Here is a 52834-nt window from a genome sequence, read left to right on the forward strand (position 1 = left end):
GGATAGTAGAGCACAACACTTTTAATGTTGGGGTCCTAGGTTCAAGCCCCAGCCAGGTCACAAGAAGCCAAGCAGAAATGTTTGGCTTTTTTATTTTATTCTTTTTTAGAAACTTTAATCTAATATTCCTATCGAATATTTTAGCATAAAATCTGAACGATACGTCTCCCCCATTGGTATTTCAAATTCTTTAATATAAATTGTATGATTATCAAAAGAATTAATATGTTGTGTATTTACGATATACGATTTACTAACACGTATAAAATGATCTGCATTTATTTTTTGATGAATTGTTTTTAAATTCATTGCTGTTATTAATTTCTTCGTTTTAGTATGAAGTACAACATAATCTTTTAAACCTTCAATAAATAAAATTTCAGCAAAGCTTATTTTATATTGCTTACGATCTGCTTTTATAAATAAATAATTATCGTCATTTTCTTCTATTGTATTTTCCTCCACTTTATTAAAAAGAAGATGATGATAAAACACAGCTTTCGTCACAGCCTTCGCTAAACGGTTTTTATCTATTGGTTTTAACAAGTAATCTATCGCATCTAACTCATAACCATCTATTGCATACTGAGAATAAGCCGTCGTAAAAATTATTAGGCTATTTTTAGGGATACTCTTTGCAAACTCTAATCCATTTACAAAAGGCATTTCAATATCAAGAAAGATAATAGCTGGCACTGTTGTTTCTAGAAATTTTGATGCTAACATTGCATTAGAAAATTTTCCAATAATTTCTAATTCGGAAACTTCTTTAATTAGCAATTCCATTTCTTCTCTTGCCAAAGGTTCATCATCAATTATAATACAATTCATATCGGAATTATTAGGTTTACACAATACTCTTCATTTGTCGCATTAATTTTTAAAGAATACGTTTTTTCATATAAAAGTTCTAACCTTCTGGTGATATTAGGAAGTCCTAAGCCTTTAAATTTATTATTTGGAATTATATAATTTGGATCTATTGAATTTTTACAAACAAAATGTAATTGATCATTACTTATCGCAATTTCAATTTTTATATAAGTTGACTCATCATTTAAATTTACACTATGCTTTATGGCATTTTCTACAAATGTTGTAAATAAATTAGGCGGAATATATGTCGAGTTTAATTCGCTTTTATTCGCTTCAGCCTCTATAACTACATTTAAATTTTCTTGACGAATTTTCTCTAAATCTAAAAAATTAGCTAAAAATTTCAATTCTGAGGAAACAGGTGTTTTTTCCTCATTATTCTCATATAGTTGGTATCTTAAAAAATCTGAAAGTTTCATGATAACTTCTGTTGCTACTTCAGGATCTTTTCTGATTAATGCTTTTACGTTATTCAACATATTGAATAAAAAATGTGGGTTGATTTGATTTTTTAATTCATTTATCTCCATTGAAAATGTCAAATTTTTTAATTCAGATATTTGCCTACTATCTTCAATCCATTTCTGAAAAAGCTTTAATGTTGTAGTCATCATAATAATTGGCACAACAACTATAAGCCCTTCATAACCTCTTCTTATATTTTCACCAAATAGTCTAGGACTTGCTATTCTATACTTTCCAAAAAACACATCTAATGATTGACCAATAATATTTATACCCACATAAACTAAAATTGTTAATAGTAATAGATATAAAATATAGTAACCTTTAAAAAAAAACTTTGGAACCAATATATAAATATTGATGTATGTTTTTAATACAAATACGACAAACAGTAAAAGAATAACATAATATCTATAGATACCATAATAATTAGATACAAATGCAGAACTGTATATCACTAATAAAAATCCAGCAATAAAAAGCAAATGACGAGAAAATCTAAACTTTTTATCTACTAGAAAATTTATAATTTTTTGATTTTTTGATTGAGGTAACAATGAATTCATTTTTATAAAAAATCTTATCTATAACAAAGGTAATTGATAAATCTATTCCATTATTAAAGTTTATACAAACCATTGTTTTTATTATACTTCTTCTTTTTTTTTCTGGTTGGTATAAAAAAATCTAGTGTTGGTATAAAAAACTATTAAAACCATTTTTTTATACTTTTCTTAGCCATTCATTTTACAAAATATAAATAAGTATGAGTGTGAAAAATTTTAATCATTGGGTAAATAAATTAAATCTTCTAGATTTTTCTGCAACAGAAAAAGAAGATAAAATTATTCAAATAACAGATCTTAATCGTTTTATTCAATGCTACGATCCGACATTAGAAATTGTAGATTGTATACATCATGATTTTTGTATTATTGAAAAAAATGAAATTATTAAAGAAGTGAAATTAATGGATATTTCTAATCTTAGAAATAACGAAACAATTTCTATAAATAGAAACAAAGAATCTTGGTTTGTTCTTGTAAATGACAAGTTAGATACAACTTTAAAGTCAATTTTAAAAACGATAGAAGAACACAATATCAGTAAGATTTATGACAAAGTATTTGTCTTCAATTTTTTTCAATCGAGTATTCACGAAATCAAATAAAAATTAATGTATTCAATAAAACAAAAAGCAATTACATGTTTATTGCTTTTACTTTCAACTTTATCATTCGCTCAAAAAAAGGATAGTGTTCAAAAAAGAGCTGTCGCTTTTGTTGCAGATAAATTCCCCTTTACTCGTGTACTTAATGTAGAATATACAAATCTTACACCTTATAAATTTTCTCAAAAGTTAGAGGATAGCAACTTTAATTTACCAGAAAGTAAAGTGAAAAACTTTCAACAAATAAAGGCAAATGCTAATTTGTATTTTTTCAAAAAAGAAAAATGGACAATATCTACAGCACTTAATTATAAGTACACTACAGCAAATATAGATAACCTTAGTTCTACTATGAACGAAACGAAACAAAACTTTCATTATCATTCAGAAGCCGTAACTGCAAGTCATATTTCTAAATTATGGAAAAAAACAGCTATTTATTCTGCTACTGCATCAGTTGATGGAAACGAAAATAGTTTTGAAAGATTCCGTGGTTTACTAACAGGTAGTATAATGATTACAGCAAACGAAAGAACTAAATTACTTTTAGGTTTAGCTGTAATTATAGACCCAAGTTCGCAAGTACCTACATTTCCAATTATTTCTTATGAGCATAAATTTAAAAATGGTTGGATAGCCGATATCATACTCCCAAAAAGAGTAATGATGAAAAAAAATGTATTTAATAATGGTCGATTTTCTCTTGGTAGTGAAATGGATGTTACATCATTCTATTTTGACCAATCGAATAAAACATTTGAATTTAGACAAACAGAAATTAATAGTGGTGTAATGTATGAACATAGAATTGGTGATTTTATTGGTACTGTAAAAACAGGGCTACGTAGCATTCCTACTGGAAGAATATTTGAAAAAAATGAATCATTTAATGACTATATATACGAGTATAAACCAAAGTCATCTTTCTATTTCAACTTTGGCATATCATACAACCCTTTTGGTAATAAAAAAAGATAAATAACATGCGTTTGTTGCGATTTCATTAAATTAAATAAAATCTATAGTAATTAAAAATAATTTATCGTAAATTCGCACCCATAAATTTCAAGGATGCAAAACATTAGAAATATTGCGATTATCGCACACGTTGACCACGGTAAAACTACATTGGTTGACAAAATTCTTCACAGCGGAAACGTTTTTAGAGAAAACCAAGAGTCTGGTGAATTAATCATGGATAACAATGATATCGAGCGTGAGAGAGGGATTACGATCTTTTCTAAAAATGCTTCGGTAGATTACAAAGGTATAAAAATCAATGTGATTGACACTCCTGGTCACGCGGATTTCGGTGGAGAAGTTGAGCGTGTATTGAAAATGGCTGATGGGGTTATCTTATTAGTTGATGCTTTCGAAGGACCAATGCCACAAACGCGTTTTGTTTTGAGTAAAGCATTAGAATTAGGATTAAAACCATTAGTTGTAATTAACAAAGTTGACAAAGAAAACTGTCGTCCTGATGAGGTATATGACAAAGTTTTCGAATTATTCTTCAACTTAGATGCAACAGAAGAGCAATTGGAATTCCCAGCATTCTATGGTTCATCTAAACAAGGATGGTTCAATACAGAAAATGTACGTGTAGACGATATTTCTCCATTAATGGATGGTATTCTTGAACATGTTCCTGCTCCAGAAGCTTACGAAGGTTCTTTACAAATGCAAATTACATCTTTAGATTATTCTAAATTCTTAGGACGTATTGCAGTTGGTAAAGTAAGCCGTGGTGTTATTAAAGAAGGGGATTGGGTTGCTTTAACAAAACCTGATGGAACGTTCAAAAAACATAAAATCAAAGAATTATATACATTTGCTGGTTTAGGTAAAATAAAAGCTACTGAGGTAAAAGCGGGTGATATTTGTGCTGTTGTTGGTATCGATGGTTTCCAAATTGGAGATACAATTGCAGATCCAGAAAATCCAGAAGCATTACCGGTTATGCATATCGACGAGCCTACAATGAATATGTCTTTCGGAATTAACAACTCTCCATTCTTTGGTAAAGATGGTAAATTTGTTACTTCTCGTCACTTAGTAGAGCGTTTAGAAGATGAGTTAGAGCGTAACTTAGCTTTACGTGTAGAACCAACAGAAGATTCTAATACACAATTAGTTTACGGACGTGGTATCATGCACTTATCTGTATTAATCGAAACGATGCGTCGCGAAGGTTATGAGTTGACAGTTGGTCAGCCACAAGTAATCTTAAAAGAAATTGATGGTGTAAAATGTGAACCATATGAAACATTAGTAATTGATGTTCCAGATGATTATTCTTCTAAAGCAATCGACTTAGTAACTCAACGTAAGGGTGATTTATTAGTTATGGAGGCGAAAGAAGGAATGCAACACTTAGAATTCGAAATTCCATCTCGTGGATTAATCGGATTACGTTCTCAAATGTTAACTTCTACTGCTGGTGAAGCTGTAATGGCACACACTTTCTTAGAATATAAACCATTCAAAGGAGCAATCGCTGGTCGTTCTGCAGGTGTAATTATTTCGAAAGATCAAGGTACATCAACTCCTTATTCTATTGATAAATTACAAGATCGTGGAAAATTCTTTATCGAGCCAGGTGAAGAAGTTTACGAAGGAATGATTATCGGAGAGCATTCTCGTAACAATGATTTAGTAGTAAATGTTGTTGAAGCTAAAAAATTAAACAATATCCGTGCAGCTGGTAAAGATGATTCATCTTCTATCGCTCCAAAAACAGAAATGACTTTGGAAGAATGTATGGAATATATCCAAGCTGATGAATGTATCGAGGTAACTCCAAATTTCATCCGTTTACGTAAAATTCACTTAAAAGAAGTAGATCGTAAGCGTTTCGAAAAATCAATGAGCTAATCATTTGAAATTATATATCACAAAAAAACCAGAAGTTAATCTTCTGGTTTTTTGTTTTAAATAGATTCGATTTTATTTTTAAGTGCTTTAATTGCGAAATTTAATTCATCTTTAGAAGCGTTATATTCTACTATTTCACCTTTAATTTTGAATCTCGAAACATTAAAACCTTCTTCAATATCATTGTACCAAATCAAATAATTTTCGTATACAGCAACTACCCAAAAATTATCCTCAATAACATCATCACATTTCCATATTTCAGGAGAAATTTTAATTTGATTCCAAAATAATAAAGTTTTGTCCTCCATATTTTGTTCAGAAAAATAAATTTCGAGCATCAAATCCTTTTTAGGAAAATTTATCCAATTATTCATTAATAAGTACTTTTTAATAAAATCCAATCTTCAAATTTTTGAGTTTGAGTTGAATTTGGTTCAGTCCATTCGATAATATACCAATAACTATCAGAAGGAAGTGTTTGCCCATTCAGTTTTCCATCCCATGTATAATTATTAGCTTCAGAACCTGTAAATAATAATTTTCCTTTTCGATTATAAATGACAAATTTCGGATTGATTTTACTTTTTAATTGAGAATAATCCAACACATCATTTTTACCATCACCATTTGGAGAAATAAAATTGATTAGTTTAATCAGCGAAAATTCTTTCGAAATAGGCGTACAATTAGCCGCAGATTTTACATAAACTGTATGAATTCCTAAAGTTACATTTGTGAAGATATTGGAAGATTGAAAAGCACCATTATCCAACGAATACAGATATGGCGGTGTAGATCCAGTAACTTTTATAGTCACCGTAGAACCTTGAATTTCGATGGATTGAATAATTGGATCTTCGGCTTCAATAACTTTTACTTCTTGGGTATAAAAACAACCATTTAATCCTAATTTTACATAATAAGTTCCAACAGAAACATTTGTAATAGATTGATTTTTATTACCATTATGCAACCATTCGTAAGTGTCAAATCCTGTACTTGCATCCAAAGTAGTCGTTGTTCCTTTGCAAATTGTAACATCTTTTAAGGTTGATGATTTTCCAGATTGTTTGAAAATAAAATGAATTGGAGCAACATTTTCGCATAAACCATTTTGTTTAAATCTTACCCAAAATGTTTGATCTGAATTTATTATTTGTGTCGCGCTGATTGCATTTCGACTATTTTTTGCATCAGCTTCGCTTAAATAATAAGTTGGAGATCCGTATATATTCGTAATCAAGTCATCAATATAATCGGATAAAACAATTTCTTCATCGTTACTTAAATCCTCGTCACAAATTTCTATTGGAGGAATTATGTTTGCAATACTTAGATTATTTAATGTAAAAGTAATTTTTTTTATAACTGGATCACAAGTCCCGATTTGAACACGAATCCAAACTTCTTTAGATGTCTGAATTCCATTTAGTTCAAAATTCGTTATTCCTGCAGAAATATTATCTTTAGCATCTTGTTCGGTATCAAAATATTTCACTTGATGAGCAGAATAATAATCTTCTACAATTCGATCAGTATATTCGTCTAAATTTATTTGTGTTTTTCCATCTAAATCATCATCACAAATAGAAAAACGATCTTGATAAATTTGCGGTTCTTCTTGTACAGAAACATTAATATGACCTTTCAAAGAACAACCAGTATTCAATGTGATTTCTACTTCGTAATAACCTGTTTCATTTACCACTAATGTTGCATTTGTTTCACCACTAATTTCCACACCATCTTTGTACCATTTATAAGCTGTAGCATTTGTAGTTGTCGCATCTATTGTTTCAGATTTTCCAGGACATAATACAACATCAGAACCTAAACTTTTTGATCCTACAAAACTTCCAGCTTTCAAGAAAACAGCAGAATCATAAAGGCCATAACTATCTCCATGGTCAGCAATTACCAATTTTATGTGGTATTTTACGCCTGCTACAATTTGTGCATTTGCTTTCAAAACTTTTGTTTGTCCATTGAAATTTGTTGGACTATTCCTAGAATTAAACCCTCCAAAATATTCTTGGAAACTTTTACATCTATCTGCTCCATTAATTGTTTTAGTTGTTACAGGAATAGTTGTATTTGGAATTAATGCAATGTTTTGATAAGGTTCAGAATTATCTGCTTTTTTGATTAAGAAGGCAAAAGCATCAGAATAATCACAATTATCAATTCGATATTCTTCTGAAAGAAACATGTACTCGAAACTAATTTGATCTGTTGTAAGGTTTGATACAAAATCAAATTCGAGAGATGTAGCATTTAAAATTTTGTCATGAGGTAAATTAGATTGTATCAAAATATCAATTAAGTCTTGATCTCCTCCCCAATTAATTCCATAAAAACTTTGTAAAGTAGCATTTGGACCTTCAGCAGCTTTTGCTTTTCCAGTAGATAAAATAATTCCTTCGGAAAGATCAAAATTACTAGTTCCTTTTGTAAAATAACCATAGCTTATTTCATCATAAGATCTATTGTATCCAGAAATATTAATATTAGAAATAGTAATACAACCTGTGTTTGTTCCAATAAATTTATCAATTAATTCTTCTTTCGATAAAGATGTATCTACCAGAATATATTGACCAAATAAAAAACTATTTAGTGTAAAAGTAAAAAAGAGTAGGAGAATTATTTTTGAATAAAAGTGTTTCATAAAAAATAATTTAGATAAAAAAACTGCTAAATAACTTTAAAATATAAAGTTTATTTAACAGTTTTAGGAATTTTATTTATCGAAAAATAGTCTTAGCCTATTTTTCCTAAATTTTCTGCAATAGTTTCAATGAAAGATGTTAATGGTTTTTTTGCCATCATTTCGATCATCATATTGAAATTTCCATCAAAATCTAACGAAACATCAGACGAATTATCGTCAACTGCATCAATAGAAATTGTCAAAGTATATTCAAAAGCAGGTGCAGGAGATTCGAAAACAATTTTCGATGGCTCAACTGTCTCTTTTAAACGCATTCCAACCTTTGGCAAAGCACCAACACCAACCGTAAATCCTTTTCCAGATTCATGAATTTCAAACGATTTTGTATCCTCTGGCATCAGTTGCTCATAATTCTTCATATCCAACAAAAAAGTGTATGCTTCTTGTTGATTTTTTGCAAAACGGACTTTATTTGTATTTACCTTCATATCCTTGTGAGTTTTTTATAAATTTGTAACAAATCGTTCAAATGTACAAAGTTTTTTTTAATGAAAGTTTGTTAACTTTCAGCAACCAATCTAATCCTGAAGCAAAAAATATTTTGTTTCAAAATGAAGCTCAATTTGATGAATCTTTTCATTTATTATCATCAAAAGCAGCCGCTTTAGTCAATATTTTTAGTGAAGATATTGATGTTGTTTGGACGAAATTCTTAAAATATTACAAACATATTCAAGCCGCGGGCGGAATTGTTCGTAATCCGCAAGACGATTATTTGTTCATTTTCAGACTTGGGAAATGGGATTTGCCAAAAGGTAAAATGGAGAAAGGAGAATCGAGAGAAGAATCTGCAATTCGCGAAATTGAAGAAGAATGTAGTTTGACAAATTTAGAGTTGAAACGATTTTTGATGCCTACTTTTCACATTTATTTTTTGAGAGAATATATTATCAAAGAAACATTTTGGTTCGAAGTTTTTTATGACGGTGTTGAATTGCCTTTGCCGCAAACTGAGGAAGGAATTGAATCGGTTGAATGGAAAAAAGAGAATGAAATTCCTCAATTATTAGAAAATTCATATCCAAATATAAAATTGTTAATGGACAATTATTTAAATTTGAACTAAATAAGACTCTTATGAAAAAATATATTTTAACTCTTTGTGCTTTAACTTGTTTTGTGTTGACAACAAATGCACAAACAAAAAAAGAAACGAAAGCTAAAACTGAAAAAGCTTCGAAAGTTCAATCAAAAATTTTAGATAACGGAACGGCTAAAATAGACGATTTATACGCGTATCAAGTGTATGGAGAATCGTTTGATATCAAAAATACATTGACGAAAAGCGAACTTGGAAAGTTATACGATAACATGAAAAGTGGTGATTCTTTGGAAAATGTTCAGTTTGTTTCGACAATAGAATCTGTTTGTAAAAAGAAAGGTTGTTGGATGAAAGTTGATCTTGGAAAAGGCAATGAACAGTCGTTTGTGCGTTTCAAAGATTATGGATTTTTTATGCCTTTAGATGGTGAAAAAGCGAATGTTGTCGTGCATGGAAAAGCTTTTGTTAGTGAAATTTCTGTTGAAAAATTACGCCATTATGCAGAAGATGCAGGACAATCGAAAGAAGAAATTGCGAAAATTACAAAACCTCAGTTGCAATATAATTTTGAAGCTGATGGAGTTTATTTGAAAGAAAACTAAGATTTTTAACTCAATAATTAATCAAAACCTTTCTATTTTTGGAAAGGTTTTTTTATGAAATCAATTCTATACAATATGACAAACTTATTTCAAGCCAATCCAAATCAGTATTTTTCTTTGATCGGAAAATCGGCAAATGATGAATTATTTCAATCATTTCAAACTGAATTTGAATCTGATATTTCAGAGCAAAATATTCCTCAAGGAAAAATTATGTTGTACAAACAGCATGGAATTTCGGTGAAAATTGTTGATGAAATGATTAGTTCGATTAAATTTTATCTTTCTCCAAATCCAATTTGTAAGGTGTATGAAGGTCAAAATATTTTTGATTTGAATCGAAATATTGATGAAACACAAGTTCGTAAAAGTAATGATTATCAAAGAATTATTAATAATGATCCAAATCGTTTAGCAAATGATTATAGTCGTTTAAATTGTTTATTCTCTTTTGATTCGATGACGGGAGAATTCTTAACAATTGAAATATTAAACGAATTATAAGATGTTTTTCTGCTGAAAATTTTAGATATTTATCGTTTAATAATAAACCTTAAATGAAAAAATCTTTAAGTATTGTTCTGTTTATGTTAACTCTTTCAGTTTTTGCACAATTGAGAGCGAATAATACGGAGTCTTATTACTCGATGAAAGGAACTTTTAATTCGGATAAAAAAGACATTATAAAGAAAACAATCGAAAAAGAATTTGGTGAAGGAACTTTAGAAGACTCTGGTTATATCTGGACTGGACGAGGAAGTTTTGAAATTATTTTGAATGATAATTCGCTCAAAATGGAGATTCAAAAAAGTACGGATAATGGAGAAGTTGTGGATAAAATTAAAAATCTTGGAGACAAAATTCTTGCAACAAAAAATATAAATAATACGAATACTTAAAAAATGAGCTACAATTATTTTGTAGCTTTTTTTGTATTAACGCTTCGTTAACCGTTCATTAACCTCCGCAAATTAATCTTTTTCAGAATTTTATAAAAAATAAAAATATGAAAAAGACATTATTTATAGTAATAACTTTAACAGCTTTAGCTTGCAACGGACAAACAGCAAAATCGCACGCAGTTGCCAAATCTTCAGGATCAACAACTCATTCTAATGTTTCGGTTAGTGTGAGCGATAGTAACGAAGTTTATTCGTATTCGGCAATTTTTGATAAACCAAAATCTAAAGCTGCAATAAATGAAATAGAGAAAGCTTTTGGAAAGCCAACGACTGAAGGAAAAAACTATGTTTGGCGAGAAGGAGAATCTTTAGAAATAAAGGCACGTGAAGGAAAAATTTCGATAGAGTTTGAAAAAGGTTCTACAAAATTATATGATAAAGTAAAAGAATTGGGTGAATCTATTTCTGCAGTTGTCGGAGAAAAATAATCATTCTAATACGTAAAAAACGGAAGTCAAATTTGGCTTCCGTTTTTATATTATTTTAATTCTCTATACTTAAAATCTTTTCCAAAAAAGTAATTCCATATTAAACTAATAAGAATCAAATTTGCTATTCCACGAATTGTTATAAATATCCCGAAATTACCAAAACGTTTATATTTAATATGTGATAATTCTTCTTGATGATTAACTATATATTCGTATAAATGATAATCAAAAACTAACATTAAAAGGCTAAAAAGAACTAAAATAACATAATGAAAGAGCATTATGTCTTTAATTTTTTTTAGATTTTTATACAATAATACAGCTCCAATAAAAGAAAAAAATACGCTTGAATGAAAAACAATTTCAGTTTTAGTATGAAGTTTCGGAACCTCATTATTTTCCTCAATATCTTCAACTAAATTAGGTTCGAAAGAATTTTTCTTTTCTTCTTTTTCGTAATAAATAATTTTAGATGAAATTAAATTTTTAATTCGAGTTGTTTCAATTTCAGAAAACTGAATATTTCGTTCATTTTTTAAAATTTCGAAAGCCATTTCTATTGCTTCAGGAACAAATCTAGAATCATCTTTGATGTAAGAATTTAATTCATTTGTAGACAGTTTTTGAAGAACGCTTCTTTTAACTTGCATTAATTTAATTATAAATCAAATATTTTGCTCTTATCTTCATAAAAGCCTCCAAATCTTTTTGCCAAGTTGCTTTTATTTCTTCTTCTGATAAACCTGCTTCTATTTGTTTACGCAATTCATCTGTTCCAGAAAGTTGATCAATCCACAATTTTTTACCATTCATCGTCCAAAAAGGTTGCTTCGTATTGTTTTTATATGCATTGATTAACCATTTCAAATTGATGGAAGATTGATACGGAACATCTGATAAATCCTCACCGTAACAAACTTCATCTTTAAATTTTGGACTTGTTGCACCAGGTTTTGAAGTTGGCGTATATTGATAAGGCATATTTTTTAAGAATGGTGAACCATAAACCTGAAACTGAATATCTGTTCCACGACCTTCGTTTACGTTTGTCCCTTCAAACAAACACGTACTTGGGTATAAATTTATCGCATGTGCATTTGGTAAATTAGGCGATGGTTTTACTGGTAAATTGTACTTGGATTGATGAGTATAATTGATCAATGGAATAATTTCCAAATCTGCTTTTATACCATTTGCTAACCAACCTTCACCGTTGATCATTTGCGCATATTCGCCAATCGTCATTCCATAAACAATCGGAACATTGTGCATTCCAACAAATGATTTGTACTCGTTTTTCATTACAGGTCCGTCCACATAATGTCCGTTTGGATTTGGTCTGTCCAACACAATTACTTTCTTGCCATTTTCAGCCGCAGCCTCCAAAACATAATGCAAAGTAGAAATGTATGTGTAAAAACGTGCGCCAACATCTTGCATATCAAAAACCAAAACATCTACATCGGTAATCTGATTTGCTTTCGGTTTTTTATTGTCACCATAAAGAGAAATAATTGGCAAGTTAGTTTTTGTATCAATACCAGATTTTATTTTTGCACCAGCATCAGCATCTCCTCTAAAGCCGTGTTCTGGCGAATAAAGTTTAACCACATTGATGTTATTTTTTAGTAACAAATCAACTGTATGCATCGTTGTTCCATTAATTGTTGCAATGCCTGTTTGATTAGAAACTAATCCAACTTTTTTACCTTTCAATTTCGAAAGATAGTTAGTTGTATTTTCTGCTCCAACAAGAATAGTTGAATGATTTTCTATCGTTTTTGATGTATTATTTTGAGCTAAAATTGGAGTAGAAAAGCCGAAAAAAATAACTGAACTAAGTAAACCAATTGATGTATATTTGACAAAGTTTTTCATTTCGTTTTGAATCATTTGAATTTAGGCGAATTTAAAGCTTAAAGTTAGTTTTAATCTTATAAAAAATATATAATTTGAGTTTTTCTTGGTGGTTTTCAAAAAAAATTGCGCTTGGTAAAAATACTAAAAATAACTTATCGAGTATTATTATTCGAGTAGGTCAAATTGCGGTAGCATTAGGGTTGATTGTTTCTTTGGTGACAATTTCGACTGGTGTTGGAGCAAGAATGGCAATCAAAGAAAAATTGGCCGATTTTAATGGTCATATTACGATTAGAAACTATAATAGTAATACGTCATTAAATTCCGATTCATTATCACTTCATCAAGCTTTTTATCCAAAGTTTAAATCGATTCCAGAAATAGAACATGTACAAGCAATTGCCAATAAAAGTGGTGTTATCCGAACGGATGAAAACTTTAGTGGTGTGGTGTTCAAAGGAGTTGGAACAGATTATGATTCGGTTCGTTTCGAAAAATTTATGGTAAAAGGACATTTTCCTCGAATCAATAAAGATTCGATAATGGATGAGGTTTTATTATCTAAAAAGATTGCGGACGAAATGAAATTGGATGTTGATAGTTCGTTTGTGATGTATTTTATTCAAGAAGATACAAAGCCTATTTATCGTCGATTTACCATTTCTGGATTGTTCAAAACTGATATCAAAAATTTTGACGATCAAATTATGTTTGGTGATATTAAACATGTGCAACGCCTTAATCGTTGGGATTCGACAACTGTTGGTGGTTTCGAACTATTTGTAAATGATGTCGAAAATATTGATCCAGTTGCAAAGCGTGTGCAAGAAAATATTCCATATAATTTGTATGCAGAATCAGCAACAGCATCTTTTGCTCAGATTAATGATTGGATTTCGATTTTCGACAAAAATATTGTCATTATTCTTTTTATCATGCTTTTTGTGGTGGTGATTAATATGGTGATGGTTTTATTGATATTAATTTTAGAACGAACACATTCAATCGGAATTTTAAAAGCATTTGGTGCGACAAATTGGCGAATCCGAAAATTATTCATCAATTACGCATTATTTATCATGTTACCAGGATTAATTGCTGGAAATGTAATTGGACTTGGATTATTATTCATTCAGAAATATTTCGGAATTATAAAACTTCCAGCAGAAAACTATTATTTATCAACAGCTCCAGTCTATTTAGACTTTGGCACAATTGTTTTATTAAATGCAGGAGCGTTATTAGTTTGTGCAATTGTATTACTTTTGCCTTCGTATATGATATCTAAAATTACACCTGCAAAAGCTATTAATTTTAGATAAAATTTAATGTTTTAATTTAAAAGTTAGAAAAAAATGAAATTCGCAAACAATATATTAGAAACGATTGGGAATACACCTTTGGTTAAAATTAATAAGATTACAAAGGATTTACCATGTACAGTTTTAGCAAAAGTTGAATATTTTAACCCTGGTCATTCTTGTAAAGATCGTATGGCGTTAAAAATGGTTGAAGATGCCGAAAAAGATGGTCGTTTAGTTCCAGGAGGTACAATTATCGAAGGTACTTCTGGTAACACAGGAATGGGATTGGCTTTGGCTGCTGTGATCAAAGGTTACAAATTAATTTGTGTGATTACAGACAAACAATCGAAAGAGAAAATGGATATTTTGCGCGCTGTTGGTGCGAAAGTTGTGGTTTGTCCTACGGATGTTGAGCCAGATGATCCACGTTCTTATTATTCAGTTTCTAAACGTTTGGCTCAAGAAACACCGAATGGTTGGTATGTAAATCAATATGATAATCCATCGAATGCACAAGCGAATTATGAACAAACTGGACCAGAAATTTGGGAACAAACAGAAGGAAAAGTAACGCATTTTATTGTTGGAGTTGGAACTGGAGGAACAATTTCAGGTGTTGGAAAATACTTAAAAGAAAAAAATCCTAACATTAAAATTTGGGGAGTTGATACGTATGGATCAGTTTTCAAAAAATATAAAGAAACCGGAATTTTCGACGAAAATGAAGTGTATTCTTATGTAACAGAAGGAATTGGTGAAGATATTTTACCAGAAAATGTCGATTTTGATATCATTGATGGATTTACAAAAGTGACTGATAAAGATGCAGCGGTTTATACGCGTCGTTTAGCTTTAGAAGAAGGTTTGTTTGTCGGAATGTCTTCGGGATCTGCGATCAAAGGGTTGTTGCAAATGAAAGACGAATTCGGACCAGATGATGTTGTAGTGGTTTTATTCCACGATTCAGGTTCTCGTTACGTAGGAAAAATCTTTAATGATGATTGGATGCGTGATAGAGGATATTTGGACGAAGAAATCAAAACGGCTGTAGATTTAATCAAAGAACATGTCGATAAGCCTTTGGTTACGGTTCGTACAGAGGAATTGGCCTCTCATGCAATTGATCGTATGCGTCGTTTCAAAATTTCTCAAATTCCAGTAACGGACGTGAATGGAATTGTTGGTTCTTTGGATGAATCAGATTTGTTTCAAGCATTTTTAGAAGATAGAAATGTTGCTGAAAAACCTGTTCACGAAATCATGGGAAAACCTTATCCAGTCGTAAAAGCGGGAACATCTATCGAAGAAGTTTCGAAGTTAATTACAAAGGATAATCAAGCTGTTTTAATAGAATTAGAAAACGGAAAATATCATATCATCACAAAATATGATATTATTAACTCGATTAAATAACAAAAATCCTATCTTTGAAGCGATATGGGAATTGTATTAAAAGGTCAGAATTTAGTAAAAGATTACGGTAAAAAACACGTCGTAAAAAATGTGTCTTTTCAAGTAGAACAAGGAGAAATTATTGGATTATTAGGGCCAAATGGTGCTGGTAAAACGACTTCTTTCTACATGATTGTTGGTTTGGTAAAGGCTACGCAAGGAAAAGTTTTTTTAGATAAACAAGATATCACAAATGATGCGATGTACAAACGTGCGCAAAAAGGTATTGGATATTTGGCGCAAGAAGCCTCTGTTTTTCGTAAACTTTCTGTAGAAGATAATATCAAATCAGTTTTACAATTCACGAAACATTCGAAAAAAGAACAACAAATGCGTACAGATGCTTTGATTGAAGAGTTCTCATTGGAACATGTTCGTAAAAACCGTGGAGATTTACTTTCTGGAGGTGAGCGTCGTCGTTGCGAAATTGCGCGTTGTTTGGCAACAGAACCTAATTTCATTTTATTAGATGAGCCTTTTGCTGGAGTTGACCCAATTGCGGTTGAGGATATTCAGAAGATTGTACGTTCGTTAAAAGATAAAAATATCGGAATCTTAATTACTGATCACAATGTTTCGCAAACGCTTGCAATTACCGATAAAACATATATTATGTTCGAAGGTAAAATCTTGAAAGAAGGTTCGCCTGAAGAGTTAGCGAATGATGAAGATGTTCGTCGCGTTTATCTAGGTGAAAACTTTATGTATCAGCAGATATAAATTACAATATAGTATTTTCTAAACCACTCAATTTTGAGTGGTTTTTTTTTGTTTTAAAAAACTTCAAAATCATCTAAAATTAAAATTTGCTTAATTTTAAAAATTTTTCATTTAGCAGTTACTTTTTCGATATATTTAAGTACTAAAACTTACTGATATAGAATGCTAAAACTTAATTATTATTTTATTTGCTTAATTTCAATTTTTGTGTTGAATAGCTGTACACACGAAGAAGATGCGATAAAAGAACCAAAAAAATCTACAAATAGAGCAGGAGTGGTGCTTACGTTTGATGATGATTATGTGGACGAATGGTTCAATGCGAATATAAAATTGAAACAATACAATTGGAAAGGAACGTTCTATGTAACGCATTTTGATAAGCTTTCGGAGAGTCAAATACGTGAGTTAACTTATCTGCAACAAAACGGAAATGAGATTGCTGCGCATGGTTTAAATCACGTTCATACAACAAAGTATATAAAAGAATTTGGAGGAAAAGAATTTATTGATAAAGAAATCGCTCCAATGCTAACTTTGATGAAAAACAAAGGTCTTGATGTAACCGATTTTTCTTATCCTTATGGCGATCGAAGTGTAGAATCGGATCAATTACTTTTCAATCATTTTAAAACATTAAGAGGAACAACTTATGGAAACGAAGCGCCTAATTTTCAGAACTGTTATTATCAAAATAAACCGTTATTTTTTGGTTTAGGAATCGATAATAGTTACGCGCATTTTAGTGTACCTTATTTTATTTCGTTGTTGCAATACGCAAAGGATAACAATAAGATAGTCGTTTTTTATGCGCATAAAACAGTTGCAAAAGCAACTAATAATTATGAAACTGAATTTAAAACCTTAGAAGAGATTTGCAAGTTTGTAAAGAACAATGATATGAAGTTTTATACGGTTAATGACTTACAAAAATTGAAATAAAAAAATGCTCAAATTCTTGAGCATTTTTCGTTTATTCTATAAAAAGTAAATCTCCTTTTTGGTTAACAGCTTCTTTGAAATAAAGATAAACATCTTGTATATCAAAACGTCTAAAATTGATTGCATTAGAAATATTTTGTTCAGGAAGTTGATAAATCATTTCAAAATTTAACATACTACCAAAACCAGAACTCTCGATTTTTTCGACCAAAATTCCTAAAGATTCTAATCGTTCAATCAACCGATTAATTTCCAAATCATTATGTTTCATAATCTCTAAAACTTACTATTAAAGCGGTTTCAAAGCTAAAACATAAATTTTTAAAATAAGATTTTGAGAAATAAAATTATATGTTAAACCTTTCATGTTTCAACTTAAATCTCTCTTTTTTAATTATTTATTTTAGAATATTTTTTAAATAATCCAACACATTTTCTATTGAATCAAATTGTTTCACACCATATTTTTCTGCCGTAATATCAACATTCCCTTTTCGCCAAAAACCATCTGGACAAATCACCAAAAGTTTTCCACTTTTTGCATACAATCCCATTTCCAACAAACTAATCGGACTTTTAGAATCTTTTCCAAAAAACATAATAATATAGTCTGCTTTTTCCAATGCATTCAATTCCCACTCCACTTGTTTGCGAAATTCGGGCTCTTCTTTCACAGGCTTCCAAGCAGTATTCCAATCATCACGACGAGGATTTAGCAGGATGACTTTTTCATTTTTCAGTTCTTTTGAAACTTTCGCTTGCCAATCTTCAGAATTTCCCATATCAATCGTTCCTCCTAAAAATATCTTTGTACGTTGATCATTTTTAGGAAGTTCATTCGGTGATTTTATTTCAAGAGATTGAGCAAAAATTGTAGTATTCAATAATAGAAATAAGGCAAATAAAATTGCTTTCATGTTATTTTTGTTTCGGCAAATATAATGAGGTTGTTGATTTTGTATTCAATGACTTTTGTTAGAATGTCTAAAAATTCAATAAAATAAAAAAGCTGAAAATCAATCGTGATTTTCAGCTTCAAAAAAATTACTTTTTAGCTTTTTTGGTTGGTTTTTCTTCAACCACATCTTCCTCATAATAATACTTATGTCTCAGACGTTTTACACCATAAGAGCCATTCACAATTTTTCCTCTTCTCGATTTTTTATCGCCTTTTCCCATTATAAATGTTTTAAAATTAATAAATTCGATTACTTTCTACCCAAGTTAATAATTTCAATTTAGTTAGACAAAAGTTTTACAATTCTTTATCATTTAATCTAACTTTGCGACATCATTTGGCGTGGAGAATAATTAATTTTAAACCAAATAGAAATGAGTAGAAATACAGACGCAAATAAAAAAGCGCACAAGAAAAAGTTAGATCAAAAGAAGCGTAAAGCGCAAGAAGCTGAGGCCGAACGAAAAGCTCGATTGAAAGCAATTAATCAGCAATTTAACGATAAAAATAAACCAGAAACGGAAGAATAATGATAAAAATTCTACATACAGCCGATTGGCATTTGGGTAAAAAATTAGATAGTTTTTCGCGATTAGAAGAACAAGTTTTAGTGATGAATGAAATTGTCGAAATTGCAGATCAACAACAAGTCGATTTGGTACTTATTGCGGGCGATTTATTTGATAATTTTAATCCAAGTGTAGAAGCTGTAGAATTATTTTATAAAACATTAAAAAGACTTTCGAATAACGGAAAACGTCCTGTTGTAGCGATTTCTGGTAATCACGATTCTCCAAGTTTGATTGATGCGCCAGATCCGTTGGCACGTGAATGTGGAATTATTTTGATTGGTTATCCAAATGCAAAAATTCAGGAATTTGAATTAAATGATTTCAAAATTTCGAAATCTGTAGAAGGAATGATTGAATTGAAATTAAATTCTTTCAATTTTCCGATTCGAATTATTCATACGCCTTATGCAAACGAAATCCGTCTGAAACAATATTTTGGAGAGAATAAAGAAGAAGCTTTGAATGAAGTTTTAGCGACAAATTGGAAAAATATTGCGAATGAATATTGTGACGAAAATGGAGTTAATTTGTTGATGGCGCATTTGTATATGAATCAAAAAGGTGCTGAAATCTTAGAAGAACCAGAAGGCGAAAAACCGATTAAAATTGGAAATGCAGATATGATTTTTTCAGAAGCTATTCCGCCTCAAATTCAATATACAGCGCTTGGGCATTTGCATGGTTTTAAGAACATCGGAACGAAAGAAAAGCCTGTTGTGTACAGTTCTTCGCCTTTGTGTTATAGCTTTTCCGAAGCTGGTCAAACGAAATATGTTTCGATAATAGAAGCAGAACCAAATCAAACTATTTCTTATCATAAAGTTGAATTAAAGAACGGAAAACCACTTATTCGAAAAACTTTTGATGATATAAATGTGGCTGTAGAATGGTTAAATGAAAATCAAAATGCATTGGTTGAATTGACTTTAGAAAGTGATTCTTTTTTGAAAGTTGATGAACGAAAATTGATTTATCAATCACATGATGGAATTATTCATTTGATTCCGAAAGTTAAAAATCAAGAGATTGAAACAGTCGAATATAAGTTTGCAGATCAAACAAAAGATATGAAAGAATTGTTTGCAGATTATTTCAAATCGAAGAATGGAAATCAAGAACCAAATGACGAAATAAAGGACTTGTTTAACGAAATTTTAAATAGTTAAATTGATTATTTTTTGAAGTTATATTATGATATCAAGAAATCTTATCCTTAATCTAAACCTTAAACTTAAAAAATGATTCCAGTAAAATTAACCATAGAAGGACTTTATTCGTATCAAGAACGCCAAACAATTGACTTTTCTGAATTAACAGAAGCAGGATTATTTGGAATTTTCGGGAATGTAGGTTCCGGAAAATCGTCAATTTTGGAAGCGATTATGTACGTTTTGTATGGCGAAACAGAACGTCTAAATTCCAAAGATAAGCGTGCTTACAATATGATGAATTTGAAATCGAATTTGGCATATATCGAGTTTGATTTCTATAATTTTGAACAAAAATTATTCAGAGCAACACGTGAATTTAAAAGAAATTCGAAACGTTTTGAAGATGTAAAATCGCCAATAGTTGTTTTTTATGAACAAAAAGACAATGAATGGATTCCGCTTAATCATTCGAAAGCAGAAGAAATAATTGGGTTGAGTTACGAAAATTTCAAACGAACAATTATTATTCCGCAAGGGCAATTCAAGGAATTTATTGAGTTGGGTGCAAAAGATCGAACACAAATGATGAAGGAAATTTTTGGACTTCATCGTTATGATTTACAAGATAAAGTTGCAGCTTTAAATTCTCAAAACTTAACGAATTTGAATCAACTAGAAGGAAAATTATCTAGTTTTGAAGAAGTTTCGGAAGAAAAAATAAAAGAGCTTGAAGAAAATTTGATTGAACAAACAAAAGTTACCAATAAAGTTCAAGAAGAATATAATCAAATGAATGAATCGTTTCAACGTTTAAAAGCGTTGAAATCAGATTTTGAGACGTTAAAACAAAAGAAAATTGAGTTTGAAAAAGTTTCAGTTCAGAAAGACGAAATGGATCAACGAAAACTTGAAATTGAGCGCTATGAATTGATTTTTAATGCGTTTTCTCAACTTTTAGAAAATCATAAAAAAGTTTCAAATCAAATTGAAGAAAAGTCAATTTCAGTTGAAAATCAACAAAAACAATTGACTTTAATCGAGAATCAAATCAAAGAAATTTCGAACCAAATTGAAGCGATTAAAACTGATTATGAAACTTTACCAATAAAACGAAAAGAAGAAACAGATTTAGAATTAATAGTTCAAATTTTAACTTTTTCAGAGGAGATAGAAAAGTTAAAAGTAAGAACAGCAAAAGGTTTGAAAGAAGTTGAAGAGGTTCAGAAAAATGAACAAAAAATTGAAGCTTCAATCAAATCATCTGAAAAAGAAGTCAAAACTTTAGCTAAGTCAAAAATAGATTCTCAGACTTTGATTGAAGTTGGAAATTGGTTTGTTCAGAATCAAAATTTGCAACAATCTATTCAGAAACAACAATCTAAAATAGAAGAACAAAAGCAACAAATTAATGTTTTTGAAACTCAATTAAAAACTGAAAATATTGAGATTTCAAGTTTTGAAAATTGGTTTAATTCTGAATTTGAAAAGCTTGAATCAACTAAAAAATCAATTCAAAAACAGAAAAATGAATTAGAAGTTCAGCAAAAGTTGGCTCATTTTGCACATAATTTAAACGAAGGTGAATCTTGTCCGCTTTGTGGCGCTTTAGAGCATCCGAATATTGTTGAAATTGATGATATTTCCACGAAATTTGAAGTTGTAAATAATGAATTAAATCAAATTGATGAAAAGTTAAAATCGCTTCAGAAAAAACAAAATGAAGTTCAGAAAATGATTGATCAAAAACAGTTTATTGAAAAACAAATTGCACAAGAAAATCAAGTTTTGAATGATCTGAAAATTGAACAAGAAAATCATCTGAATTTGTTTGTTTGGAAAGATTTTGATTCGAAAAATGTTGAATTATTTGAAGAAAAAAAGAAAGCAGCTATTGCTTTGGACAAAACAATTTCGAATAAAAATAAAGAGATTGAAACTTTTCGTGAAACTTTAGAGAAAGAACGTGAATCTGTTGAAAAATATAAAAATGCTTTAGAAAAATTTAGATTAGAAGAAGCTGAAAAAGCTTCTCAAATCAAGCAAAATCAAGCAAATTTGAAAGTCTTGAAATTTGAAGATTTTCAAAATCAAACAACAGAAAATGTGCTTCAAAATTTGAATGATTTAAAGTTAAATAATACAAAAATTGAACAAGATTATATTCAATTTACAGACAGTTTAAATCAATTGAATCCAAAATTAGCTTCTCAAAAAACTTCAATTGAATTAGTTGAAAAACAACTTATTGAGTTAAAAGAAGAGTTGGCTATTAATCAAAATCAAATAGAAAAAGCATTAGAAAAATATCAAATACAAAACATTGAAGAGGTTCAATTTGTTTTAAATCAGAAATTTAATGTTTCTCAAATCAGAAAAGAGTTGGAAGATTTTCGAATTTTGTATGAAACGTTGAAAAATTTAATTCATGAATTAGAGCAAAAATTATCGGAAGTTTCTTTTGATGAAACGATTTATAAAATACAAGAAGAAAAATTGATTTTTGTGATAAATCAATTGAAAGAAGCTACTGAAGTTGTTACTAAAATAAAAACTGAAATTGAGCGATTGAATAAATCTTTTACAGAAAAGAAAGATTTGTTAATTGAATTGGAAAAGTTGAAAAAGCGAGCGGCTAATTTACAAACGATGCGAAATTTGTTTAATTCAGCAGGATTTGTGCAATATGTTTCGTCAATTTATTTGAAACAATTATGTGATAACGCAAATGTGAGATTTCATCGAATGACGAGAAATCAATTGAGTTTACAAATGAATGACAACAATGATTTTGAGATTATAGATTATTTGAACGAAGGTCGTTCACGTAGTGTGAAAACGCTTTCTGGAGGACAATCTTTCCAAGTTTCGTTGAGTTTGGCTTTGGCTTTGGCAGAAAGTGTGCAAACAAATGCGAAGTCGGAAAAGAACTTCTTCTTTATTGATGAAGGTTTTGGAACGCAAGACGCAGATGCGGTAAATATCGTGTTTGAAACGTTGATGAGTTTACAAAAAGAGAACCGAATTGTCGGAATTATTTCTCATGTTGACGAATTAAAAGATCGAATTCCAGCTGCGCTACAAATCACAAAAGATGAAGAAAAAGGTAGTTTGATAGAAGTTGTTTTGTAAGGTATAATGATTATAAAATAAACCCCAAGATTAATTCAATCTTGGGGTTTATTCATTATATGATGATAATAATCTTATTCCGTAACCTCTGATTTATTCGAAATTAACGACCAAATAATTGTTGTTAATAAAACTCCACCAATTATTGACAATGAGATAGTCGATTCAAAATGATAGAATGGCATAATAATCATTTTAATTCCGATAAAACTTAAAATAATCGCTAAGCCGTAATGTAGTTTATTGAATTTATCCATTGAATTTGCCAACAAGAAATACAACGATCGTAGTCCTAAAATTGCAAAAATATTAGATGAATATAGAATAAAAGGATCGTCTGGAGCAACAGCGAATATAGCGGGAATACTATCTACAGCGAAAACCAAATCAGTTACTTCAATTACCATTAAAGCGACGAAAAGTGGTGTTGCCATTTTAATTCCGTTTTGTACAGAAAAGAATTTATCTCCATCAAAATTTGGTGTAACTTTAAAGAATTTGTGTACCAATTTAACACCAAAATTTTGTGATAAATCTTGATTTTCATCATCATCACTTGATTTCCAAGATTTGATTCCGGCGACAATTAAGAAGAAACCAAACAGTGTTAAAACGACATTTGGACGGAAGAATTGTTTTGCTTCAAAATTTGCATGAGTTGCTTCATCACCAAGATTAAAGTGCCAATCTCCAATAGAAAAAGCTGGTAAATAAGTCATTTTAATTAATTCAACTCCTGCAAAAATAAAGATTGCTCTAAAAAGAAGAGCACCTAAAATTCCCCAAAAAAGGACTTTATGTTGATATTCTTTTGGAATTTTAAAGAATCCAAAAACGAGTATGAAGACGAATAAATTATCTACGGATAAGGCTTTTTCTATCCAATACGCCGCCTGGAATTGCGAAAATTTATTGATGGCAAATGCATGTCCATCTGCTTCTTTAAAAACGAAATAAATCACTCCACTAAAAATCATCGCCAAGGAAATCCAAACGATGGTCCAAGTAAGCGCTTCTTTGTTCGAAACCACGTGCGCATTTTTATTAAAAACACCTAAATCAAGTAGTAACATAATAATTACTGCAACCCCAAAAACAGTTATTAGTCCAGGATGATTCAACATGCTATCCTGTACAACACTGAAAATACTCATATAAATTTATTTAATTTGACAATTTACTATAAATTTACCAATCCTAACTTGATTGGCCTTTAAAAAATGTTTCTAAAAAAGAAAAAACAAGCAAAATTAATTTATTCCGGAATGAAAAGAGTAATCGCATACGTATTCTTAACAATTATTTTACCTATAGCTTCGAAAGCGCAACACGTTTCGCCATTGTACAAAGATTCTATTCAGATGAAATGGGTGAATGAGAAGTATAATTCAATGTCATTGGAAGAAAAAGTAGGTCAGTTATTTATCGTTGCAGCCTATACAAATAGAGATGTGGTGCATGAAAATGATATTCAAAAATTAATTGAAGAAGAACATATCGGAGGATTAATTTTTATGCAAGATCAAGCGGCTCATCAAATTGAGTTGACAAATAAATTTCAATCTATTTCTAAAATTCCATTGTTAATTGGAATGGATGCAGAATGGGGATTGGCAATGCGTTTGAAAGGAGTGGAGCGTTTTCCTTGGAATATGACGCTTGGTGCTCTACGCAATAATAAGTTGGTGTATCAAGTTGGAAAACAAATTGGTATACAAGCGAACAGAATGGGTGTTCAGTTTAATTTTTCACCTTCAGTTGATGTCAATGTTAATCCAAATAACCCAATTATCGGGAATCGTTCTTTTGGTTCAAATCCAGATCGAGTTGCAGAAAAAGGAATTGCTTATATGGATGGAATGCGTGCGCAAAACGTATTATCGTCTGCAAAACATTTTCCTGGACATGGAAATACAGATCAAGATTCGCACAAAGTTTTGCCGTTGATTCCAGATAATAAAGCAGATTTAGAGAAATATCACATTGCACCTTTCAAGAAAATGATTGATGAAGGTGTACAGTCAATTATGGTGGCGCATCTAAATGTTCCAGCTTTAGAACCAGATCCAAAAATACCTTCAACTTTATCTAAAAATATTATTACAGATTATTTGAAAGGAGAATTACAATTCAAAGGAATTGTGATTACAGATGCGTTGAATATGGATGGTGTAGCAAAAATGTTTCCTGCTGGTGATGTAGATTATAGAGCATTTGTAGCGGGAAATGATATTTTATTGTTTTCGCAAAATGTACACGTTGGGAAACAAAAAATTATTGATGCAATAAATAAAGGTCAGATTTCTGAAGCACGTTTAGAAGAAAGTGTGAAGAAAATTTTGATGGCAAAATATATTACAGGTTTAAATGAAATAAAAACTTTAAATTCTGCAAATGTTTTAGAAGATTTAAATTCTCCTGAAAATTTAGCGTTAACAACTAAAATTTTTGAGAAAGCTTCGACAGTTGTAAAGAATGAACACAAACTTTTACCAATTAAAAAATTGAATCAAAAAATAGCTTTTGTTCCCCTTGAACAAACAGATTATGATCAATTTTTGAGACATTTACAAAAATATACAAATGTTGAGTTGGTGAAGATTTCAAATCCAAATCAGATCAATTTATTGAATGATTATGATGTGATTATTTCGGGAGCGTTTTTATCGAATGAAACGGTTTACAAACCATATAAATTGTCAGATAACTCGAAAGCAATTTTGAAAGCATTACCAAAAGATAAAAAGAAAATCTTCTCATTATTCACAAGTCCTTATGGTTTGAAAGATCTTGATTTATCAAATTTAGATGCGGTTACAGTTCATTATCAAAATACAAAAGATGCGCAAGCAGCTGCTGCGCAAGTTATTTTTGGAGCAATTGATGCAGATGGAACATTTCCGGTAGATATCAATCAAAACTTGAAAGAAGGGCAAGGAATTGTAACAAAACACATCAAACGTTTAGGATTTACTGCACCTGAAAATGTGAATTTAGGAAAAAAAAACTCTTAGAAATAGATAAACTTGCCGAAGAAGCAATTGCAAATCATTACACGCCTGGAATGCAAATTTTAGTCGCAAAAGACGGGAAAATCGTGTATGATAAAAGCTTTGGAACTCAAGATAAAAATTCTTTAAAAAAAGTGAAGTGGACAGATTTATATGATGTCGCTTCTGTAACAAAGGTGACGGCGACGTTGCCTTTGTTGATGCTGGAGGTAAACGAAGGAAAATTAAACCTTGAGCAAACAATTGGAGAAATTGATAATGATGCAAAAAACTCGAACAAATCTTCCTTAAAAGTTCGTGAAGTATTAGCGCATCAAGCTGGTCTTAAGCCATGGATTGGTTTTTACAATGAAACTGTCAATGTAAAAAATGCGCGATTATATTTAGATTTCTATTCGAGAAAGCAAGATGAGGAACATCAGATAAAAGTTACAGATAACATTTATATTATCAACTCTATTAAAGATACGATTTACGAAGATATTTATAAATCATCTTTAGGCCGTAAATCATACGAATACTCAGACTTAGGCTATTATATTTTCAAGAAGAAATTAGAAAAGGATTTTGGGAAAGATTTGAATCAACTGACACAAGAAAAATTTTATCAATCATTGGGAATGTATCGCACAACTTTTAATCCAAAAGAAAAATTTAGTTTAGAAGATATTATTCCAACCGAATACGACAAAACCTATAGAAATCAATTGGTACATGGTTTTGTACACGATCAAGGAGCTGCGATGATGGGCGGAATTGCTGGTCATGCTGGTTTATTCTCTAACTCGATTGATTTGGCAAAATTGATGCAAATGTATTTGAATGGTGGAGAATATGGCGATGAGGTTTATTTGAAGCCAGAGATAGTTGCGGAATTTACAAAACAACAATTCAAAGGAAATCATCGTGGAGCTGGTTTTGATAAAATGCAACATATTTCTAAAGTTGGCCCATCTGTCGAAAGTTTTGGTCATACAGGTTTTACTGGATCTATGGTTTGGGCTGATCCTAAATATAATATAGTGTATATTTTTCTTTCGAATCGTGTCAATGAAACCGTCGAACCAAATTATCTTTCCATTAAAAAAGTGAGAGAAAATATTCGACAAGTAATTTATGAAGCAATTTTACCTTAAATTTGTCTAAATAAAAATCGCGAATGAAAATAGGAATTGTATGCTATCCAACCTATGGAGGGAGTGGAATTGTGGCAACAGAACTGGGAATGGATTTAGCGGAAAAAGGTCATGAAGTACATTTTTTTAGCACAAATGTTCCTGCGAGATTAAACATCAAATTACCAAATATATACTTTCATCGAATTCATGTCGAAACGTATCCATTGTTTCAATATCAGCCATACGATTTGGCGTTGAGTACAATTTTGTATGATAAAGTTTTGCATTACGAATTAGATTTGGTTCATGTACATTATGCGATCCCGCATGCGTATGCGGCGTATTTTACGAAACAAATGTTGGCTCGAAAGGGGTATAAATTACCAATTGTAACAACGTTGCACGGAACAGATATTACGTTGGTAGGGAAACATCCTGTGTATAAAACGGCTGTTGAGTTTTCGATCAATGAATCGGATGCTGTAACGTCAGTTTCCGAAAGTTTGAAACAAGATACTTTACAAGCATTTGACATTACAAATGAAATAGAAGTAGTGCCAAATTTTATTGATAATGATCAATATTTGCCAGAGAAATGTGTGTGTTGTCGTGATAATTTTGCGCAACCAAAAGAGAAGGTAATTTTGCACACTTCAAACTTGAGAAAGGTAAAACGTATTGAAGATGTAATTGGAACGTTTAATTTGATCCAGAAACAAATTCCATCGAAATTGATTATTGCTGGAGAAGGTCCTGAATGGGATATGGCGGATCAAATGATTCAAGAATTTGGAATTCAAGATAAAGTGAAAAGTCTTGGAATGGTAAGTGACTTGAATGATGTTTTGAAAGCGGCAGATTTATTCCTTTTACCGTCTGAACAAGAAAGTTTTGGATTGGCAGCACTTGAAGCTATGGCGGCAAGTGTTCCGGTTATTTCGTCCAATGCAGGCGGAATTCCAGAAGTAAATATTAACGGAGTCACTGGTTTTGTTTGCCCAGTAGGAGATATCGAAATGATGGCAGAAAAAGCGATTTATATTTTAGAGGACGAAAAGCGTTTGGCAGAGTTTAGTTATCAAGCAAAAGAACAAGCGATACGATTTGATAAAACGAATATTCTTCCGCAATATGAAGAATTGTACCGCAAAGTAATTGCAAAATCTAAAATCGGGTAAATCCCGATTTTTTTTATTCATCCTCATTCAAAACCTTTATTGAAAAACTGACAATATATTTTATTGGCATAACGTTTGACTTATTTATACTCGCTTTTCTAAATGCTTTAGACAAGATTCAAATCTTAATAATGTTGTTATTATGAAAGGCTTTCGTCAGTTAAAAATAGTTTTACTGACACTTTGAACGTATAAAAAAATTATGAACATAGACAATTTGTCATTAGCACAAGTAATGGAAGAAGAAATCGAATTAATTCCTTTGATGAGTAAAGACGAAGAAAGTAAGCTAAATAAGCAAGATATTTCTTCGGTATTGCCTATTTTATCGTTAAGAAACACTGTCTTATTTCCGGGTGTGGTTGCGCCAATTACCGCGGGTAGAGATAAATCTATACAACTTTTAACACAAGCTTACAAAGAAGATCGCATTATTGGAGTGCTTTCGCAGAAAGAAATTGCTGTGGAAGATCCTACACAAGACGATTTGTATACAGTTGGTACAGTTGCGAAAATCATGCGAATGATAAAATTGCCAGATGGAAACATTACGGTGATTTTACAAGGGATGAAACGCTTCAAAGTTAAAGAATTTGTATCAAATGATCCTTATTTCAAGGCTGAAGTAGAAATTTTGACAGAAAAAGTTCCGACATCACGCAACAAAGAATATCCAATTATTATTGAATCAATTCGTGATTTAGCTTTTCAGATTGTAGAAGAAAATCCAATGTTGCCTTCGGAAGCTGCAGGAGCTATAAAAAGTATCGAAAGTAATACATTTCTAATCAACTTTGTAGCGTCTAATTTGACGTTGAGTTTAGATGAAAAACAGTTGTTGTTAGAAATTTCTGATATGAAACTTCGGGCAATGGAAGTGATGCGTTTTATGAATGTTGAGCTTCAGAAATTGGAGTTGAAGAATACGATTCAGAATAAAGTTCGCAAAGAATTAGATCAACAACAAAAAGAATATTTCTTAAATCAACAAATCAAATCGATTCAAGAAGAATTAGGAGGAAATTCGACAGAAGAAGAAATTAATGAAATGCGCAAACGTTCTTTAACGAAAAGTTGGAGCGAAGATGTAGCAAATCATTTTGATAAAGAAATCAACCGTCTTTCTCGTCTAAATCCGCAAATGCCAGAGCATAATATTCAGCGTAATTACCTTGAATTTATGTTGGATTTACCTTGGAATACCTTGACGAAAGATAACTTTGATATCAAGAATGCAAAGAAAATTTTAGATCATGATCATTATGGTTTAGAAGATGTGAAAGAACGCATTTTGGAGCATCTTGCTGTGTTGAAATTGAAAGGGGATATGCGTTCGCCAATTCTTTGTTTATATGGACCTCCGGGTGTTGGTAAAACATCGTTGGGGAAATCTATTTCAGAAGCGATTGGGCGCAAATATGTACGTATGTCGTTGGGTGGTTTACACGACGAATCTGAGATTCGTGGTCATCGTAAAACCTATATTGGAGCGATGCCAGGAAGAATTTTACAGTCAATCAAAAAATCTGAATCGTCGAATCCGGTTTTTGTTTTAGATGAGATTGATAAAATGTCGGCTAGTGCGCATGGAGATCCTTCATCAGCAATGTTAGAGGTTTTAGATCCAGAGCAAAATTCAACTTTTTATGATAATTTCTTAGAAATTGGCTACGATTTATCGAAAGTATTTTTCATAGCGACAGCCAATAATATTGGAGATATTCCAAGTCCGTTACGTGATCGTATGGAGATGATTAATATTGCAGGTTATACAATCGAGGAAAAATCTGAAATCGTAAAACGTCACCTTTTACCAAAACAACTAACAGAACATGGCTTGAAAGAGAAAGATGTTGTGTTAGGAAAAAAAGAAATCGAATATTTAATAACAGGTTATACGCGTGAATCTGGTGTTCGTAAATTGAATCAGAAAGTTGCGAAATTAGTTCGTTCAGCTGCAAAACATATTGCGTTGGAAGAAGAATTTAATACTAAATATTCAATTGAAGATATTTCGAAAATCTTAGGTCCTTCTATTACGCCAGATCAATACGAGAACAATGAAGTTCCAGGTGTTGTGGTTGGTTTAGCTTGGACAAGTGTTGGAGGGGATATATTGTTTATCGAATCTATTTTATCGAAAGCAAAAAATGGTGGACTTTCTATCACAGGAAATTTAGGAACTGTGATGAAAGAATCTGCAACAATTGCATTAGAATACATCAAATCGCATGCGGATGAATTGGGAATTAAACCAGAAGTTTTCGAGAATTATAAAGTTCATATTCACGTTCCGGAAGGAGCAACGCCAAAAGATGGACCATCTGCCGGAATTACAATGTTGACGTCTTTGGTTTCGTCTTTTACACAACGAAAAGTAAAAGCAAAATTAGCAATGACAGGTGAGATCACGCTTCGTGGAAAAGTGTTGCCAGTTGGCGGAATTAAAGAGAAAATTTTAGCGGCAAAACGTGCAAATATCAAAGAAATTATTTTGTGCGAAGATAACCGAAAAGATATTGAAGAAATTAAAGCAGAATACGTAAAAGGAATGACTTTTCATTTTGTAAAAGAAATGAAAGAAGTTTTGGATATTGCTTTAACGAATCAAAAAGTAAAAGGAGCAAAGGTTTTGGATTAATCTATAAATCTTTTTAGAACATATAAAAAGGAACTCAATTTAGAGTTCCTTTTTTGTTTATTATAGAATACTAATATCTTCTAAATTTGGATTTTTAGATTTAATTAAATTAATTTTCCATTCCCGTTTCCAATTTTTCAATTGCTTTTCTCTTAACATATCTTGACTAATTGAAGTAAAATCTTCAAAATAAATTAATGATTTTACATTGTATTTTTGAGTGAAAGCTGAACCAATTCCTTCTTTATGAGCTTCTATTCTTTTAATTAAATTGTTGGTAACTCCAATATAGAAAACAGTTCGATATTTGTTTGTAAGTATATAAACATAATATATTTTCATAAGAATTCCTTATATGATATGTTCCTGAAACGAGTTCAGGATGACTTCGTTAGATAAACTAATTTAAGGATTATTAATGATAATGTAGAGAAAGAATGTCAAGCTGAATTCATTTCAGCTTCGCATCAACATAAAAGGAACTCAATTTAGAGTTCCTTTTTTTGTATACTTTATCTTAACTTTAGTCTAAATCTTAACCTTAGTTTTACTTTATCTTATAAGCAATTCCCCAAAAAACAGGCATATTAAAAGGACCACTATATTTCCCATAACCAGGAATAACCAAAGGATCAATTCCTTGATCTTTTTTACCACCAATATAAGCTGCAGGATGTAAGGCTAATTCACCATAAAAATTCTTAAAAATCTCTACACGTCCACCGACAACAGCTTCTATCCAATAACTACTTACATTCGCTTTTGGCAAACTTCCTGTCCCTATAATCTCATTTGATTGTAAATCTCTAATCGGATAACTATTGATGGTTTGCGAATATTTAGAATACGCAATTCGTCCACCAATGTAAATTCCGTTCGATTGATTTTCGATATCTTGCGTTATAAACCAGTTTGCACCAAGTTTTGCAAAAACGCCGTCAACATCAACATCCCAATTGATTTCATTGAAATTATTTTTCTCGAAACCAGCTTCTACAACGGCATGCCACTTATTATTGATTTGATAAGAAGCATAAGCGCTAACTCCTTTTTTATCGTTGAAAGCAGAAACAATTGGATTGAAAACGTCTACACCGATAAAAATATCGTGGTATTTTTTTTTGAGAATAGAATCTGTAACCGAAACTTTTGTTGAATCAGTTTTATTTTCTTGACCAAATGCAAAATTAATTGCGCTCGTCAGCAAAAAGCTTAATAATAGTTGTCGAACCATCTTTAATTTCAGTATTTACAGTTTCTATTTTCTTTATCCAATTTCCAGCTCCATTTCCAGTTTTTGTTACCAATTTTACATCAACTCCTTTAAAAGTTAATCCAAAACCACAAGCTTTAGAAGTATAGCCATTTCCAAGTGTATCGTATTTTAAAATCAATCGATCACGTTTTGCAAGGATTGTTCTGATGACTTTACCCGTTATAGAATCTTTTACATCTATATCTGGACCTTGCGCTATAGTATAATAAATTTCTTTTTTTGAATTATTACGCAAAGCAATTCCGAAACTCGTTTTTCCTAAAGCAGAATTTTTTTCGATTAAGACAGTATCTTTACTCGTTCCTGTAGCTTCTCTAATTCCTTTCGTAATCGAATCATTATAAACATAAGCCCAATAATAAATAGAATCTTCCAAAGGAACATTTGTTCCATCATAATACATATTAGCAACCATGCGTGGAACATCACCTTCGTCGGTACAAATATCATCATCTTCACAACTATAAAATGCTAAAGAAATTATAGAAGCAAAAATTGAGTAGGCTAGAAAACGTTGAATATTTTTCATTTTTTTTTTGATTGAATTTTAAATTCGCTCTAAAAGTACAATATTTTCTACATGATGTGTTTGTGGAAACATATCAACTGGTTGAACTTTAACAATTTTATATTGATCTTTCATCAATTCTAAATCGCGCGCTTGTGTAGCAGAGTTACACGAAACATAAACAACACGTTTAGGATTCATAAACAAAATATTTTCAACCACTTTTTTATGCATTCCATCACGTGGAGGATCAGTAATAATTACATCTGGAATTCCGTGTTCGTTAATGAAATCTTGATTCAATACATCTTTCATATCACCACAATAGAAATCACAATTATCAATTCCATTAAATTTTGCTGCCGCTTTTGCTGCATCAATTGCTTCTTGAACAGATTCTACACCAACTACTTTTTTCGCTTTTTTCGAAACGAATTGCGCAATTGTTCCAGTTCCAGTATATAAATCGTATACTAATTCATCTCCAGTTAAACCTGCAAAATCACGTGTTAATTTATATAATTCGTAAGCTTGTTCTGGATTTGTTTGATAGAAAGATTTTGGACCAATTTTGAAGTTCAAATCTTCCATCTTTTCCATAATATGATCATCTCCAGCAAAAACTTCGATATCTAAATCATAAACAGAATCGTTTTGTTTTGGATTGATTGCATACAATAAAGATGTGATTTCAGGGAATTTATCTTTCAAGTTTTGTAAGAAAGCTTCACGATTTTCTTTCTCTTCTCGGAAGAATTGAACCAAAACCATTACTTGTCCATTCTGAGAAGTACGAATCATTAATGTTCTTAATAAACCTTCTTGATTTTTTAAATCGAAGAAATCTAAATGATGCTCTAATGCAAAACGTTTTGCTTCGACACGAATCGCATTAGAAGGATCACGTTGCAAGTGACATTTTGTAACATCCAAAACTTTAGACCAAGCACCAGGAATATGGAATCCAACTACGTCACGGTCGTCAAATTCTTTCCCAGACTGAATTTCTTCTAACGTTAACCAACGTGCATTAGAAAAAGTAAACTCTAATTTATTACGGTAAAAATATTGTTCTTTAGAACCTAAAATTGGAACAATTTCAGCATCTAAATCTTTGAAACCTCCGATACGAACCAAATTGTTAACCACTTCGTCATGCTTAAATTTTAATTGCGCATCATAGCTCATATCTTGCCATTTACAACCACCGCAAACACCAAAATGCTCACATTCTGGCTGAACGCGATAAGGAGATTTTGTGTGAATTTCGATTGCTTGTCCTTCTAAATAGCTGCTTTTTTTCTTCAAAACGTGTACATCTACAACGTCTCCTGGAATTGCGCCTTTTATCAGAACCGTTTTCCCTTCCTCTGTTTTACCAACCGATACACCTTTTGCACCAGCACGTAAAACTTCTATATTATTTAATATGATTTTTTGTTTCGCTTTTCTTGACATTTTGCAAAGGTAAGGAAGTCCCCGAAATATTCAATTTTTTATCTTTTTTTGGAATCAATCTTTGTATTTTAAATAAAATTTTTACTTTTACAACATAAAATCTATCGGTTTTATAGATTATTATTTTATTGAATAAATTTATTTAGGATAATTTTCTTTAAATTGTTTAAAAAATAGGTTTGTTATTTAAATTATTCTATTAATTATATTTATTTAGAAAAATAATATAATTTTGAACTCAGAAATGAAACAAGAAAAATGAAAAAAATAGTATTTAATATGTCAATGTATATGTGTCGCTCTTTACAAGAGGAGGAATATGTTGTGATGTATTAATTACGAAAATAATAGTTCATGAACTCCTCCAAAATTTTGAGGAGTTTTTTATTGTCAAAAAATAAGTTAGAAAGTTAGAAAGAATGTCAAGTCAAGAAAAAAATTATTTAAATCAACTAGAAGACGAAGCAATCTACATTTTGAGAGAAACAGCTGCTCAATTTGAGCGTCCAGCATTGTTATTTTCAGGAGGAAAAGATTCTATTGTTTTGATTCATTTAGCTTTGAAAGCCTTTCGTCCAGGGAAATTTCCTTTTCCTTTGGTACATGTAGATACAGGACACAATTTTCCTGAAGCGATAAAATTTAGAGATTATTTGGTCGATAAAATTGGCGAAAAGTTGATTGTAGCCTCTGTAGAAGATGCTATAAAAAAATATAATCTGAAAGAAACTGCTGGTCGTTTTCCTTCTCGTAATGCCTTACAAACATATGCGTTGTTAGATGTGATCGAAGAAAATGAATTTGATGCATGTATTGGAGGAGCACGTCGTGATGAAGAAAAAGCACGTGCAAAAGAGCGTATTTTCTCGGTTCGTGATGATTTTGGTCAATGGGATCCGAAACTTCAGCGTCCTGAATTGTGGAATATTTTGAATGGAAGAATTGAAAAAGGACATAATGTACGTGTTTTTCCGATTAGCAATTGGACAGAATTAGATGTTTGGAATTACATCAAACAAAATAACATCGAATTACCAAATTTATACTTTGCTCATGAGCGCGAATGTATTGTTTACAATGATAAATTAATTGCGACTTCAGATTTTATTCAGCCAAATGCAGACGATGAAGTTGTGATAGAAAAAGTACGTTACAGAACGGTTGGTGATATGACGTGTACAGCAGCTGTACCTTCGGATTCTTCTACGATTGATGATATCATTACTGATATTATTAATACAAGAATTAGCGAAAGAGGACAAACTCGTTTGGATGATCAATTGTCAGAATCAGCGATGGAAGACCGTAAAAAACAAGGTTATTTCTAAGTCAAAATTTTTTTAAACAAAACTCTATAATATCTATAGGAATTAAGTAAAATGAATACATTAAAATTTATAACAGCAGGAAACGTAGACGATGGTAAAAGTACTTTAATAGGGCGTTTACTTTACGATTCGAATAGTATTCACACCGATCAATTGGGTGTTTTAGAAAAACGTAAATCAAATGAAGACGACGAAATTGATTTGTCTTTGATTACAGATGGTTTACGTGCCGAGCGCGAACAAGGAATTACAATAGACGTAGCGTACAAATATTTTTCGACTGCAAAAAGAAAATTTATTATTGCAGATGCGCCTGGACATGAGCAATATACACGAAATATGATTACAGGTGCTTCAAATTCAGAGTTGATTATTATTCTGGTTGATGCACGAAAAGGAATCACTTCTCAAACAAAACGCCATGCAAGTATTGGTTCGTTAATGGGAATTAAAAAAGCAATCATCGCCATTAATAAAATTGATTTGGTTGATTATTCACAAGATATTTTCGAAACGATAAAAAATGATTTTCAACAAATTCAAGATCAATTGAATTATGATGAAGTAACTTTTATTCCAGTTTCTGCTTTGGTTGGCGATAATATTGTCGAAAAATCTGCAAAAACGCCTTGGTACAATGGAGAAACATTATTGCATCAATTGGAAACAATTTCGATTGAAACAGATAAAAATTTAGCAGCTCGTTTTCAGGTTCAATGGGTAATTCGTCCAAAAGATGAAGAGCATCACGATTATAGAGGTTATGCGGGGCAAATTTTGAGTGGAGCCTACAAAGTTGGGGATTCTATTAAAGTTTATCCATCAAATATCGAATCAAAAATTGTTAAAATAGAACGTCATTTGGAAGAAGTACAACATGCTGAAGCAGGAGAAAATGTTGTGATTCATCTCGAAAATAATATAGATATCAGTAGAGGAGACACAATTGTAAAAACTTCCGAAGAACCGCAAACTACAAATGTGCTAAAAGCGTGGATTTGTTGGTTAGACAATAATGCATTACAACAAGGAAAAACGTATGTGTTGCAACATCGTTTTCATTCGGTTCGTGCAAAAATCAAAACAATCGATCAACAATGGGATATTAATAATTGGGAATTTATTCCATCTGAAGAAATCAAGTTAAATGATATTGGACAAGTTGTTTTAAAAACAAATCAACCTTTATTTTTTGATTCTTTCAAAGAAAATATTCATACAGGAAATGCCATTTTGATTGACGAAACAACGAAAAATACAGTCGCTGCTTTGATGTTTATTGATTAAAACATCAATTAAATCTTATCAATCAACTTATTTATTACAAACATGCAAACAACAATAGGAAAAGTAATTTTGGCTGGCGCTGGTCATGGAGATCCAGAATTGGTGACGCTCAAAACATTAAATTATATCAAAAAAAGCAGATGTTATTTTGACAGATCGCTTGGTTTCTCCAGTGTTAATAGACGAATATGCGTCAAAAGATGCGTTGGTTATTTATGTCGGAAAACAATGTTCGAAAGGCATTCATACGCCTCAAAAAGATATTAACGATATGATGATTGAGTTTGTAATGCAAGGAAAATTAGTGGTTCGATTGAAAGGAGGTGATGCTTCACTTTTCTCTAATATTTTGGACGAATTAGAAACCTTGAAAAAAAATCATGTTCCGTACGAAATAATTCCAGGTATTTCGGCTGCTTTTGGTGCTGCTGCTTACACGAGAATTCCATTGACAGCGCGAAATCATTCGAAAGGAGTTCGCATGTTGACGTTGTGCGATTTGAAATCTATTGAACACAAACAATGGAAAGATTGGGCAAAAACGTCTGATACATTGGTTTTTTATATGAGTGTACAGCGTTTGCAAACTTTAGCTGATCAGTTGATTTTGAATGGAATTGATACCGAAAAAGGTTTAGCAGTTATTCAACAAGCGACAACTCCAGATCAGAAAACGCAAGTTTTTTATTTTTGAAAATATTGTAGAAAAACATTTACCAACCTTTGATTTTGTACCAACTTTAATTATCGTTGGTCATGTTGTTAATTTGCATCAATCATTCGCTTGGTTAGATGAACAACCAACTTCCAACTCATATTTTGATAACCATAAAACAACAATTTCTTATGCTAGCTAACGAAAAATTGAACTTAGTAAAAAGTTTAGTCAAAGAATTATCACGTGACGAAATTATTTGGACAAATGGTTATTTGGCTGGATTAGTTGCAAATCAAACACAAGAAGTACCTCAAGAACAAAAAGTTTTAACCTCAATCAAACCTACAATAATCTATGGAACTGAAACAGGAAATGCGAAGAAATTAGCTAATCAATTGCTTGGAATTTTTAAGATGAATAAAATTCAAGCCAAAGCGATTGAAGCGTTTCAATATCCACTCGAAAAAATTGAAAAGGAAGAATTCTTAATTCAAATTTTTAGTACGCAAGGAGATGGAGATTTACCTCAAAATGCGCAAAAATTCTATGATAATTTGAGTAACTCTGATCTAAAATTAAATCAAACTAAGTTTGCTGTTTTTGGTTTGGGCGATACTTCTTATCCGTTTTTCTGTAAATCAGGAGAAGAAATTGATGAATTATTTGGAAAACTAGGCGCACAACGCGTTTTCGATTTGGTAAAAGTAGATTTAGATTATCAAGAAATTGCCGAAAATTGGTTTGCGGATATTTTAAAAACTATTCAATCAGAAGGAAATTCAACGGTTGTACAATCTCAAAAATTGCAAAATTCTTCAACGCAGAAAAAATCGTACGAAGGAATTATAAAAGATGAAATCGTTTTGAATGATAGAGATTCAAACAATGAAACGTATCATATCGAAATAGCAGTTGATGAGCAAGTAGATTACGAACCAGGTGATGCTTTGGGTGTTTATCCAAAAAATAATCAAACCGAAATTTTAACGATTGCAAAATTTTTCAATGAAGAAAATCGCGCAAAAGAACTTGAAGAAAAAAATATTAGAGCACTTTCTAAAAAATCAATCGATCAATTTGCAACAATTTTAAATGTAGAAATTCTTGAAACTAAGATTGATTTAATTGATTTATTATCAAAATATTATTCGTCAGAATCTACAATGAAATTTGATGATATTTTAAATCTTTTGCATCCAATTGCACCACGTTTATATTCGATTTCATCATCGAATGAAGCATATGATAATGAAATTCATTTAACGGTTAGTCTGAATACTTTTTCAGTTTCTGATCAACAAAAAACTGGATTATGTTCTCAGTTTTTAGCAGATTTTGAGCATGATAAATCCATAGAATTTTACATTCATAAAAATAAAAATTTCAAACTTCCAGATGAAAATCAATCGGTAATTATGATTGGTCCGGGAACAGGAATTGCACCTTTTCGTAGTTTTTTGACACATCGTGATGCAATTGGCGCAGAAGGTAAAAACTGGTTGTTTTTTGGTGAACAACATTTTGTTTCGGATTTCTATTATCAAACTGAAATTCAGGAATGGCTTTCAACAGGAGTTTTAAGCAAATTAGATACAGCTTTTTTGAGAGATCAAAAACATAAAATTTATGTGCAAGATCGAGTGAAAGAACGAGGAAAAGAACTTTAAAATAGGTTAAACGAAAGTGCGTATTTGTATGTCTGCGGTCAAAAAGACGGAATGAGTACAGATGTAGAAAGTGCTTTGATCGAATTAATAGCAAAAGAATCAAATCAAGATGAGGTTTCAGCGAAAAATTTTCTGGAACAATTGGAAGAAGAAGGTCGCTACCAAAAAGATGTTTACTAATCAACCAATAACTAATAAAATGAGTATAGAAAAACAATCTCCTATAGAAGGAATTAAAATAAAAAGTGACGGACTTCGCGGTACGTTAAAAGAAAGTATAGAGCTAGATAATCACACTGGAAATGTACGTGCAGATGACGAAGCTTTGGTGAAATTTCACGGAATGTATGTGCAAGATGATCGCGATAGACGAGAAGAACGCGCAGAAAAAAAGTTAGACAAATTGTATTCGTTTATGATTCGTTTGCGTATTCCGGGTGGAATTATTGACGCTGATAAATGGTTGGCAATTCACGAAACTTCTGAACAATATGGAACAGGCGTTTTAAAAATTACAACGCGTCAAACCATTCAATTGCACGGAATTTTGAAACATCAATTGCGTCCAACTTTACAATCGTTTGACCAAGCAACGTTAGATTCTATCGCAGCTTGTGGCGATGTAAACCGAAATGTAATTGCGAGTTCTCATCCGTTGCTTTCGCCAATTCATGCTCAAATTCATGCATATGCAGATAAATTATCAAAACATTTGTTGCCTAAAACACAAGCTTATTATGAGATTTTTGTGGATAATGAAAAGATTTACGAACGCGAAACAGAGAAAGATGATTTGTATGAAGACCGCTATTTACCTCGAAAATTTAAAATTGCAATTGCTATTCCGCCAACTAATGATGTAGATGTTTTTGCAAATGATTTGGGACTGATTGCGATTATCGAAAATAATGAATTGAAAGGTTTCAATATCGCTGTTGGTGGAGGTTTGTCAACAACTCACGGAAATCCAAATACATATTCGCGTTTATCAACCGAAATTGGTTTTGTTGATTCTGAAGAAAAAGTGTTGAAAGTTGCTTATGAAGTATTGACAATTCAGCGTGATTTTGGGAATCGTGGCGATCGAAAATTAGCGAGACTAAAGTATACAGTTGATAAATTAACGGTTGATGGTTTCAAGTCTGAATTAGAAAAACGTGTTAGTTTTAAATTAGAGCCTTCTCAGCCTTATCAATTTACGGAGCGTTCTGATATTTATGATTGGCGACAAGTGAATAACAGAATGTGGTATTACACTTTATTTGTGGAGAATGGAGTTGTACAGTCTAATCAGAAAGCATTTTTACATGAATTGGCTTTATTAAATATCAATAATTTTATTTTTATAGCGAATCAAAATTTATTGTTAGGTGAGATTTCAATTGAAAATAAAGCTATAGTTGAACAGCTTTTAGAAAAGTATTCTATTCACAAAGATATTAGTGAACTTAGAAAAAATTCGATGGCATGCGTGGCTTTACAAACTTGTCCATTGGCTTTAGCAGAAGCGCAACGTTATTTGCCAGAATTGGTGAATAAAATAGAGCCTTTGCTAGAAAAACATCAACTTCAAAATGATGATATTTCTATTTGTATGACGGGCTGTCCAAATGGTTGCGGTCGTTCGTATGTTTCGGAAATTGGTTTTGTAGGGACTTCTGCTGGACATTATAATTTGAGGTTGGGTGGAGATCGATATGGTGTTCGTTTGAATAAAATTTATAAAGAAAAAGTCAATGAGACTGAGATTTTGAATGAGCTAGATCAAGTTTTCGAAAGTTATACAAATGAAAAAATAGACAATGAAACATTCGGAGATTTTACCTATCGAAAATATTTTTCGGTTAATTAGTTAAATCCCTTTAAGAACAATGAAAAATAATTTATTCCCGATATTTTTAAAAACAGAACATTTGCGCTTCCTGATTGTTGGCGGAGGAAATGTAGGATTAGAAAAGGTTACGACGCTAATCAAACAAAATCCTTCGATCAATTTGAAAGTTGTAGCAAAGGATTTTAAACAAGAATTGAAAGATATTTTTGCTCAACATTCAACAATTAAACACGAAACTCATGCGTTCGAATCGAGTGATTTGGAGGATGTAGATTTAGTGATTGTTGCAACCGATAACAAAGAAACTTCGCAAGAAGTGAAGCAAAAAGCAAATGAAAAAGGAATTTTGGTTAATGCAGCTGATCAGCCAGATTTGTGCGATTTTTATTTAGGTTCGATTGTGAATAAAGGTCATCTTAAAATTGCAATTTCTACAAATGGACAATCTCCTATAATGGCAAAACGTTTGAGAGAGTATTTTTCTGATGTTATTCCAGATTCAATTGATGAAAACATTGAAAGTTTAAATAAAATCAGAAACAATCACAAAGGAGATTTTAATCAAAAACTAACTGATTTGAATCATTTAACGTCTTCATTCGAAGGGAAAAAATCGACAAAAAAATACAAACGTTTAGTAACCGAAATTACCTTGGTATTCTTCGCATTATTCTTAGGATATGCTTTGTCATCAATCGTCAGTTTTTCGGAAGCGAAAGATTTTGTGATTCACATTCCAAATGTTTTTTACATTATGTTGGCTGTTGGCTTTTTCGCTCAAATGGTAGACGGAGCAGTTGGCTTGGGATATGGTGTAACGTGTTCCACAAGCATGATGTTGTTTGGTGTCAATCTGCCCTCGATAAGTGGTAGTATTCATACTGCCGAAATGTTTTCGAGCGGAATTAGTGGTTTTTCGCATTATAGATTTGGAAATGTAAACAAAAAATTATTATTGGCATTGGCTATTCCAGGTGTTATTGGAGCAGTTTCGGGATCATTATTATTGGTTTATTTGGGAAACAAATATGAAACAATTACTTACGGAATTTTAGCTTCGTATACGTTGATCATCGGAATTCGATTAATTATTTTAGCATTCAGAAAAAAAATCGAACGCAAAAAAGTAAAACGGGTTGGATTTTTAGGATTTGCTGGAGGTTTTTTAGATGCTTTTGGTGGTGGAGGTTGGGGACCTGTCGTGACATCAACTTTATTAGCAAAAGGAAAAAAATCAAACTTAGTAGTAGGAACAGTTAGTTTAGCCGAGTTTTTTGTGACACTTTCTGCATCGTTGACTTTTTTTGCAGCTTTGGGCGTAAGTCATGGTTTTATCATTGCAGGTTTAATAATTGGAGGAGCTTTAGCAGCGCCAATTGCTGCGAAATTAGCAGGCAAAATACCTCAGAAAGTTGCTATTTTGGCTGTAGCTTTTTTAGTGATCACATTTAGTATTCGAATTCTTTTTAAAATTTTCTAAATTTTATATATCATTTCTAACAATCAAAACACTCTTCATCTCACATGTTGAGTGTTTTTTATTGTTCATTATTTAAGACATATTTAGTTAAAATATATTTTGTGACAGGTTTCAATGTTTTACCATTTTCGGAATGTAAACCATAATTGGTAAAAAATTCTACTTCACCATTTTTCTTTGTATACCAAACTTTATCAAGTGCATTTTTAAAATTTAAAGTATCAGGTTTTGTGATTTTCTTCAATTGAAAAACAGCTTCGTTATATGGAACAGCATTCATTTGTGGCGAAGTTTTTTCGCATTCTATTTCTTCATAATGATTTTCTTTCCAAACCATACAAGACGAATTTTGATTCATTGAATTAAGAAATAATCCTCCGCTAGCCAAAATCATAGCAATACCACTTCCAGCAATTACTTTATTTCGTTGAAGTTTTATTTTCTGAAAGAAATTATTCTTTTTTGATGGAAGATTAATTATTGATTCTTCTTCAGAAATATTATTATCTATTATTGGTTCTACGGATGCGATTTCTTCTACATTAACTTCTTTTTCTTCATTTTTTTGTCTGCTGATTTTTTTGATTAAAATCTCCAAAACTTTCATAACCGATATAATGAGCAAGAATGTTTAATAAATCAGGAATTATTTCCTTCTTTAAATTATTTTCTTTCACGAAATCATCAAAATATCTTGAAAAAAGATTTGCTTGTTATAGGATAATTATAATCATCTGAAATTACTTTTTCTAAATGCACAGACATTCCATTTTTTCTTCAACTCCCAAATTCATTTTTTGCTTTCTCAAAAACTTTTTCGAATAGATATTTTTTCGTAGACATTTCATTTTTAATTCTTTTACAAAGTAGACAAATTTTGGACAAAATAAATTACGGTTTACCGTAAAACAAGCTGTCCAATAATTGTCCAAAACTTGTCTATTGTTTGTTTAACAGCGACTTTGTGTTCTGTATTTACTTTGCAATAGAAATCAAAACAAAAACAAAAAACTTGATTTCTGAAAACGTAGTCTCGAAAATAGTTGAGGTGATTTGAAGGGAAGCATTTTTCCTGAATTGTTCTCAAGACTACAAAAAACTTCCTACTAAAGAAGCGCTTCTTTTTTCTCGTGTACACTACTCGCAATCTGTTTTGTGAGGAAGAGCACCTATATCAAAAAATTAAAAATTTAAGCTATGTTAGAATTATTATTCGCTTTATTGGGATTCTTTTTACCAAATCAAAATGCAAACACAATTTCACAAGATCAACATCCAGTTGTACAAACTTCATCAGATAGTATAGACGGTGATACAAATGGAGAAAAAGGGGATGTTCCTGTGAAAAAATAAATCATCAACGGATAGAGTAATCTATCCGTTTTTTGTTTAGCTTTAGGTTGTAAATATGGAGATTTGAGAAAAATTTTATTTTTTTATTTTATACTTTTTATTATTTCATGTCAACAGTCTAAAAACAAAGAGATTGAGCAGGATAATTTAGATAATAAAGCTTATGATAAAGCATGGAAGTTTTATGAAAAACAAGAGAATGATAGTGCTTATGTTTATTTTAATAAAGCATATTCAGAATTTATAAAACTGAATAACAAACATCAAGCATCAAAATGTATGATAAATATGGCTTTTATTTCTAAAGATCAAGGAGATTGGTTTGGAAGCCAAGAATTAATTATTTCTTCGGTAAAATTATTAAACCCTAAAATAAGTGAAGAAAAAGAAACACTTTCTAGTGCATATAATATTTTAGGGCAAACTTCTCATGATTTAGGAAATTTTAATGATGCTATAGATTATTATCAAAAAGCAATTGATTTTTCTACAGAAAAAGATGTTTATATTATCAATCAAAATAACATTGCAAATAGTTATCGTTACGATAAGCAGTATGATGAAGCGATAAAGATTTACCAAGAATTACTAAAAGATAAGAATACAATTGAAAATCCAAAAGAATATGCGCGAATTACTGATAATTTAGCATATACCAAATGGTTAAAAGACAATAAGTCCAATGTTATAAATGAATTAAATAAAGCGTTAAATATTAGATTAAAGGAAAATGATTTGTGGGGACAAAATGCAAGTTATGCGCATTTAACAGATTATTTTTCAAATTTAGATTATAAAAAAGCCTTGGACTATGCTAATAAAAGAAAACAAATTGCTTTCGAAAATAAGAGTGCGGGCGATAAATTAGAAGTTTATCAACAACTTATTTTATTAGACAATCCTACAAATGCAAAACAATATTTTGAAGCTTATCAAAAGCTAAACGATAGTATTCAGTTAGAACGTAACAGAGCGAAAAATCAATTTGCGTTGGTGCGTTATGATTCGGAGAAAAATCGTGCAGATTTTTTGAATGCTGAAGCAGAGAATGAAAAGAAGAAAAATGATATTTTAAAACTTTACATTCTAATCGGTTTATTGATCGTTTTGTTTGTTTTTGGATATTTTTTGTACAGAAAAAGAAAGCAAAAATTAGAGCAAGAGAAAGTTTTGTTGCAACAAGAAAAGGTTTTGGAAGTCAAAAAAACAGAACTGAAATATTCTAAAAAAGTACACGATAAAGTGGCGAACGGAATTTATCATGTGATGTCTGATATTGAGAATAAATCAGAATTTAATCGTGATCAAATTTTAGATAAATTGGAGGTGGTTTATGAAATTTCGCGCGATATTTCCTATGATAGGATTGATGAAAATCAACAAGAAAATTTTGCAGAAAAATTAGCACAATTGATAAGTTCTTATGATTCGGAACAAGTCAAAATATATTTGATTGGAAATGAAAAAGAACTTTGGAGAAACGTAAAAGATTATGCTAAAACAGAGGTTTTCTTAGTGATGCAAGAATTGTTGACGAACATGAAAAAACATAGCGAAGCTTCACGAGTTATACTAAATTTTAAAGAAGAAAACCAACAAATTATTATCAATTATTCAGATAATGGAATTGGGATTTCGGACTTAAAACCTAAAAATGGTTTGCAAAATACGGTTTCACGTATTTCTAATCTAAACGGAGATGTTATTTTTGAAACTGAAAATGTGAATGGTCTAAAAATTAAGATCATATTTCCAATTCAATAACCTAAATAAAAAGTATGTTTAAAAAAGTATTAATTGCAGAAGATTTTGAGAGTTTTAATATTTCGATTCAGAAAGTTTTAAAAGATTTACATGTAGAAAATCCTGATTATGCTTTTTATTGTGATGATGCATTCTTGAAAGTGAAAAAAGCATTGCACGACAATCAACCTTATGATTTATTGATTTCTGATTTGTCTTTTGAAGAAGATCATCGCGAGCAAAACTTGAAAAGTGGACGAGATTTAATTGAAGCTGTAAAAGCAATTCAGCCAAATTTGAAAGTGATTGTTTTTTCGGTAGAAAAGAAAGCGGATATGGTGGATAATCTTTTCAAGGAATACCATATAGATGGGTTTGTGGCGAAAGGAAGAGAAGATTCGAAAGAGTTGAAAAAAGCGATACAAACTGTTTTTGCGGGCGGAATGCATTTGGAATTGGACATGAAACGTAGTATCAAACAAAAAAATACGTATGAAATAACTTCGTATGATGTTACGTTAGTTTCTTTGCTTTCGAATGGAATTTTACTAAAAGATATTTCAAATCACTTAAAACAAAATAATATCAAACCTGCAAGTCTAAGTAGTGTAGAAAAGAGATTGGGCTCATTAAAAGAGTCGCTACAAATTACAAGTAATCATCAATTGGTTGCGTTTTTCAAAGATTTGGGAAGTATTTAACCCAAATCTTTACACCATTTATCTACAAAAATCTGTTGCAATTGCTCAATTTCTTTTTCGTAAATCGTATTTTTTCGTGAACCAAAATAGAGTGTATTTTCCAACGGTTTTTCACCTTGCCAAACCAATTTTATTTTACCAGAATTTAGTGCTTCTTGACATAAAAAGTCGGGAACAATAGAAAAGCCATTTCCATCGCTCAAACAACGAATAATAGAACTGATATTTGGGACAATATAATTTGGTTTGAAATCTGGATGTTCTTTAAAATTTTCTTTCCAAAAATGTTGCTCCGCAGCAGCTAATTTTTGAATCGGTTCTAAAATAAAATTATACAAAATTTTTCCTTTTTCAGTCGGAACCATTTTTCGCGCCGATCGATCAAATAATTTGTAGCCCGTATAGGCTTCTAACGAATTGAGATGTAAGCTAAAACCAGGTTGTGAAATAAATAATTGTTGCGCAGCAGCAGATAAAGTCCCAGTTTCATAAATTGCTTTAAATGTTCTGAACCATTCAAGATTTGATTGCTTAACTTCTAAATTTTAATTTTCATCATAAGGTAAATCGTCAGGATCTACATCAATATAATCGGGGTTTGGTAAGGTCGAAAGTCGATACGCTTTTATTGTTTTCAAATCCAATAAATTTGCTTTTACAACACGATGCATTCCGTCCATCAATTTTCCATAAGGACAAACAATAATTTGCTGTGATTTAGAAAATTATAATTAAAACAAAACCCTCCATTTTTAGGAGGGTTTTAAATTTTATTCTGCAAGAAGTTTTTTTATATCTTCTTTTAAAAATTCTATTTCAGGATGATATTTTCCAGCTAGAGAAGGTTCTTTTCCTTCAGGATCTTTGTAATTCAGTCCCGAATAAAACAGTATTGGAACACCCATTTTATCATATCGACTTCTGATATTTCCTTGTTTATCAACCAATGCAAGTTTTCCGCTGTGATTTAGACCTTCGGCAGTTGTTTCGTCTTTTCCAACATAAATATTGAATTTATCCGAAAGTTGCTCAATTTCTTCTCGATCCGAAGTCAAATAATGCCAATTCGGTGATTTTACACCAATTTGTTTTGCATATTCTAACAATCGTGCAGGTGTATCTCGTTTTGGATCAATTGTAATCGAAATAAAACCAAGGTTTGCATCATTTATTTCATCTTCTATTGTGCGTAAATTGTTACTCATTACTGGGCAAATCGTTGGACAACTTGTAAAGAAAAATTCTACAACGTACACTTTTCCTAACATATCACGATTTGTAATCGTTTGATTATTATGATTTGTCATCGAAAATTCCGGAACTTTCATTACCGTGTAAAGTTCATCTTTAGGCTTATTTTTTAGCCAAAAAACAGTTCCTATAACGCCTAAAATAATAACAATAACGGCTATTAATTGTTTATTCATGGATATGTTTTTCAGGATTTTTTAGAAACTCTTCTTTGCACATTGTCGAACAAAAACCATACGTTTTTCCTTGGTAATTAGCTGTGTCACTCAAATGATCTGCAGTTTTCATTCCGCAAATTGGATCAACTTCGTTCACAACCGCAACATCCAATTTAGTTACAGCTTTCATTTCTTCGTGAGAAACATGCTTTACTTCAAAATTCTCTTGTTTTGTTTGCTCTTTATTACAAGAAAATAATGCAAACCCTAAGACTATTAAAGAGAATGTGTTTTTTAAATTTTTCATTTTAGATTGTTTATTTGTTTTTAATTAATTGTTATCTGATTCTATAGTTTAGATCTATAAAAGAAAAATTAAACAATTGGAGGATGAAAAACTAAACGAATAATATAGTTAGAATTAATATCTTGATAATGATCAGTTGATAATTTATTTTTTTGCGTAAAATACTTTTTTGGAGAAATAATTTGTTTTTGAGGAACAATCGCATCTAAAATTTTGACCGAATTTTTGACAAAATGATTTTCTGGCTGATTCTTTTCACTTTTCGAAATTTCTTCTTTCAAATAGCAAAAACCATTACAAAGTAATTCAGGTTTTTCTCGATTTTCACAAAGTTCATTTGCGATTTCTTCATAATTTAAAACATAATCTATCATCGGCATTAAAGGACGAAATGCGATAGAAAATATGAGTGATATGAAAAATAGTATGCGCAAAAAACTAATTTATTGACAAATTTAACCAAATTGATTGAGGTTGAATATGATAAAATTTATGATTTTAAAAGAAAGATTTATCATAATCTTTACTTTTATGTTCTGTAAAATTTTTACCTTAAAAAAGATTTTACAATCTATAAATATTTATGAAAAAAAGTAAGATTTTAGATTTTACAACAACCGAAGAACTAATGCATTTTTTGGTCGAAAATCAAGAAGAAAATCCTCTCTATAAAAATGTGATAAAGAAGTTTGAATATGAAAATGAGTTACTAAAACTGCAATCAGAGTTAGTAAATCTTCAAAATTGGATTTCGACAGAAAAGAAAAAAGTTGCAATCATTTTCGAAGGACGAGATGCTTCAGGAAAAGGAGGTACAATTCGCCGTTTTCGCGAGCATCTTAATCCGCGTTCTATGCGTGTTGTTGCATTGAATAAACCTACAGAAGTCGAACAAAATCAGTGGTATTTTAATCGTTATATCAAAGAGTTACCAAATGCTGGTGAAATTGTTTTTTTTGACAGAAGTTGGTACAACAGAGCAGTTGTAGAGCCAGTTATGGGATTTTGTACCGAGCAACAATATGAGCAATTTATGGTGCAAGTTTCAGAATTTGAACATATGTTGTACGAATCAGGGACATATATTGTCAAATTGTGGTTTTCTGTGACTAAAGAGGAGCAGCAAACACGTTTTGATTCGAGGTTAAATAATCCGCTTAAAAAGTGGAAATATAGTCCAGTCGATGCAAAAGGACAAGAGCTTTGGGATGAATTTTCGCATTATATCAATCAAATGTTTACGCGCACGCACAACTCTTTTTCGCCTTGGATTATTGTCAACGCAAATGATAAAAATACGGCAAGATTAGAATCTATTCGTTATGTGCTTTCTTTGTTTAATTATAAAGGAAAAGAGGATGCCGAAGTAAATTTAATGGTAGATCCAAATGTGATTGAACGTTATTATCGAATGGTAAAAGAATTGAATCATTAATTTTAAATTGTAAGAAAATGGAGCTAAAACCGAAAGATTTAAAATTAATCGAAACCAAAAAAGGTCTTGTTGGACTTTTACAATCTGATCATGGAAAGTTGAATTTTGCGAAAGCCTTGCGTACTGTAAAATATGAAAATAGGATAGAGCAATTACAAGAAGAATTGATAAAATTACAAACTTGGGTAGCCGAAAATAAACGAAAAGTTGTGATTGTTTTTGAAGGTCGAGATGCAGCTGGAAAAGGTGGTGCAATTCGTCGAATTGTAGAACATTTAAATCCTCGTGAACATAGAATTATAGCACTTCCAAAGCCAAATGAAGTAGAACGTGGACAATGGTATTTTCAACGTTATGTTCGTCAACTTCCTCGTGAAGGAGAAATAGTCTTTTTTGATAGAAGTTGGTATAATAGAGCTGTTGTAGAGCCTGTAAATGGCTTTTGTTCTAATGACGAATATGAAACGTTTATGAACGAAGTGAATGATGTCGAAAAAATGTGGATCAATTCAGGTATATATTTGATTAAAATTTATTTTTCGATTACAAAAGAACAACAAGCAAAACGTTTTGCAGATATTGTAAATTCACCAACCAAACGATGGAAGTATAGTTCTGTTGATCAAAAAGCGCAAGATTTATTTGATGTTTATTCCGCTTATAAAGATGTAATGTTTGAGAAAACAAATACAGATGTTGCTCCTTGGAAAATCATTGATGCCAACAAAAAGTATAAAGCTAGAGTAGAAGCGATGGAATATATTTTGTCTAAAATACCTTATGATGATAAAAATAAACGTATTTTGAAACATCAAAACTTAGAAGAAGAAAATTAATCATCAAATCTATAATTATGGCCGAATTTGATTTAAACGATTTAGAGAAAATAAATAATAAACAAGAAATCATTGATTTTTTGGTTAAACATGATATTATAAAAGAAAAGAAGTTCAAAGAACAACTTGCTTATGAGAAAGAACTGAAGGAACTTCAAGAAAAATTGTTAGAAATACAATCTAAAGTTATTCAGGAGAATAAACGTGTACTAATTATTTTCGAAGGTCGAGATGCGGCTGGAAAAGGAGGAACAATTTCGAGAATAACAGAATTTCTAAATCCAAAAAAATATCGTGTTGAAGCATTACCAAAGCCGACCGAAATAGAACAAGGACAATGGTATTTTCAACGATATTTTAAAGAATTACCAAATGCAGGTGAAATTGTATTCTTTGATCGTTCTTGGTACAATAGGGCTGTTGTAGAGCCTGTTTTTGGATTTTGTACGGAAGATCAGTATTCAAAATTTATGAAACAAGCTGTAGAAGTAGAACAACTTTTACAAGATGATGGAATTATTCTGATTAAAATTTTTCTTTCAATTTCGAAAGAAGAACAAGCAGAACGTTTGCAAGACCGAAAAGATGATGAATTGAAACAATGGAAATTAGGTTCATTGGATCAAAAGGCACAAGAGTTATGGGATGTTTATACCAATTATATTGATAAAATGTTTCAAGAAACAGGAACTGAAAGCTCTTTTTGGATAGAAATTGAGACCGATGATAAGAAAGCGGCTCGACTTTTAGCGATGAAATCAATCATTGCTAAATTAGAAAATAAAACTTTTGAAAATGAATTAGTAAAAATTCATTCATAAAAGAAAGAGAATCATTTGTATAATCAAGATTTTTGATTAATTTTGCACCCACATTGTTCAACCTCTGACGAAAGACGTTTAAGTTGCTCAATTCAAATAAATTGAAATTATAATAATGGAAAATTTAGTAAAATACGTACAAGAGAAATACGTAGCTAAAAAAGAGTTCCCAGCTTTCGCAGCAGGTGATACTATTACAGTTTATCAAGAAATTACAGAGGGTGGAAAAACTCGTGTTCAGTTCTTTAAAGGGGTTGTTATCCAAAGAAGAGGACAAGGAACTACAGAAACTTTCACAATCCGTAAAATGTCTGGAGATGTTGGTGTAGAGCGTATCTTCCCAGTTAACATGCCAGCGTTACAAAAAATTGAAGTAAACAAAAAAGGTAAAGTTCGTAGAGCTCGTATCTTCTACTTCAGAGCATTACGTGGTAAAAAAGCTCGTATCAAAGACGCTGCTTACTAAAAACTGCTTTTTTAGGAAAAATATAAAATCCGTTCGATTATCGAACGGATTTTTTTTGGCTGATTTTGAAAGTTTAATATAAAATATTAAATTTTACCATTTCTTAACATTCTATTAAGAGTTGAAAAAATAGTTTAATATTTTATTGAAACAAGTAATCCCTAAAATTATTCTATATATTCTTTTATTACTTGGTTTATTTTTGTATTTGAATTGTAGAGTAATTCTTAAGTGTTTTTTTTAATACTTTTATTGTTAACAATTTTAACACAAGAGATGAGAAAAAAACAATTTAGAATTTTTAGTCTTCTTTTTGTTCTTGGATCGTTTGCTTATGCTCAAACTACAGGTCATGTAAAAGATTCTGATGGTTTTCCAGAAGCAGATGTAGAGGTAAAAATAAAAGGGACTGATAAGGCAGCTTACACAGATGAAAATGGAGATTTTAATATTGATGCCAAAATCGGTGATATTTTAATTATTAAAGGCAAGGAAATTACCGTTACTTCTGAGAATTTAGGAGATTTATCCACTCAATTAAATCCTAAAAGTGAGAATATAGATTTAGGAACTGCAGTTGTAACTGGATATTCTACACAACGTAAGGAAGAGGTAACCGCTGCAGTTTCTGTTGTAAATGCAAAAGACTTAATGGATGCTAAATCTCCGAACATTACCAATTTATTACAAGGTAAAGTTGCAGGTCTTAGAATTACAAGTAGCTCTGGACAACCAGGTTCAACGGCTTCATTACGTTTAAGAGGAAAAACAAGTATTTCTGCAGGAACAGATGCTTTATGGGTAGTTGATGGAGTGATTTATCATGGAACACCAAATATTAATCCAAATGATGTTGAAACAATTTCTGTATTAAAAGATGCTGCTGCAACTGCGCAATATGGTTCTCGTGGAGCGAATGGAGTAGTAGTTGTAACAACTAAAAGAGCCAGAGGAAATGGATTGGTTGTAAATGCAGATTATTCTACAAGTTATAATCGTTTCAATCCAGGGAAATTCGAAGTAATGAACGGAAATGAATTATATAATTTGTTTCTGTCGTACTTCATGACTTCG

At 31.0% G+C, this 52834-nt stretch carries 54 protein-coding genes and 1 pseudogene; 34 read left to right on the plus strand and 21 right to left on the minus strand.

Going from position 1 to position 52834, the window contains the following annotated elements; translation table 11 throughout:
• Positions 1-114 precede the first annotated feature (114 nt).
• Entirely contained in the window at positions 115-831 is a 717-nt protein-coding gene (locus tag B4J88_RS14375; RefSeq protein ID WP_115001388.1) for a LytR/AlgR family response regulator transcription factor, read from the minus strand.
• On the minus strand, positions 828-1907 hold the full coding sequence (locus B4J88_RS14380) for a sensor histidine kinase (protein ID WP_291067934.1): 1080 nt from the start codon (positions 1905-1907) through the stop codon (positions 828-830). Before B4J88_RS14380 ends, B4J88_RS14375 begins: the two co-directional genes overlap by 4 nt.
• Before the next feature lie 200 nt (positions 1908-2107).
• On the opposite strand from B4J88_RS14380, the gene B4J88_RS14385 reads away from it, so the two are divergent.
• The 3 genes from B4J88_RS14385 to typA all read left to right on the plus strand — a co-directional run bounded on the left by B4J88_RS14385 (position 2108) and on the right by typA (position 5386).
• On the plus strand, positions 2108-2512 hold the full coding sequence (locus B4J88_RS14385) for a hypothetical protein (RefSeq protein WP_115001384.1): 405 nt from the start codon (positions 2108-2110) through the stop codon (positions 2510-2512).
• Positions 2513-2518: 6 nt separating this feature from the next.
• Entirely contained in the window at positions 2519-3490 is a 972-nt protein-coding gene (locus tag B4J88_RS14390) for a DUF6268 family outer membrane beta-barrel protein (protein WP_115001382.1), read from the plus strand.
• 93 nt (positions 3491-3583) lie between these two features.
• Positions 3584-5386 (plus strand): translational GTPase TypA, encoded by a 1803-nt coding sequence (gene typA / locus B4J88_RS14395; protein ID WP_291067936.1) that lies wholly within the window; start codon positions 3584-3586, stop codon positions 5384-5386.
• Between the two features lie 56 nt (positions 5387-5442).
• On the opposite strand, the gene B4J88_RS14400 is transcribed toward typA, so the two are convergent.
• From B4J88_RS14400 to B4J88_RS14410, 3 genes are all read right to left on the minus strand, one after another.
• Complete coding sequence (locus B4J88_RS14400; protein WP_125348788.1) at positions 5443-5763, minus strand: hypothetical protein; 321 nt, start codon at positions 5761-5763, stop codon at positions 5443-5445.
• The gene (locus B4J88_RS14405; RefSeq protein WP_291067938.1) at positions 5763-8057 is read right to left on the minus strand and encodes a choice-of-anchor L domain-containing protein; all 2295 of its coding nucleotides are present in this window, start codon (positions 8055-8057) and stop codon (positions 5763-5765) included. Before B4J88_RS14405 ends, B4J88_RS14400 begins: the two co-directional genes overlap by 1 nt.
• A 92-nt stretch (positions 8058-8149) precedes the next feature.
• Positions 8150-8548: a hypothetical protein gene (locus B4J88_RS14410; protein WP_291067940.1), complete on the minus strand. Its 399-nt coding sequence runs from the start codon at positions 8546-8548 to the stop codon at positions 8150-8152.
• A 41-nt stretch (positions 8549-8589) separates the two neighbouring features.
• On the opposite strand from B4J88_RS14410, the gene B4J88_RS14415 reads away from it, so the two are divergent.
• From B4J88_RS14415 to B4J88_RS14435, 5 genes are all read left to right on the plus strand, one after another.
• Entirely contained in the window at positions 8590-9186 is a 597-nt protein-coding gene (locus B4J88_RS14415) for an NUDIX hydrolase (RefSeq protein WP_219033584.1), read from the plus strand.
• An 11-nt stretch (positions 9187-9197) separates the two neighbouring features.
• Positions 9198-9764 (plus strand): DUF4920 domain-containing protein, encoded by a 567-nt coding sequence (locus tag B4J88_RS14420; RefSeq protein ID WP_291067942.1) that lies wholly within the window; start codon positions 9198-9200, stop codon positions 9762-9764.
• Between the two features lie 54 nt (positions 9765-9818).
• Entirely contained in the window at positions 9819-10268 is a 450-nt protein-coding gene (locus B4J88_RS14425; RefSeq protein ID WP_291067944.1) for a hypothetical protein, read from the plus strand.
• Positions 10269-10321: 53 nt separating this feature from the next.
• Positions 10322-10663, plus strand: coding sequence for a hypothetical protein (locus tag B4J88_RS14430; protein ID WP_291067947.1), 342 nt, complete (start codon positions 10322-10324; stop codon positions 10661-10663).
• Between the two features lie 107 nt (positions 10664-10770).
• Positions 10771-11154 carry a hypothetical protein gene (locus B4J88_RS14435; RefSeq protein ID WP_291067949.1) on the plus strand — a complete coding sequence of 128 codons (384 nt, stop codon included), beginning with the start codon at positions 10771-10773 and terminating at the stop codon, positions 11152-11154.
• Positions 11155-11204: 50 nt separating this feature from the next.
• Here B4J88_RS14435 and B4J88_RS14440 read toward each other — a convergent pair whose 3' ends face one another.
• Positions 11205-11807 (minus strand): hypothetical protein, encoded by a 603-nt coding sequence (locus tag B4J88_RS14440; protein ID WP_291067950.1) that lies wholly within the window; start codon positions 11805-11807, stop codon positions 11205-11207.
• Between the two features lie 4 nt (positions 11808-11811).
• Complete coding sequence (locus B4J88_RS14445) at positions 11812-13035, minus strand: exo-beta-N-acetylmuramidase NamZ family protein (RefSeq protein ID WP_291067952.1); 1224 nt, start codon at positions 13033-13035, stop codon at positions 11812-11814.
• Positions 13036-13109: 74 nt separating this feature from the next.
• Here B4J88_RS14445 and B4J88_RS14450 point away from each other — a divergent pair, with 74 nt between their 5' ends.
• From B4J88_RS14450 to B4J88_RS14465, 4 genes are all read left to right on the plus strand, one after another.
• Positions 13110-14339: an ABC transporter permease gene (locus B4J88_RS14450; protein ID WP_115001360.1), complete on the plus strand. Its 1230-nt coding sequence runs from the start codon at positions 13110-13112 to the stop codon at positions 14337-14339.
• Positions 14340-14372: 33 nt separating this feature from the next.
• Positions 14373-15734, plus strand: a complete 1362-nt coding sequence (locus B4J88_RS14455) for a pyridoxal-phosphate dependent enzyme (protein ID WP_291067954.1) — start codon at positions 14373-14375, stop codon at positions 15732-15734.
• Between the two features lie 30 nt (positions 15735-15764).
• On the plus strand, positions 15765-16493 hold the full coding sequence (lptB, locus tag B4J88_RS14460; RefSeq protein ID WP_125348857.1) for an LPS export ABC transporter ATP-binding protein: 729 nt from the start codon (positions 15765-15767) through the stop codon (positions 16491-16493).
• Positions 16494-16655: 162 nt separating this feature from the next.
• Positions 16656-17435, plus strand: a complete 780-nt coding sequence (locus tag B4J88_RS14465; RefSeq protein WP_038334520.1) for a polysaccharide deacetylase family protein — start codon at positions 16656-16658, stop codon at positions 17433-17435.
• Positions 17436-17466: 31 nt separating this feature from the next.
• Here B4J88_RS14465 and B4J88_RS14470 read toward each other — a convergent pair whose 3' ends face one another.
• The 3 genes from B4J88_RS14470 to B4J88_RS14480 all read right to left on the minus strand — a co-directional run bounded on the left by B4J88_RS14470 (position 17467) and on the right by B4J88_RS14480 (position 18614).
• Positions 17467-17706 carry a hypothetical protein gene (locus B4J88_RS14470; RefSeq protein WP_038334521.1) on the minus strand — a complete coding sequence of 80 codons (240 nt, stop codon included), beginning with the start codon at positions 17704-17706 and terminating at the stop codon, positions 17467-17469.
• Between the two features lie 127 nt (positions 17707-17833).
• Positions 17834-18352 carry a nucleoside 2-deoxyribosyltransferase domain-containing protein gene (locus tag B4J88_RS14475; protein WP_291067956.1) on the minus strand — a complete coding sequence of 173 codons (519 nt, stop codon included), beginning with the start codon at positions 18350-18352 and terminating at the stop codon, positions 17834-17836.
• A 127-nt stretch (positions 18353-18479) separates the two neighbouring features.
• On the minus strand, positions 18480-18614 hold the full coding sequence (locus tag B4J88_RS14480) for a 30S ribosomal protein THX (RefSeq protein WP_084106891.1): 135 nt from the start codon (positions 18612-18614) through the stop codon (positions 18480-18482).
• A gap of 153 nt (positions 18615-18767) precedes the next feature.
• Here B4J88_RS14480 and B4J88_RS14485 point away from each other — a divergent pair, with 153 nt between their 5' ends.
• The 3 genes from B4J88_RS14485 (at position 18768) to B4J88_RS14495 (ending at position 23245) form a co-directional block, all read left to right on the plus strand.
• A complete protein-coding gene (locus B4J88_RS14485) occupies positions 18768-18923 on the plus strand; it encodes a hypothetical protein (RefSeq protein WP_162835350.1) in 156 nt (51 codons plus the stop codon).
• A gap of 2 nt (positions 18924-18925) precedes the next feature.
• Positions 18926-20131, plus strand: a complete 1206-nt coding sequence (locus tag B4J88_RS14490) for a metallophosphoesterase family protein (RefSeq protein ID WP_038334675.1) — start codon at positions 18926-18928, stop codon at positions 20129-20131.
• A gap of 72 nt (positions 20132-20203) precedes the next feature.
• Entirely contained in the window at positions 20204-23245 is a 3042-nt protein-coding gene (locus B4J88_RS14495; RefSeq protein ID WP_291067958.1) for an AAA family ATPase, read from the plus strand.
• Between the two features lie 74 nt (positions 23246-23319).
• Here the strand turns inward: B4J88_RS14495 and B4J88_RS14500 are convergent, their stop codons facing one another.
• Complete coding sequence (locus tag B4J88_RS14500; RefSeq protein ID WP_280035556.1) at positions 23320-24399, minus strand: TerC family protein; 1080 nt, start codon at positions 24397-24399, stop codon at positions 23320-23322.
• A gap of 111 nt (positions 24400-24510) precedes the next feature.
• On the opposite strand from B4J88_RS14500, the gene B4J88_RS14505 reads away from it, so the two are divergent.
• The 4 genes from B4J88_RS14505 (at position 24511) to lon (ending at position 31193) form a co-directional block, all read left to right on the plus strand.
• Positions 24511-26259: a glycoside hydrolase family 3 protein gene (locus B4J88_RS14505; RefSeq protein ID WP_260391930.1), complete on the plus strand. Its 1749-nt coding sequence runs from the start codon at positions 24511-24513 to the stop codon at positions 26257-26259.
• Between the two features lie 2 nt (positions 26260-26261).
• A complete protein-coding gene (locus tag B4J88_RS14510; protein WP_125348799.1) occupies positions 26262-27392 on the plus strand; it encodes a serine hydrolase domain-containing protein in 1131 nt (376 codons plus the stop codon).
• Positions 27393-27415: 23 nt separating this feature from the next.
• On the plus strand, positions 27416-28552 hold the full coding sequence (bshA, locus tag B4J88_RS14515; RefSeq protein WP_125348800.1) for an N-acetyl-alpha-D-glucosaminyl L-malate synthase BshA: 1137 nt from the start codon (positions 27416-27418) through the stop codon (positions 28550-28552).
• 202 nt (positions 28553-28754) lie between these two features.
• Positions 28755-31193 carry an endopeptidase La gene (lon, locus tag B4J88_RS14520; RefSeq protein ID WP_125348801.1) on the plus strand — a complete coding sequence of 813 codons (2439 nt, stop codon included), beginning with the start codon at positions 28755-28757 and terminating at the stop codon, positions 31191-31193.
• A gap of 60 nt (positions 31194-31253) precedes the next feature.
• Here the strand turns inward: lon and B4J88_RS14525 are convergent, their stop codons facing one another.
• The 4 genes from B4J88_RS14525 to rlmD form a co-directional block, all read right to left on the minus strand.
• Positions 31254-31535, minus strand: a complete 282-nt coding sequence (locus tag B4J88_RS14525) for a GIY-YIG nuclease family protein (RefSeq protein WP_125348802.1) — start codon at positions 31533-31535, stop codon at positions 31254-31256.
• A 205-nt stretch (positions 31536-31740) separates the two neighbouring features.
• Positions 31741-32427, minus strand: a complete 687-nt coding sequence (locus tag B4J88_RS14530; protein ID WP_280035559.1) for a DUF6048 family protein — start codon at positions 32425-32427, stop codon at positions 31741-31743.
• On the minus strand, positions 32381-32998 hold the full coding sequence (locus B4J88_RS14535; RefSeq protein ID WP_291067959.1) for a DUF6452 family protein: 618 nt from the start codon (positions 32996-32998) through the stop codon (positions 32381-32383). The genes B4J88_RS14530 and B4J88_RS14535 overlap by 47 nt, the downstream gene beginning before the upstream one ends.
• An 18-nt stretch (positions 32999-33016) precedes the next feature.
• Positions 33017-34435, minus strand: coding sequence for a 23S rRNA (uracil(1939)-C(5))-methyltransferase RlmD (gene rlmD / locus B4J88_RS14540; RefSeq protein ID WP_221856669.1), 1419 nt, complete (start codon positions 34433-34435; stop codon positions 33017-33019).
• Between the two features lie 419 nt (positions 34436-34854).
• On the opposite strand from rlmD, the gene cysD reads away from it, so the two are divergent.
• The 7 genes from cysD (at position 34855) to B4J88_RS14575 (ending at position 42689) form a co-directional block, all read left to right on the plus strand.
• Positions 34855-35763 (plus strand): sulfate adenylyltransferase subunit CysD, encoded by a 909-nt coding sequence (cysD, locus tag B4J88_RS14545; RefSeq protein ID WP_286484712.1) that lies wholly within the window; start codon positions 34855-34857, stop codon positions 35761-35763.
• Positions 35764-35814: 51 nt separating this feature from the next.
• Positions 35815-37050 carry a sulfate adenylyltransferase subunit 1 gene (locus tag B4J88_RS14550; RefSeq protein WP_291067960.1) on the plus strand — a complete coding sequence of 412 codons (1236 nt, stop codon included), beginning with the start codon at positions 35815-35817 and terminating at the stop codon, positions 37048-37050.
• Between the two features lie 148 nt (positions 37051-37198).
• Positions 37199-37744, plus strand: coding sequence for a uroporphyrinogen-III C-methyltransferase (locus B4J88_RS14555; RefSeq protein ID WP_260509644.1), 546 nt, complete (start codon positions 37199-37201; stop codon positions 37742-37744).
• 152 nt (positions 37745-37896) lie between these two features.
• A complete protein-coding gene (locus B4J88_RS14560) occupies positions 37897-39375 on the plus strand; it encodes a diflavin oxidoreductase (protein ID WP_291046685.1) in 1479 nt (492 codons plus the stop codon).
• 51 nt (positions 39376-39426) lie between these two features.
• Positions 39427-39555, plus strand: coding sequence for a hypothetical protein (locus B4J88_RS14565; RefSeq protein WP_291046682.1), 129 nt, complete (start codon positions 39427-39429; stop codon positions 39553-39555).
• 19 nt (positions 39556-39574) lie between these two features.
• Complete coding sequence (locus tag B4J88_RS14570) at positions 39575-41227, plus strand: NADPH-dependent assimilatory sulfite reductase hemoprotein subunit (protein ID WP_286496281.1); 1653 nt, start codon at positions 39575-39577, stop codon at positions 41225-41227.
• Positions 41228-41246: 19 nt separating this feature from the next.
• Positions 41247-42689 (plus strand): TSUP family transporter, encoded by a 1443-nt coding sequence (locus tag B4J88_RS14575; protein ID WP_221856661.1) that lies wholly within the window; start codon positions 41247-41249, stop codon positions 42687-42689.
• A gap of 58 nt (positions 42690-42747) precedes the next feature.
• On the opposite strand, the gene B4J88_RS14580 is transcribed toward B4J88_RS14575, so the two are convergent.
• Positions 42748-43296 (minus strand): hypothetical protein, encoded by a 549-nt coding sequence (locus B4J88_RS14580; protein WP_221856659.1) that lies wholly within the window; start codon positions 43294-43296, stop codon positions 42748-42750.
• Positions 43297-43886: 590 nt separating this feature from the next.
• Between B4J88_RS14580 and B4J88_RS14585 the strand changes: the two genes are divergently transcribed.
• The 3 genes from B4J88_RS14585 (at position 43887) to B4J88_RS14595 (ending at position 46486) form a co-directional block, all read left to right on the plus strand.
• Positions 43887-44042: a hypothetical protein gene (locus B4J88_RS14585; RefSeq protein ID WP_291046670.1), complete on the plus strand. Its 156-nt coding sequence runs from the start codon at positions 43887-43889 to the stop codon at positions 44040-44042.
• Positions 44043-44105: 63 nt separating this feature from the next.
• Positions 44106-45806, plus strand: coding sequence for a tetratricopeptide repeat-containing sensor histidine kinase (locus B4J88_RS14590; protein WP_291067961.1), 1701 nt, complete (start codon positions 44106-44108; stop codon positions 45804-45806).
• 14 nt (positions 45807-45820) lie between these two features.
• Positions 45821-46486, plus strand: coding sequence for a response regulator (locus B4J88_RS14595; RefSeq protein ID WP_221856653.1), 666 nt, complete (start codon positions 45821-45823; stop codon positions 46484-46486).
• On the opposite strand, the pseudogene B4J88_RS14600 reads toward B4J88_RS14595, so the two are convergent.
• The 5 genes and pseudogenes from B4J88_RS14600 to B4J88_RS14620 all read right to left on the minus strand — a co-directional run.
• A pseudogene (locus B4J88_RS14600) lies at positions 46483-47016 on the minus strand (LysR family transcriptional regulator); the annotation flags it as partial. The gene B4J88_RS14595 and the pseudogene B4J88_RS14600 overlap by 4 nt on opposite strands.
• Before the next feature lie 15 nt (positions 47017-47031).
• Entirely contained in the window at positions 47032-47166 is a 135-nt protein-coding gene (locus tag B4J88_RS14605; protein WP_257468223.1) for a hypothetical protein, read from the minus strand.
• Positions 47167-47256: 90 nt separating this feature from the next.
• Positions 47257-47913, minus strand: coding sequence for an SCO family protein (locus B4J88_RS14610; RefSeq protein ID WP_291067962.1), 657 nt, complete (start codon positions 47911-47913; stop codon positions 47257-47259).
• A complete protein-coding gene (locus B4J88_RS14615) occupies positions 47906-48202 on the minus strand; it encodes a YHS domain-containing protein (RefSeq protein ID WP_219035055.1) in 297 nt (98 codons plus the stop codon). The genes B4J88_RS14610 and B4J88_RS14615 overlap by 8 nt, the downstream gene beginning before the upstream one ends.
• A gap of 68 nt (positions 48203-48270) precedes the next feature.
• Positions 48271-48582, minus strand: a complete 312-nt coding sequence (locus B4J88_RS14620) for a hypothetical protein (protein ID WP_291067963.1) — start codon at positions 48580-48582, stop codon at positions 48271-48273.
• A 248-nt stretch (positions 48583-48830) separates the two neighbouring features.
• Here B4J88_RS14620 and ppk2 (B4J88_RS14625) point away from each other — a divergent pair, with 248 nt between their 5' ends.
• The 5 genes from ppk2 (B4J88_RS14625) to B4J88_RS14645 form a co-directional block, all read left to right on the plus strand.
• Positions 48831-49637, plus strand: a complete 807-nt coding sequence (gene ppk2 / locus B4J88_RS14625; protein ID WP_312150877.1) for a polyphosphate kinase 2 — start codon at positions 48831-48833, stop codon at positions 49635-49637.
• 17 nt (positions 49638-49654) lie between these two features.
• A complete protein-coding gene (ppk2, locus tag B4J88_RS14630) occupies positions 49655-50473 on the plus strand; it encodes a polyphosphate kinase 2 (RefSeq protein ID WP_286484696.1) in 819 nt (272 codons plus the stop codon).
• Positions 50474-50490: 17 nt separating this feature from the next.
• On the plus strand, positions 50491-51294 hold the full coding sequence (gene ppk2 / locus B4J88_RS14635) for a polyphosphate kinase 2 (protein WP_291067964.1): 804 nt from the start codon (positions 50491-50493) through the stop codon (positions 51292-51294).
• Positions 51295-51409: 115 nt separating this feature from the next.
• Positions 51410-51760, plus strand: coding sequence for a 50S ribosomal protein L19 (gene rplS, locus B4J88_RS14640; RefSeq protein ID WP_019975296.1), 351 nt, complete (start codon positions 51410-51412; stop codon positions 51758-51760).
• 276 nt (positions 51761-52036) lie between these two features.
• A partial coding sequence (locus B4J88_RS14645) for a TonB-dependent receptor plug domain-containing protein (RefSeq protein ID WP_219035057.1) occupies positions 52037-52834 on the plus strand: 798 nt, incomplete at its 3' end.

It is taken from the genome of Empedobacter sp. UBA5036, assembly GCF_002415215.1.
Taxonomy (GTDB): Bacteria; Bacteroidota; Bacteroidia; order Flavobacteriales; family Weeksellaceae; genus Empedobacter; species Empedobacter falsenii_B.

Bases quoted from the DNA above. Each gene is read 5' to 3' on its own strand.
- B4J88_RS14375 (WP_115001388.1), bottom strand. From the start codon at position 831: ATGAATTGTATTATAATTGATGATGAACCTTTGGCAAGAGAAGAAATG.
- B4J88_RS14380 (WP_291067934.1), bottom strand. From the start codon at position 1,907: ATGAATTCATTGTTACCTCAATCAAAAAATCAAAAAATTATAAATTTT.
- B4J88_RS14385 (WP_115001384.1), top strand. From the start codon at position 2,108: ATGAGTGTGAAAAATTTTAATCATTGGGTAAATAAATTAAATCTTCTA.
- B4J88_RS14390 (WP_115001382.1), top strand. From the start codon at position 2,519: ATGTATTCAATAAAACAAAAAGCAATTACATGTTTATTGCTTTTACTT.
- typA (WP_291067936.1), top strand. From the start codon at position 3,584: ATGCAAAACATTAGAAATATTGCGATTATCGCACACGTTGACCACGGT.
- B4J88_RS14400 (WP_125348788.1), bottom strand. From the start codon at position 5,763: ATGAATAATTGGATAAATTTTCCTAAAAAGGATTTGATGCTCGAAATT.
- B4J88_RS14405 (WP_291067938.1), bottom strand. From the start codon at position 8,057: ATGAAACACTTTTATTCAAAAATAATTCTCCTACTCTTTTTTACTTTT.
- B4J88_RS14410 (WP_291067940.1), bottom strand. From the start codon at position 8,548: ATGAAGGTAAATACAAATAAAGTCCGTTTTGCAAAAAATCAACAAGAA.
- B4J88_RS14415 (WP_219033584.1), top strand. From the start codon at position 8,590: ATGTACAAAGTTTTTTTTAATGAAAGTTTGTTAACTTTCAGCAACCAA.
- B4J88_RS14420 (WP_291067942.1), top strand. From the start codon at position 9,198: ATGAAAAAATATATTTTAACTCTTTGTGCTTTAACTTGTTTTGTGTTG.
- B4J88_RS14425 (WP_291067944.1), top strand. From the start codon at position 9,819: ATGAAATCAATTCTATACAATATGACAAACTTATTTCAAGCCAATCCA.
- B4J88_RS14430 (WP_291067947.1), top strand. From the start codon at position 10,322: ATGAAAAAATCTTTAAGTATTGTTCTGTTTATGTTAACTCTTTCAGTT.
- B4J88_RS14435 (WP_291067949.1), top strand. From the start codon at position 10,771: ATGAAAAAGACATTATTTATAGTAATAACTTTAACAGCTTTAGCTTGC.
- B4J88_RS14440 (WP_291067950.1), bottom strand. From the start codon at position 11,807: ATGCAAGTTAAAAGAAGCGTTCTTCAAAAACTGTCTACAAATGAATTA.
- B4J88_RS14445 (WP_291067952.1), bottom strand. From the start codon at position 13,035: ATGAAAAACTTTGTCAAATATACATCAATTGGTTTACTTAGTTCAGTT.
- B4J88_RS14455 (WP_291067954.1), top strand. From the start codon at position 14,373: ATGAAATTCGCAAACAATATATTAGAAACGATTGGGAATACACCTTTG.
- B4J88_RS14465 (WP_038334520.1), top strand. From the start codon at position 16,656: ATGCTAAAACTTAATTATTATTTTATTTGCTTAATTTCAATTTTTGTG.
- B4J88_RS14470 (WP_038334521.1), bottom strand. From the start codon at position 17,706: ATGAAACATAATGATTTGGAAATTAATCGGTTGATTGAACGATTAGAA.
- B4J88_RS14475 (WP_291067956.1), bottom strand. From the start codon at position 18,352: ATGAAAGCAATTTTATTTGCCTTATTTCTATTATTGAATACTACAATT.
- B4J88_RS14480 (WP_084106891.1), bottom strand. From the start codon at position 18,614: ATGGGAAAAGGCGATAAAAAATCGAGAAGAGGAAAAATTGTGAATGGC.
- B4J88_RS14485 (WP_162835350.1), top strand. From the start codon at position 18,768: ATGAGTAGAAATACAGACGCAAATAAAAAAGCGCACAAGAAAAAGTTA.
- B4J88_RS14495 (WP_291067958.1), top strand. From the start codon at position 20,204: ATGATTCCAGTAAAATTAACCATAGAAGGACTTTATTCGTATCAAGAA.
- B4J88_RS14500 (WP_280035556.1), bottom strand. From the start codon at position 24,399: ATGAGTATTTTCAGTGTTGTACAGGATAGCATGTTGAATCATCCTGGA.
- B4J88_RS14505 (WP_260391930.1), top strand. From the start codon at position 24,511: ATGAAAAGAGTAATCGCATACGTATTCTTAACAATTATTTTACCTATA.
- bshA (WP_125348800.1), top strand. From the start codon at position 27,416: ATGAAAATAGGAATTGTATGCTATCCAACCTATGGAGGGAGTGGAATT.
- lon (WP_125348801.1), top strand. From the start codon at position 28,755: ATGAACATAGACAATTTGTCATTAGCACAAGTAATGGAAGAAGAAATC.
- B4J88_RS14525 (WP_125348802.1), bottom strand. From the start codon at position 31,535: ATGAAAATATATTATGTTTATATACTTACAAACAAATATCGAACTGTT.
- B4J88_RS14530 (WP_280035559.1), bottom strand. From the start codon at position 32,427: ATGGTTCGACAACTATTATTAAGCTTTTTGCTGACGAGCGCAATTAAT.
- B4J88_RS14535 (WP_291067959.1), bottom strand. From the start codon at position 32,998: ATGAAAAATATTCAACGTTTTCTAGCCTACTCAATTTTTGCTTCTATA.
- rlmD (WP_221856669.1), bottom strand. From the start codon at position 34,435: ATGTCAAGAAAAGCGAAACAAAAAATCATATTAAATAATATAGAAGTT.
- cysD (WP_286484712.1), top strand. From the start codon at position 34,855: ATGTCAAGTCAAGAAAAAAATTATTTAAATCAACTAGAAGACGAAGCA.
- B4J88_RS14550 (WP_291067960.1), top strand. From the start codon at position 35,815: ATGAATACATTAAAATTTATAACAGCAGGAAACGTAGACGATGGTAAA.
- B4J88_RS14560 (WP_291046685.1), top strand. From the start codon at position 37,897: ATGCTAGCTAACGAAAAATTGAACTTAGTAAAAAGTTTAGTCAAAGAA.
- B4J88_RS14565 (WP_291046682.1), top strand. From the start codon at position 39,427: ATGAGTACAGATGTAGAAAGTGCTTTGATCGAATTAATAGCAAAAGAA.
- B4J88_RS14570 (WP_286496281.1), top strand. From the start codon at position 39,575: ATGAGTATAGAAAAACAATCTCCTATAGAAGGAATTAAAATAAAAAGT.
- B4J88_RS14575 (WP_221856661.1), top strand. From the start codon at position 41,247: ATGAAAAATAATTTATTCCCGATATTTTTAAAAACAGAACATTTGCGC.
- B4J88_RS14580 (WP_221856659.1), bottom strand. From the start codon at position 43,296: ATGAAAGTTTTGGAGATTTTAATCAAAAAAATCAGCAGACAAAAAAAT.
- B4J88_RS14585 (WP_291046670.1), top strand. From the start codon at position 43,887: ATGTTAGAATTATTATTCGCTTTATTGGGATTCTTTTTACCAAATCAA.
- B4J88_RS14595 (WP_221856653.1), top strand. From the start codon at position 45,821: ATGTTTAAAAAAGTATTAATTGCAGAAGATTTTGAGAGTTTTAATATT.
- B4J88_RS14605 (WP_257468223.1), bottom strand. From the start codon at position 47,166: ATGGACGGAATGCATCGTGTTGTAAAAGCAAATTTATTGGATTTGAAA.
- B4J88_RS14610 (WP_291067962.1), bottom strand. From the start codon at position 47,913: ATGAATAAACAATTAATAGCCGTTATTGTTATTATTTTAGGCGTTATA.
- B4J88_RS14615 (WP_219035055.1), bottom strand. From the start codon at position 48,202: ATGAAAAATTTAAAAAACACATTCTCTTTAATAGTCTTAGGGTTTGCA.
- B4J88_RS14620 (WP_291067963.1), bottom strand. From the start codon at position 48,582: ATGCCGATGATAGATTATGTTTTAAATTATGAAGAAATCGCAAATGAA.
- ppk2 (WP_312150877.1), top strand. From the start codon at position 48,831: ATGCATTTTTTGGTCGAAAATCAAGAAGAAAATCCTCTCTATAAAAAT.
- ppk2 (WP_286484696.1), top strand. From the start codon at position 49,655: ATGGAGCTAAAACCGAAAGATTTAAAATTAATCGAAACCAAAAAAGGT.
- ppk2 (WP_291067964.1), top strand. From the start codon at position 50,491: ATGGCCGAATTTGATTTAAACGATTTAGAGAAAATAAATAATAAACAA.
- rplS (WP_019975296.1), top strand. From the start codon at position 51,410: ATGGAAAATTTAGTAAAATACGTACAAGAGAAATACGTAGCTAAAAAA.